Annotated in this window: 51 protein-coding genes and 2 pseudogenes (2 of these 53 only partly in view); 18 read left to right on the top strand and 35 right to left on the bottom strand. The window is 72.7% G+C overall.

Annotated features, from left to right (window positions below):
- Together IE273_RS01305 and IE273_RS45030 are read right to left on the bottom strand one after the other, a co-directional pair.
- A protein-coding gene (locus IE273_RS01305) for an MBL fold metallo-hydrolase (protein ID WP_189813256.1) crosses the window boundary here: on the bottom strand, window positions 1-798 show its 5' portion. The gene continues 57 nt to the left of window position 1, outside the view; the window shows 798 of its 855 coding nt (coding positions 1-798); it begins with the start codon at window positions 796-798; its stop codon lies beyond the left edge, outside the window.
- A 166-nt stretch (window positions 799-964) separates the two neighbouring features.
- Window positions 965-1,018 (bottom strand): annotated as a pseudogene (locus tag IE273_RS45030) (hypothetical protein); the annotation flags it as partial.
- Window positions 1,019-1,561: 543 nt separating this feature from the next.
- Between IE273_RS45030 and IE273_RS01315 the strand changes: the two are divergent.
- Window positions 1,562-2,191, top strand: a complete 630-nt coding sequence (locus tag IE273_RS01315) for a TetR family transcriptional regulator (protein ID WP_189813257.1) — start codon at window positions 1,562-1,564, stop codon at window positions 2,189-2,191.
- A gap of 593 nt (window positions 2,192-2,784) precedes the next feature.
- On the opposite strand, the pseudogene IE273_RS01320 reads toward IE273_RS01315, so the two are convergent.
- The 3 genes and pseudogenes from IE273_RS01320 to IE273_RS01330 form a co-directional block, all read right to left on the bottom strand.
- Window positions 2,785-3,514, bottom strand: a pseudogene (locus IE273_RS01320) (SDR family NAD(P)-dependent oxidoreductase).
- A 96-nt stretch (window positions 3,515-3,610) separates the two neighbouring features.
- On the bottom strand, window positions 3,611-4,531 hold the full coding sequence (locus IE273_RS01325) for an NAD(P)H-binding protein (protein ID WP_189813258.1): 921 nt from the start codon (window positions 4,529-4,531) through the stop codon (window positions 3,611-3,613).
- A complete protein-coding gene (locus tag IE273_RS01330) occupies window positions 4,528-5,169 on the bottom strand; it encodes a ScbR family autoregulator-binding transcription factor (protein ID WP_229887033.1) in 642 nt (213 codons plus the stop codon). The genes IE273_RS01325 and IE273_RS01330 overlap by 4 nt, the downstream gene beginning before the upstream one ends.
- Before the next feature lie 131 nt (window positions 5,170-5,300).
- Here IE273_RS01330 and IE273_RS01335 point away from each other — a divergent pair, with 131 nt between their 5' ends.
- From IE273_RS01335 to IE273_RS01370, 8 genes are all read left to right on the top strand, one after another.
- A complete protein-coding gene (locus tag IE273_RS01335) occupies window positions 5,301-6,314 on the top strand; it encodes a ScbA/BarX family gamma-butyrolactone biosynthesis protein (RefSeq protein WP_189813259.1) in 1,014 nt (337 codons plus the stop codon).
- 193 nt (window positions 6,315-6,507) lie between these two features.
- On the top strand, window positions 6,508-6,951 hold the full coding sequence (locus IE273_RS01340) for an AAA family ATPase (RefSeq protein WP_229887034.1): 444 nt from the start codon (window positions 6,508-6,510) through the stop codon (window positions 6,949-6,951).
- Between the two features lie 117 nt (window positions 6,952-7,068).
- A complete protein-coding gene (locus IE273_RS01345; RefSeq protein ID WP_189813260.1) occupies window positions 7,069-8,211 on the top strand; it encodes an LLM class flavin-dependent oxidoreductase in 1,143 nt (380 codons plus the stop codon).
- Window positions 8,212-8,456: 245 nt separating this feature from the next.
- Window positions 8,457-10,094 carry an ABC transporter substrate-binding protein gene (locus IE273_RS01350; protein WP_189813261.1) on the top strand — a complete coding sequence of 546 codons (1,638 nt, stop codon included), beginning with the start codon at window positions 8,457-8,459 and terminating at the stop codon, window positions 10,092-10,094.
- 4 nt (window positions 10,095-10,098) lie between these two features.
- Window positions 10,099-11,055 (top strand): ABC transporter permease, encoded by a 957-nt coding sequence (locus tag IE273_RS01355; RefSeq protein WP_189813262.1) that lies wholly within the window; start codon window positions 10,099-10,101, stop codon window positions 11,053-11,055.
- On the top strand, window positions 11,055-13,052 hold the full coding sequence (locus IE273_RS01360) for a dipeptide/oligopeptide/nickel ABC transporter permease/ATP-binding protein (RefSeq protein ID WP_189813263.1): 1,998 nt from the start codon (window positions 11,055-11,057) through the stop codon (window positions 13,050-13,052). Before IE273_RS01355 ends, IE273_RS01360 begins: the two co-directional genes overlap by 1 nt.
- Window positions 13,049-14,053, top strand: coding sequence for an oligopeptide/dipeptide ABC transporter ATP-binding protein (locus IE273_RS01365; RefSeq protein WP_189813264.1), 1,005 nt, complete (start codon window positions 13,049-13,051; stop codon window positions 14,051-14,053). The genes IE273_RS01360 and IE273_RS01365 overlap by 4 nt, the downstream gene beginning before the upstream one ends.
- The gene (locus IE273_RS01370) at window positions 14,054-14,992 is read left to right on the top strand and encodes a dihydrodipicolinate synthase family protein (RefSeq protein WP_189813265.1); all 939 of its coding nucleotides are present in this window, start codon (window positions 14,054-14,056) and stop codon (window positions 14,990-14,992) included.
- Here IE273_RS01370 and IE273_RS01375 read toward each other — a convergent pair.
- From IE273_RS01375 to leuA, 3 genes are all read right to left on the bottom strand, one after another.
- On the bottom strand, window positions 14,989-16,206 hold the full coding sequence (locus IE273_RS01375) for a sialidase family protein (protein WP_189813266.1): 1,218 nt from the start codon (window positions 16,204-16,206) through the stop codon (window positions 14,989-14,991). The genes IE273_RS01370 and IE273_RS01375 overlap by 4 nt on opposite strands.
- 160 nt (window positions 16,207-16,366) lie before the next feature.
- Window positions 16,367-17,062, bottom strand: coding sequence for a tellurite resistance TerB family protein (locus tag IE273_RS01380; protein ID WP_189813267.1), 696 nt, complete (start codon window positions 17,060-17,062; stop codon window positions 16,367-16,369).
- A gap of 278 nt (window positions 17,063-17,340) precedes the next feature.
- Complete coding sequence (leuA, locus tag IE273_RS01385) at window positions 17,341-19,062, bottom strand: 2-isopropylmalate synthase (protein WP_189813268.1); 1,722 nt, start codon at window positions 19,060-19,062, stop codon at window positions 17,341-17,343.
- 340 nt (window positions 19,063-19,402) lie between these two features.
- Here leuA and IE273_RS01390 point away from each other — a divergent pair, with 340 nt between their 5' ends.
- From IE273_RS01390 to IE273_RS01400, 3 genes are read left to right on the top strand one after another with little or no spacing between them, the layout of a single operon-like run.
- Entirely contained in the window at window positions 19,403-20,473 is a 1,071-nt protein-coding gene (locus IE273_RS01390; protein ID WP_189813269.1) for a M4 family metallopeptidase, read from the top strand.
- A 21-nt stretch (window positions 20,474-20,494) separates the two neighbouring features.
- A complete protein-coding gene (locus tag IE273_RS01395) occupies window positions 20,495-20,761 on the top strand; it encodes a protealysin inhibitor emfourin (protein WP_189813270.1) in 267 nt (88 codons plus the stop codon).
- Window positions 20,762-20,818: 57 nt separating this feature from the next.
- The gene (locus IE273_RS01400; protein WP_189813271.1) at window positions 20,819-22,141 is read left to right on the top strand and encodes a GH1 family beta-glucosidase; all 1,323 of its coding nucleotides are present in this window, start codon (window positions 20,819-20,821) and stop codon (window positions 22,139-22,141) included.
- Here the strand turns inward: IE273_RS01400 and IE273_RS01405 are convergent.
- On the bottom strand, window positions 22,136-22,981 hold the full coding sequence (locus IE273_RS01405; protein WP_189813272.1) for an NAD-dependent epimerase/dehydratase family protein: 846 nt from the start codon (window positions 22,979-22,981) through the stop codon (window positions 22,136-22,138). The two genes, IE273_RS01400 and IE273_RS01405, sit on opposite strands and share 6 nt — an antisense overlap.
- Window positions 22,982-23,116: 135 nt before the next feature.
- Here IE273_RS01405 and IE273_RS01410 point away from each other — a divergent pair, with 135 nt between their 5' ends.
- On the top strand, window positions 23,117-23,971 hold the full coding sequence (locus IE273_RS01410; RefSeq protein ID WP_189813273.1) for a helix-turn-helix transcriptional regulator: 855 nt from the start codon (window positions 23,117-23,119) through the stop codon (window positions 23,969-23,971).
- Here the strand turns inward: IE273_RS01410 and era are convergent.
- Window positions 23,968-24,921 (bottom strand): GTPase Era, encoded by a 954-nt coding sequence (gene era / locus IE273_RS01415; RefSeq protein WP_171156499.1) that lies wholly within the window; start codon window positions 24,919-24,921, stop codon window positions 23,968-23,970. The genes IE273_RS01410 and era overlap by 4 nt on opposite strands.
- A 174-nt stretch (window positions 24,922-25,095) precedes the next feature.
- On the opposite strand from era, the gene IE273_RS01420 reads away from it, so the two are divergent.
- Both IE273_RS01420 and IE273_RS01425 read left to right on the top strand, forming a co-directional pair.
- Window positions 25,096-26,409 (top strand): ammonium transporter, encoded by a 1,314-nt coding sequence (locus tag IE273_RS01420; protein WP_189813274.1) that lies wholly within the window; start codon window positions 25,096-25,098, stop codon window positions 26,407-26,409.
- Window positions 26,406-26,744 carry a P-II family nitrogen regulator gene (locus tag IE273_RS01425; RefSeq protein ID WP_014672629.1) on the top strand — a complete coding sequence of 113 codons (339 nt, stop codon included), beginning with the start codon at window positions 26,406-26,408 and terminating at the stop codon, window positions 26,742-26,744. Before IE273_RS01420 ends, IE273_RS01425 begins: the two co-directional genes overlap by 4 nt.
- On the opposite strand, the gene IE273_RS01430 is transcribed toward IE273_RS01425, so the two are convergent.
- The 10 genes from IE273_RS01430 to IE273_RS01475 form a co-directional block, all read right to left on the bottom strand.
- Window positions 26,638-27,648, bottom strand: a complete 1,011-nt coding sequence (locus IE273_RS01430) for a WxL protein peptidoglycan domain-containing protein (protein ID WP_189813275.1) — start codon at window positions 27,646-27,648, stop codon at window positions 26,638-26,640. The two genes, IE273_RS01425 and IE273_RS01430, sit on opposite strands and share 107 nt — an antisense overlap.
- Window positions 27,649-27,709: 61 nt before the next feature.
- Window positions 27,710-29,038 carry a beta-xylosidase gene (locus IE273_RS01435; RefSeq protein WP_189813276.1) on the bottom strand — a complete coding sequence of 443 codons (1,329 nt, stop codon included), beginning with the start codon at window positions 29,036-29,038 and terminating at the stop codon, window positions 27,710-27,712.
- Window positions 29,039-29,209: 171 nt separating this feature from the next.
- The gene (locus IE273_RS01440; protein ID WP_189813277.1) at window positions 29,210-29,686 is read right to left on the bottom strand and encodes a hypothetical protein; all 477 of its coding nucleotides are present in this window, start codon (window positions 29,684-29,686) and stop codon (window positions 29,210-29,212) included.
- Window positions 29,687-29,896: 210 nt separating this feature from the next.
- Window positions 29,897-30,250, bottom strand: coding sequence for a cytidine deaminase-like protein (locus tag IE273_RS01445; protein WP_014672630.1), 354 nt, complete (start codon window positions 30,248-30,250; stop codon window positions 29,897-29,899).
- Between the two features lie 46 nt (window positions 30,251-30,296).
- Window positions 30,297-30,656, bottom strand: a complete 360-nt coding sequence (locus tag IE273_RS01450; protein WP_189813278.1) for an MmcQ/YjbR family DNA-binding protein — start codon at window positions 30,654-30,656, stop codon at window positions 30,297-30,299.
- The gene (locus IE273_RS01455) at window positions 30,653-31,954 is read right to left on the bottom strand and encodes a hemolysin family protein (protein WP_189813279.1); all 1,302 of its coding nucleotides are present in this window, start codon (window positions 31,952-31,954) and stop codon (window positions 30,653-30,655) included. The genes IE273_RS01450 and IE273_RS01455 overlap by 4 nt, the downstream gene beginning before the upstream one ends.
- Before the next feature lie 9 nt (window positions 31,955-31,963).
- Window positions 31,964-32,461, bottom strand: a complete 498-nt coding sequence (gene ybeY, locus IE273_RS01460) for an rRNA maturation RNase YbeY (protein WP_132783526.1) — start codon at window positions 32,459-32,461, stop codon at window positions 31,964-31,966.
- A gap of 12 nt (window positions 32,462-32,473) precedes the next feature.
- Window positions 32,474-33,553, bottom strand: a complete 1,080-nt coding sequence (locus IE273_RS01465; RefSeq protein ID WP_051009688.1) for a PhoH family protein — start codon at window positions 33,551-33,553, stop codon at window positions 32,474-32,476.
- A 158-nt stretch (window positions 33,554-33,711) separates the two neighbouring features.
- Window positions 33,712-34,869: a carbohydrate kinase family protein gene (locus tag IE273_RS01470; protein ID WP_373309274.1), complete on the bottom strand. Its 1,158-nt coding sequence runs from the start codon at window positions 34,867-34,869 to the stop codon at window positions 33,712-33,714.
- 75 nt (window positions 34,870-34,944) lie between these two features.
- Entirely contained in the window at window positions 34,945-36,234 is a 1,290-nt protein-coding gene (locus tag IE273_RS01475; protein WP_189813280.1) for a glucarate dehydratase family protein, read from the bottom strand.
- 296 nt (window positions 36,235-36,530) lie between these two features.
- On the opposite strand from IE273_RS01475, the gene IE273_RS01480 reads away from it, so the two are divergent.
- Complete coding sequence (locus IE273_RS01480) at window positions 36,531-37,847, top strand: MFS transporter (protein WP_189813281.1); 1,317 nt, start codon at window positions 36,531-36,533, stop codon at window positions 37,845-37,847.
- Here the strand turns inward: IE273_RS01480 and IE273_RS01485 are convergent.
- The 10 genes from IE273_RS01485 to hrcA all read right to left on the bottom strand — a co-directional run bounded on the left by IE273_RS01485 (window position 37,799) and on the right by hrcA (window position 48,558).
- Window positions 37,799-38,803: an adenosine deaminase gene (locus IE273_RS01485; RefSeq protein ID WP_189813282.1), complete on the bottom strand. Its 1,005-nt coding sequence runs from the start codon at window positions 38,801-38,803 to the stop codon at window positions 37,799-37,801. The two genes, IE273_RS01480 and IE273_RS01485, sit on opposite strands and share 49 nt — an antisense overlap.
- Before the next feature lie 20 nt (window positions 38,804-38,823).
- On the bottom strand, window positions 38,824-39,729 hold the full coding sequence (locus IE273_RS01490) for a ribonuclease Z (protein WP_189813283.1): 906 nt from the start codon (window positions 39,727-39,729) through the stop codon (window positions 38,824-38,826).
- Between the two features lie 6 nt (window positions 39,730-39,735).
- On the bottom strand, window positions 39,736-40,089 hold the full coding sequence (locus tag IE273_RS01495; RefSeq protein ID WP_014672641.1) for a histidine triad nucleotide-binding protein: 354 nt from the start codon (window positions 40,087-40,089) through the stop codon (window positions 39,736-39,738).
- Between the two features lie 42 nt (window positions 40,090-40,131).
- Entirely contained in the window at window positions 40,132-43,350 is a 3,219-nt protein-coding gene (locus IE273_RS01500) for a S41 family peptidase (RefSeq protein WP_189813284.1), read from the bottom strand.
- Between the two features lie 46 nt (window positions 43,351-43,396).
- Window positions 43,397-43,906, bottom strand: coding sequence for a hypothetical protein (locus tag IE273_RS01505; protein WP_229887035.1), 510 nt, complete (start codon window positions 43,904-43,906; stop codon window positions 43,397-43,399).
- A gap of 164 nt (window positions 43,907-44,070) precedes the next feature.
- Window positions 44,071-44,463 (bottom strand): VOC family protein, encoded by a 393-nt coding sequence (locus IE273_RS01510; protein ID WP_189813285.1) that lies wholly within the window; start codon window positions 44,461-44,463, stop codon window positions 44,071-44,073.
- A gap of 15 nt (window positions 44,464-44,478) precedes the next feature.
- Window positions 44,479-45,231: a 16S rRNA (uracil(1498)-N(3))-methyltransferase gene (locus tag IE273_RS01515; protein ID WP_189813286.1), complete on the bottom strand. Its 753-nt coding sequence runs from the start codon at window positions 45,229-45,231 to the stop codon at window positions 44,479-44,481.
- Window positions 45,228-46,304 carry a nitronate monooxygenase gene (locus IE273_RS01520; RefSeq protein WP_189813287.1) on the bottom strand — a complete coding sequence of 359 codons (1,077 nt, stop codon included), beginning with the start codon at window positions 46,302-46,304 and terminating at the stop codon, window positions 45,228-45,230. Before IE273_RS01520 ends, IE273_RS01515 begins: the two co-directional genes overlap by 4 nt.
- A gap of 100 nt (window positions 46,305-46,404) precedes the next feature.
- The gene (gene dnaJ / locus IE273_RS01525; RefSeq protein WP_030653759.1) at window positions 46,405-47,541 is read right to left on the bottom strand and encodes a molecular chaperone DnaJ; all 1,137 of its coding nucleotides are present in this window, start codon (window positions 47,539-47,541) and stop codon (window positions 46,405-46,407) included.
- The gene (hrcA, locus tag IE273_RS01530) at window positions 47,542-48,558 is read right to left on the bottom strand and encodes a heat-inducible transcriptional repressor HrcA (RefSeq protein ID WP_189813288.1); all 1,017 of its coding nucleotides are present in this window, start codon (window positions 48,556-48,558) and stop codon (window positions 47,542-47,544) included.
- Between the two features lie 163 nt (window positions 48,559-48,721).
- On the opposite strand from hrcA, the gene IE273_RS01535 reads away from it, so the two are divergent.
- Complete coding sequence (locus IE273_RS01535) at window positions 48,722-49,444, top strand: MBL fold metallo-hydrolase (protein ID WP_189813289.1); 723 nt, start codon at window positions 48,722-48,724, stop codon at window positions 49,442-49,444.
- A gap of 68 nt (window positions 49,445-49,512) precedes the next feature.
- Window positions 49,513-50,328, top strand: a complete 816-nt coding sequence (locus IE273_RS01540; RefSeq protein WP_189813290.1) for a DUF3097 domain-containing protein — start codon at window positions 49,513-49,515, stop codon at window positions 50,326-50,328.
- On the opposite strand, the gene IE273_RS01545 is transcribed toward IE273_RS01540, so the two are convergent.
- The 5 genes from IE273_RS01545 to lepA all read right to left on the bottom strand — a co-directional run.
- Window positions 50,306-50,884, bottom strand: coding sequence for a Uma2 family endonuclease (locus IE273_RS01545; RefSeq protein ID WP_189813291.1), 579 nt, complete (start codon window positions 50,882-50,884; stop codon window positions 50,306-50,308). The genes IE273_RS01540 and IE273_RS01545 overlap by 23 nt on opposite strands.
- Before the next feature lie 99 nt (window positions 50,885-50,983).
- Entirely contained in the window at window positions 50,984-52,216 is a 1,233-nt protein-coding gene (hemW, locus tag IE273_RS01550; protein WP_189813292.1) for a radical SAM family heme chaperone HemW, read from the bottom strand.
- Window positions 52,217-52,243: 27 nt separating this feature from the next.
- Complete coding sequence (locus IE273_RS01555; protein ID WP_229887057.1) at window positions 52,244-54,064, bottom strand: SpoIIE family protein phosphatase; 1,821 nt, start codon at window positions 54,062-54,064, stop codon at window positions 52,244-52,246.
- A gap of 201 nt (window positions 54,065-54,265) precedes the next feature.
- On the bottom strand, window positions 54,266-56,140 hold the full coding sequence (locus IE273_RS01560) for an AMP-dependent synthetase/ligase (protein WP_189813293.1): 1,875 nt from the start codon (window positions 56,138-56,140) through the stop codon (window positions 54,266-54,268).
- 286 nt (window positions 56,141-56,426) lie between these two features.
- A protein-coding gene (lepA, locus tag IE273_RS01565) for a translation elongation factor 4 (protein ID WP_189813294.1) crosses the window boundary here: on the bottom strand, window positions 56,427-56,740 show its end. 1,561 nt of this gene lie beyond the right edge of the window; 314 of the gene's 1,875 nt are visible here — the last part of the coding sequence; the start codon falls outside the window, past its right edge; the stop codon is at window positions 56,427-56,429.

Consider the following 56,740-nt stretch of genomic DNA (forward strand, 5'->3'; position numbering starts at 1 on the left):
GCGTCCGAGCTGTCCCCGCGCGAAGTGGTTGGCGAAGGCCAGGGTGTCCGGGCGCGTCAGCTCGGCCAGCATCTCCCGTCGCGTGCGCACCGCCTGCTCGGGCAGGGCGTCCATCGACACCCGCCAGTCGGGGCGGGCGAGTTGGGCGGGGCTGTGGAAGACGTCCCCGAACGCGATCACCCGCCGCCCGCCGGCCGAGACGACGTACGCCGTGTGGCCGCCCGTGTGTCCGGGGGCGGGCCATGCGGTGACGCCGGGGAAGATCTCCTGTCCCGGGGTCACCGGGAGACCGGCGGCCTTCGGGGGTGCCGGCCAGTCGGCCCATTCGTCCGCGGAGGCCAGCAGTGTGGCCCGCGTGAACGGGGAGGGACGGTCCGGGCCGGGCCGGAACGCCCATCCGATGTGGTCGTCGTGCAGGTGTGTGAAGGCGACGGCCTCGATGTCGGCGGGGTCGCGGCCGGCCCGGGCGAGGGCGTCGGGGAGCCGTCCGCCGTGGAGGGCGCCGATGGTGTCGATGGTGTCCTCGGCCGGGATGTCGTGCGGCCCGAACCCGGCGTCGAGGAGCAGGGCCCGGCCGTCGTGCTCCACGAGCAGGCTCGCCACGGACGTCCCGAGGTAGCCCTGGTCGTCCAGGAGACCGGCGTGGTCGCCCGTCCAGTCGTGGTCCGTCGAGTCGGGCAGCCAGCGCCGCGGGTGCAGTTGCACCGCGCCGTCGGGGACGACCGTGACGGTGTGGTCGCCCAGGCGCAGCGAACGCAGCGCGGCGGGTGAGGAGTTGAGCCCCGTGGGGAGCGGCATGGTGATCCTTCGGTGGGTGACGTCCGAGCAGATCGTCGTCCTCCACGCCGGCCCGGGGGCGGCGCGGCGCGGTGTAGCCGGCCAGCCGCATCACATACAGACACTGCGCCTCGTCCAGCCGCAGGACACCGGCGATGGCCGCGAGGATCTCCGGGGAGACGTTCTTGGCCCTCCCCTGCTCGATCCACGCGTACCAGGACGCCCCGATACCCGCCAGCATGGCCACCTCCTCGCGGCGCAGACCGCTCAGCCGGCGGGATCCGCCGCCCGGCAGTCCCACCTGCTCCGGAGTGACCTCCGCACGCCGGCCGCCAGGAAGCTGCCGAGTTCGGCGAACCTCAGGTCGGCCGGCTTGGCCGCCGCCGGCGCCTGGACGGCGCCCCGCCGCGGGGCGGGTACCGCCTCCCGGCGCTTGCGGCGGATCACAGACAACGCGACGCCGGATGCCGGAGATCCAGTACCAGTCATCATGGTGCCCCTCCTCCGTGTGCAACGTTCGCGCCCCCCGTCTCGGTGCACTCACAACATAATAGGTACCATTATTTTTTTAGAGACATGAAGAGAGTAATATTTTTATTTTTGCGCGCATCCTTGACCATCGCCCAGGAGAGTCGGGCCCGGTCAGTTCACGCCACCTTGCCGACCTCGGGGTTGCGGGTGGACGTACTACGCATAAAGATAACGAGCGCTATCATTGTTCGACGGGTGTGCGGGTCTCCGCAGCCGCGGGAACAGCCCACCGAACGTGCGGAGGCCAGGGAGCATGGTCAGTCAGGAGCGGGCCGAGCGGACGCGAGGGCGTCTGCTGGAGGCCGCCGCCAGGGAGTTCTCCCTCCAGGGGTACAGCGGTACGTCGCTCCAGCGCGTCAGCAGGTCCGCGGGCGTCACCATGGGCGCCCTGACCTTCCACTTCCCCACCAAGCCGGCCCTGGCGGAAGCCGTGCACGCCCAGGGGTCCGAGATCACCCGCGAGGCGGTGGCCCGCACCGGTGCGGAGCCCGCGGAGGAGCCCGACTACCCGCTCCTGCAACGGGTCGTCCGCATCGCGCACGCCGTGGCGGCCCTGCTGTGCGAGGAGCCGACCGTGCGGGCCGCCGGCCGGCTGACCCGGGAACGGGTGCCCGGGCCCGCGGACTGGACCGACTCCTGGCTGCCCGACGTACGCGGCCTGCTGGACCAGGCGAGCCGGGAGAAGGAACTGCGCACCGGCGTCGACCCCGAGATCGTGGCGCTGCTCCTGCGGTACCTGGTCCTGGGCGTGCTGGACTCCCCCCAGCCCACCGAGGGCTGCGCCTCCCACCTGTCCCAGCTGAACGCGGTCTGGGCCGTCCTGCTGACCGGCCTGATCGGCACCGCGGTGGACCCGGCGCAGGCGGAGGACGGGGCGGCCTGAACGACCCGGTATGCGCCCCGGACGGGATGCCGCCACGGCCACCCGCCGATTCGGTCGGCGCGGAAGTGTCGACCGACGGTCAGCGCGCCCACCCACCGATCCGGTCGGCGCCGCCGGTGTCGACCGACGACGCACGGCCGCTCACCGATCCGGTCAGCGCGCCGGTGTCGACCGACAACGCCACGCCCACCCACCAACCCGGTCGGCGCCGCCGGTGTCGACCGACGACGCACGGCCACCCACCGATCCGGTCAACGCGCCGCCGTCGACCGACAACGCCACGCCCACCCACCAACCCGGTCAGCGCGCCGCCGTGTCCGGGGACCCGCGCGGGCCGGCGGCGGGCCGGGTGTCCGGGACGGCGCCTGGTGGGCGGTGGCGACGGGGTCGTCCGGTCGTCGCCGGCCGGCCCGCCGCGCACGGCACCGCCACGGACCCTGCCCGCCGCGGCCATCGTCCGGTACCCGCACCCCGGCCACCCGCCCACCGCCATCGCCGTCGGACGGCGCCCCGCGCACGACGGTCCGCCCGTCGACCACCGCTCGGTGGGGCCCGTCGCAAGCCACCCGTGGGACGGGGCGGGGCCGGGCCCGTCAGACCGCGCTGCACCCTCCGTCCACCGGGACGGCCGCGCCGGTGACGAAGGACGACTGGTCGCTCAGGAGCCAGGCGGCGGCTCGGGCGATCTCCAGGGGGTCGGCCATGCGCCGCTGGATGGCCCGGGAGACCCCCTGGGTCTCCACCTCGGGGTGCCGCTCGATCACCGCCTCCATCAGTTCCGTCCGCGTGGTGCCGACGACCAGGGCGTTGATCCGGATGCCCTGGTCGCCGTACTCGGCCGCCGCCGCCCTCGTCAGACCGATCAGCGCGTGCTTGGCGGCGACGTACGGGGCCGCGGCCCCGGTGGCGAACTGCCCCGCCGTGCTGGAGGTGTTGAGGATGGTGCCGCCCTGGTGGGCCAGCATCGCCGGGATCTGGTAGCGCATGCAGTTCCACCCGCCGCGCACGTTGACGTCCATGATCTGGTCGTAGACGTCGTCGGTCAGCTCGTGCAGCCGCACGCCCGCCGTCCCCCAGCCGGCGTTGTTGAACGCCGCGTCCAGGGAACCGAACGAGGAGACGGCGGTGTCGACGACGCGGCGCACGTCCTCCGCCGATGTGACGTCCCCCGGGCACGGCAGCGCCCGGCCCCCCTCCGCACCGATCTCCGCCGCCGGCTTCTCCAGCTTCTCCTCGCGCCGCGCCATGAGGACGACCGCCCCCCTGGGCCGCGAGATGGCGGGCCGTCGCGGCGCCGATGCCGCTGGACGCCCCCGTGATCATGACCGTCTTGCCCGTGAACACGTTGTTCCCCTCCCCGTTGTTTCCGGACAACCGGTTCGGTCCCCGCCGAACCGGACCCTCCCCGTCATGCCCGAGTCAGATGAACTCCCGGACGTGATCGGTGGCCCATTCCCCGAAGGTCCGCGGTCGCCCTCCGAGCAGCCGCGCCAGCGTGCCGTCGTCGCACGCGGCGGCCGCTCCCCCGGCCCGCCGCCGTGCGCCGGACACCAGCGCCTCGGCGATCCGCTCGCCGTAGCGGCGGCTCCAGCCGGCGCGGGCGTCCTCCTCCGCGACCTCCTCGAACACCAGGCGCCTGCCGAGGACTTCGGCGAGGACACCGGTCTGCTCGCGCGGCGAGAGCGGCTCCGGACCGGCCAACGCGTAGGCCCGCCCGACGTGCTGAGGGTCCGTCAGCGCGGCCACCGCCGCCATGGCGACGTCCCTCGGGTCGACACAGGCCGTGCGTGCCGCCCCGCCGAAGGCCCGTACGACACCCCGGTCACGGATGGACGGCGCCCAGGCGAGCGCGTTCGACATCGGAGTGCGGATGCGCAGTACGGTCCAGGACAGCCCGCTGTCGCGCAGCAGTTCCTCGCTCCGCCGGTTCCAGCGGGCGACCAGGTCGTCGGCGCCCGGGTCGGCGACACCGCACCAGGAGAGCTTCACGGCGTGCCGCACCCCGCCGGCGCGGGCGGCGGCCAGGACGCGCTCGTCGTCCTCCGGGCGCAGCGGGTTCGCCGTGACCACGAAGACGGCGTCGGCGCCGTCGAGCGCGCGGCGCAGCGACTCCGGGTCCGTGTAGTCGCCCCGGACGGCCGGGCCGGGCAGTCCGAGCGCCGCGGCCTTGCCCGGGTCGCGTACGAACAGGCTGTGCCGTGTTCCCGCGCGCTCCGCGAGGAGCCGCGCCACATGACGTCCGACGGCTCCGGTGGCACCGGTGACGACGATCCCCGGGCCGGCGGTACCGGTGGCGGGTCCGCCGGTGCGCGACGGGGCGGGCGCACCGGGCGTCGTCACGCGGACTTCCCGCGCGCCTCGTCGAGTCGCATGCGGTTCAGCGCGCTCGGGGTGGCGATGGTGGGCAGCAGCACGTTCCACATCTCCGTCACTCGCTGGGGGAGGTCGCGGCGACCGCTCTCCAGGTGGGCATGCATCTGTGCGCCGGTGCACGCGTTGACGACCAGGCGCGCCACCGCGTTCACGTCGACGTTGGCGCGAACTTCACGCTCCTTCTGGGCGAGGGCCAGGTCCTGCGCCATCACCTCGGTCCACTGCTGGTGCGAGTTCTCCTCCGGACCGATGAACAGGTCCTGCTCCATGACGAGGCGAGCGCCGGCCAGCAGGAAGGGATCGTCAAGCAGTTGGTGAGCCCATGTCAAGGTGATATCGATGGCGTGCTGGAGGCCGCGGGACTCATGCGGCGGCGTCACGCGGTCCGGCTGGCTGCGCACGATCTCCCGGGCCAGGGCCTCCTTGTTCTCGAAGTGGAAGTACATCGCCCCGAGCGTCAGGCCGGCCCGCTGGGTGATCTTGGTGACGCTCGCGCCGGCGAACCCGCACTCCGCGAACACTTCGGCGGCGGCGCGCGCGACGAGCGCGCGGGTGCGCACCGCACGCTCCTGCTTGACCTCCCGTTTGCCCGTGAGTTCAGCCATCGACCAGCCCTCCGAAGTCACCCTCGACAAAAAAAAGAACTATCTCTATCTTACGACGTGGCTCCGGCCGGCACCACGCTGTCACCCACCTTTGCGCATCCTCGCGCCGACACCTTGTTCGGGGGACTTTGATGGCTACGCCCACCAGGCAGAGAATCGTCTCATCACACTCCTCTGCCTCCGACGTCAAGCAGTACGCAGGCAAGGTCGACCTCACCGAAGCACTGGTCACCGACTGGCACCCGGTGACCGACCGCACCCACGCGGTGACCGTCGAATGGCCCGCGCACCACCCCTTCTACACCACCACCCCGCAGCGGCACGGTCTGCTGTTCTTCATCGAGAGCGTCCGCCAGGCCCTGGCCGTGGCGAGCCATCTCGGACTCGGCGTGCCCCGGGACCACCGCATGGGCTGGGAGAGGCTGACCTGCACGGCCTCGCCCGAGGCCCTGGCCACCGGCCCGGACCCGTCCGTCGTCCAGCTGACGATCACCCACGACGACGTCGTGCGGCGCAGGTCGGGCGTGTGCCGGCTCACCGCCCGGGTGCAGGCCACCCGGAACGGACTGCCGCTCGGCACCGCCCACATCGGCTACACCGCCTACCCGCCGGCCCTCTACGACCGACTGCGCGGCGCTCGCGCCGACGCCCAGGCGGCCTTCGCCCGCGCCCTGCCGCCGGGGCCCGCCGTCGAACCCGCGCTGGTGGGCCGTACCGACACCCGCGACGTGACGCTCGCCCCGGACGCGTCTGCCGGCCCGGACACCGCCGCCGGTCCGGGCGGCACCCCGCGCCGGTGGGCCCTGCGGAGCGACACCGGTCACCGCATCCTCTTCGACCACCCCCACGACCACATACCCGGCATGGTCCTGCTGGAGGCCGTGATCCAGGCCGCCCACGCCGACGCGGCCCCACGACCGGTCGTCCCGGTGGAACTCGACACCGTCTTCCACCGCTACGTCGAACTCGACCTGCCGTGCGCCATCGTCACGGACGACACCGGGACGGACGAGCCCGGCCGGCAGTGCCGAAGGATCAGCGGCGTCCAGGACGGGCAGACCGCCTTCACCACGCTGATCACCAGCATCGTCCCGGCCCCGGCACCGCTCCCCCGCGCCCGGCGGGCCGGGACGGCCGCCGGCTGAACCCCGGCACAGCGCACCCGCATCCGGGAAGCCGCGGTGGCTCCACGCCACCGCGGCTTCCCCGTTTTTTTCACGGCTCCGCTCCGCGCCACAGCCGGCCCGGCTGCTTGTTGGTGACAGCAATCGTGTTTGTGGTGATGGGCTCGCCGACGCTGTTGAATTTGGAGTCTGGGTCATTCCGGCGGCTGTTGCCATGATTCTTCTGTCCCGCTCAGCCCGTCCGAAGCGCGCCGTGGACGAGGCCCGGCTCCAGGACGGCTTCCTCTCGGACGGCTCGGTGCTGCACGAGTGGGTCTACAGCAAGGTGCGGCTCGCCGTGGGCCGTTACCCCGAGCCGTCGGTCACCCTCGCCGACGTGCACGCCTCGACCAGCCCCTACGGGGAGGTCGTGGACCAGCTCGCCCTGCTGGGCAAGGAGCACGCCACGGCGAACTACGACGTCGTCATCCACTGCCCGGTGGAGTTCCCGCTGCCGGAGGGCGTCGACCCGATCAGCGAGCGCTTCCGCACCCTGTCCGACGAACTGATGCTGGAGATCGTCAAGACGCTCGACGTCCCGCTGCACATCGTCACGGGAAGTCTTGAGGAGCGGATCGAGCAGGTCCTCAAGATCGCCGGCCTGCCGCAGACCGCGTAGCGGACCCGAGTGCCGGCAGGCCCACCGCCGGCGTCGTCCACCTCCGTCCACCTCCGGGCGACGCCCTCGCTCCCCCCTCCCCCCTTGGCTGCCCCCGTTCACGGCAAGGAGAGCACCGTGCGCAGCGGAATCGGAGTGTTCCTTTCCCCCCTCCACGCCCCGGGTCAGGACCCCCACCTGACCATTCGGCGTGACCTCCAGCTCGTCGAGCACCTCGACGAGCTGAACTACGACGAGTGCTGGTTCGGCGAGCACCACTCCCTGGCCTGGCCGACGATCGGCGCCCCCGAGACGATCATCGCCGCCGCCGAGCGGACCCGGCAGATCAAGCTGGCCAACGGCGTCGTGCCGCTGCCCTTCCACCACCCGTACAACGTCGCGACCCGGGCCCTGATGCTCGACCACCTCACCCGGGGCCGTTACATCCTCGGCGTCGGCCCCGGCGCCACCCCGAACGACTCGCACCAGTTCGGGGTGGCGCAGGACGACCTCAAGCGCATGGCGAGCGAGGCGATCCCCGTCGTCCGGGAACTGGTCAACGGCGAGGAGCGGGTGAGCGCCAAGACCGACTGGTTCGTGCTCCAGGACGCCAAGATGCAGCTGCCCCGCTACAGCAAGCCGGGCATCGAGATGGCCATCTCCAGCATCGGCACTCCCAACAGCCCGAAGGCGGCCGGGCAGTTCGGCCTGAGCCTGGTGTCCTGGGGTGCCCCGCCGCCCGGACTGCCGGCCGTGGACCTGGCCCAGCAGTGGCGCTACGCCGAGGAGTCCGCCGAGGAGCACGGCAACACGATGGACCGGGCCACGTGGCGCGTCGTCGTGCCGCTGTACATCGCCGAGACGCGCGAGCAGGCCTACCAGGACGTGCGGCAGGGCTTCTCCGAGTGGCTGTGGGGCTCCTGGGGCAAGGCCGCCGGCTTCGACGTCGCCGCCGGCATGGAGGGCGTCAAGTCCTCGCAGGAGCTGGAGGCGGGGGTCGAGCAGGGCCTGGCGATCGTCGGCTCCCCCGAGGACGCCGTCGCCGCGATCGAGCGGCTCCAGGAGCAGACCGGCGGCTTCGGCACGTTCCTCGTCTACGCCATGAACTGGGCGTCCTTCGAGAAGACGAAGCAGAGCTACGCGCTGCTGGCCGAGCAGGTGGCCCCGCGCTTCTCGGGCTCCACCGCACGCGGTGACGAGTCCATCCAGTGGAGCATCGACAACCGCCACGTCTTCCCCCACACCGAGGCCCGCCGCGCCCGGGAGGCCCAGACGGACTGACCACCGAGCCGCTCCCCCACCCACCGCAGACCGACAGCCCCGTGGACGGGCGCTGTCGGTCTGCCGCGTCGTGTCCCCGGGGCGCCGCGGACCCCCCATGGGTGCGACCTCCGACGCATCCGCCATTCGTGTGCGCCGTCTTGACCGCCCCCGGGGGCCCTCCTATGGTCGCGCTACCGACCGGACATAGGACGTAGGACGTCGTACCTCACCTCCCACCCCTCCCCTCACCCGCTGGAGGACCCGTGCGCGACGACGACGTGAACCCCGGCGTACCGGCACCGCCGCGCCGGCAGTTCCTGAAGTACTCGGGCGCGCTCGGCGCGACCGCCGCCCTGTCCCCCGCCCTGGCCGCCTGTTCCGCGGGTCCGGAGTCGACGAACGACACCGGAGGCGGCGGCAGCGGCAAGGACCGGACGCTGACCGCCGTGATCGGGTACGGCAACGACGGCAGCTGGGACCCGACGCAGACCGCGTCGGCGTTCGCGATGGCCGCCAACAACCACGTCTACGAGGGGCTGCTGGACACGGACCCGATCACCCGGGAGCCGTATCCGGCGCTGGCCACCGCGATCCCCGCCGACCCGTCGGCCACCACCTGGCGGTTCCCGCTCCGCTCCGGCGCCACCTTCCACGACGGCAAGCCCGTCACCGCCGACGACGTCGTGTTCGTCTTCGACCGGATACTCGATCCGGACACCCAGACGCTCGCCAAGGGGTTCTTCGCCCCCTGGCTGGACTCCGTGCGGAAGGTCGACGCCCGGACCGTCGAACTCGTCCTCAAGTTCCCCTTCCCGGACGGTCTTTCCCGGCTCACCCTCGCCAAGATCATGCCCCGGCACGTCTTCTCCCGGCCCGGCGCCTGGGACGACGCCATCAAGGGGCTGGCCGTGGGCTCGGGGCCGTACCGGCAGACCGCGCACCACCCGAAGTCGAACACCACCTTCGAGGCGTTCGCCGCCTACAACGGTCCCCGCAGGCCCGCGTTCCGGAAGATGAACTGGCTGACCATCGTGGACGCGGCACCACGCGTCGCCAAGATCTCCGGGACCGGCGCCGGCGCGCAGATCGCCGACAACATTCCCTACGCCAACATCCCCCGGCTGGAGCAGGGCGGGCTGAAGGTCGCCGGCGGTGCCGGGATGAACAACCTCTTCCTGATGTTCAACACCCGGCACGAGCCCTTCGACGACGTCCGCGTCCGCCAGGCGCTGCACTACGCCATCGACACCGAGAAGATGGTGCGGGTCGCGCTGAAGGGCCACGGCAGGCCCGCGTCCTCGTTCCTCAACGAGGGCAGTCCCGGCTACCGCCGGGCCGGGACCGTCTACGACCACGACCCCGACAAGGCCAAGGCCCTGCTGAGGGCCGCCGGGGTCACCGACCTCACGGTCGAGATCCTCGCCGTCAACGTCAGCTGGATCGTGGACTGCCTGCCGACCATCAAGTCCTCCTGGGACGCGATCGGCGTGCGGACCACCCTGGCGCCGCAGGAGACCACGGCCGTCTTCACCAAGATGGACCAGAAGCAGGACTACCAGGTGGTCGCGGCGGCCTCCAACCCGAACCAGTTCGGGCGCGACGCCGACCTGATCATGCACTACAACTACGGGCCCGAGAACCTGTGGATGCGGTACACGCGGTGGGCCGGCCACCCCGTCGCCCAGCGGCTGTTCAAGGACATGGACCGGGCGACCCGCGAGCCGGACCCCGCGAAGAAGAAGGCGATGATCCAGGACTACATCGACGTCGTCGCCGAGCAGGCCGTGCTCTACCCGGTCGTCCACAACGAGCTGATGACCGCCTGGGACCCGCGCGAGCTCAGCGGGGTACGGGCCCAGCCGTACCCGGGCATCAACGTGCTCCAGGCCAAGTGGAGCTGACGGCATGACGGCCGTCGTACGGATCCTCCTGCGCCGGGTCGCCCTGCTCGTGCCCCTGCTCCTCGGCATCGTGCTCTTCGTGTTCCTGGTGATGCGGTTCTCGGACGTCGACCCGGCGTCCGCGTTCTTCCAGGGCGCCAACCCGACCCCCGGGCAGCTCCACGACTTCCGGGAGCGCAACGGGCTGCTGGACCCGCTGCCACTGCGGTACGTCCACTTCGTCGGCGACCTGCTCCACGGCGACCTCGGCACCAGCGCCCTCACCCGCGCGCCCGTGGTCGACCAGGTCACCACCGCGCTGCCGCTCACCCTCCAGCTGACCTTCCTCGGTCTCGCGCTCGCGGTCGTGCTGGCACTGGCGGGCGGGGTGACGGCGGCGGTGTACCGGGACCGGCTGCCGGACCAGGTCATCCGGGTGGTCTCGCTGGTCGGGGTGGCCGCGCCCGGCTTCTGGCTGGCGCTGCTGATGATCCAGTACCTGGCCGTGGACCGGGGCTGGTTCCCGACCGGCGGCTACGTCAACCCCGCCGACTCCCTCACCGGCTGGCTGAGGACCATGGCCCTGCCCGCGTTCGCGCTGTCCCTGCCGGTCGCCGCCCAGCTCACCCGGATCGTGCGGACCTCCGTGGTGGAGGAGCTGGACAAGGACTACGTCCGGACGGCGATCGGGAGCGGGCTGCCGCCCCGGATCGTCGTCGGCCGGAACGTGCTGCGCAACGCGCTCGTCAATCCCCTCACCGTGCTCGGGCTGCGGGTCGGCTACCTCCTCGGCGGTGCCGTCGTCATCGAGACCGTCTTCTCGCTGCCCGGCATGGGGAAGCTGATGATCGACGCCGTGCAGAACGGCGATCCGGCCGTCGTGCAGGGGGTCGTGCTGACCACCGCCACCGGGTTCGTCGTCGTCAACCTCGTCATCGACATCCTGTATCTGCTGGTCAACCCACGCTTGAGGGCGGCCTGATGGTCACGCGCGCGAACCTCGGCAAGCGGCTCTCCCGGCCCGGCGGTGTCCGGCTGCGCGGCTGGCGCCGGCTGCCGCCGCTGTCCAGGACCGCCGTCTGCTTCCTGGCCGTCGTCATCGTCGTCGCCGTCCTCGCCCCCGTCCTCGCCCCGCACGACCCGCTCGACCAGCAGGACCCGGTCGGCGGGGACGGGGCGCCGTCGGCCGCGCACTGGCTGGGGCAGGACAGCCTCGGCCGGGACGTCCTCAGCCGGCTGATGTACGGCGCCCGCTGGTCCCTCGCCATCGGGCTGGGCGCGACCGCGCTCGCGCTCGCCGTCGGTGCCCTCGTCGGGGCGCTGGCCGCCACCTCCCGCAAGGCGGTGGACGAGACGCTGATGCGCTGCCTGGACGTGGTGATGGCGTTCCCGGGCATCGCGCTCGCGGCCGTGCTGGTGGCCGTGTTCGGCGGCGGGATCGGCGTGCTGATCTGTGCCATCGCGTTCCTGTTCACCCCGCCCGTGGCGCGGGTCGTACGGGCCAATGTGCTGGACCAGTACGGCGAGGACTACGTCACCGCGGAGCGGGTCATCGGCGCCCGCACCCCGCACATCGTGCTGCGGCACGTGGCCGTCAACTGCGCCGCGCCGGTGCTGGTGTTCTGCACGGTCCAGGTCGCCGAGGCCATCGTGTTCGAGGCGTCGCTGTCCTTCATCGGCGCGGGCGTGCGGCCCCCGGACCCGTCCTGGGGCAGTGTCATCGCCGACGGCAAGAACATGGTGCTGACCGGCGGCTGGTGGGCCACCGTCTTCCCCGGGCTGCTGGTCCTGCTCACCGTGCTGGCGCTGAACATCCTCTCCGAGGGCGTCTCGGACGCGTGGGCGGCGCCCGCCCCCCGCGCGGTGGAGGCTCCCGCGCAGGGGGCGCTCCCGGCGGACCGGCTGGAGAACCCGGAGCCCGGCACCGGCGAGGTGCTGCCGCTGCCCGGTCTCACGGAGGCCGCCCGGCGGCTGCGCTCCCGGGCCCGGCCGCTGCCGGACCGGAGCGGGCAGCCGGTGCTCGCCGTGGAGCACCTCGCCATCGGCTTCCCGGACCGGCACCGGGGCGTGGACATCGTCGCCGGGGTCGGCTTCGCGGTGTACCCCGGTGAAGTGCTGGGGCTGGTGGGCGAGTCGGGCTGCGGGAAGACGCTGACCGCGCTGACCGTCATGGGGCTCCAGCCCAAGGGCGCCCGGGTCGGTGGCCGGGTCCGGTTCGGGCAGCGGGACCTGCCGGCCGAGCCGACGCGGGTACGGCGGCGGCTCCTCGGCCACGAGATGGCCATGGTGTACCAGGACGCCCTGTCTTCCCTGAACCCGGCCATGACCGTCCGGGCCCAGCTGAAGCAGCTCGTCCGGCGCGGGGGCGGGCGCGGTCCGCACGAGCTCATGGAACTGGTCGGCCTGGACCCCGACCGCACCCTGCGCAGCTATCCGCACGAGCTGTCCGGCGGGCAGCGCCAGCGCGTGCTCATCGCCATGGCCCTCTCCCGCGACCCGAGGCTGATCGTCGCCGACGAGCCGACCACCGCCCTGGACGTCACCGTGCAGGCCCAGGTCATGGAGCTGCTGCTCCGGCTGCGGGCCGAGCTGGGCTTCGCGCTGATCCTGGTCTCGCACGATCTGGCGCTGGTCGCCGACATCACCGACCGGGTGGCGGTGATGTACGGCGGGCAGATCGTGGAGACCGGGGTGACCTCCGACGTGGTGGCGGCACCGGCCCACCACTACACGCGCGGGCTGCTCGGCAGCGTGCTCTCGCTGGAGTCGGCCGAGGAGCGGATGACCCAGATCAAGGGGGTCGTACCCGCCCCGGCCGACTTCCCGGCGGGCTGCCGGTTCGCCGACCGGTGCCCGCTCGCCACCGAGGTGTGCCGCACCACCGCCCCGGTCCTTACGGGCACCCCCGCCCACACGGCCGCCTGCCACCACCCGGCGGTGGAACTGGCGTCGGCACAGAGCGAGGAGGCCCTTCAGTGACCGCTGTCGTGGAGGTGCGGGACGCGCACGTCGTCCACCGGGCGCGCAGCGGCGGCCTGTTCCGGCGCGACCGGGTGTACGCCCTGACCGGCGCCGGTCTCTCGGTCGCGCCCGGTGAGACGGTGGGGGTGGTCGGCGAGTCGGGGTGCGGGAAGTCGACGCTGGCGAAGGTGCTGGTGGGCATCGAGCGGCCGGTGTCCGGGGCGGTGGCGTTCCGGGGCCGGGACCTGTGGGCGATGCCGGCCGCCGAGCGCAGGAGCACGGTCGGCGCGGGCACCGGAATGATCTTCCAGGACCCGTCGACCGCGCTGAACCGCCGGCTGGCGGTCCGCCGGATCCTGCGCGACCCGCTGGACGTCCACCGGCGCGGCACGCGGGCCGAACGGGAGGAGAGGGTGCGGGAGCTGATGGCCCTCGTCGGCCTGCCACGGGCGCTCGCCGACGCCCTGCCCGGGCAGCTCTCCGGCGGGCAGCGGCAGCGCGTCGCCATCGCCCGCGCGCTCGCCCTGGACCCGGACCTGGTCGTCGCCGACGAGCCGACCAGTGCCCTGGACGTCTCGGTCCGCGCGCAGATCCTCAACCTGCTGCTCGACCTGAAGGAGCGCCTCGGTCTCGCCCTGGTGTTCGTCTCGCACGACATCCAGACGGTACGGCGCATGAGCGACCGGGTGATCACCATGTACCTCGGCCGGATCGTGGAGGAGACCCCGGCGGGCCGGGTCACCGACGCGGCCCGGCACCCGTACACCCGCGCCCTGTTCTCGGCCACGCCGGGCCTGCTGGACCCCGTCGACCCGATCCCGCTGACCGGGCCGCTCCCCTCGGCGACCCGCCCGCCGAGCGGCTGCCCGTTCCGCACCCGCTGCTGGAGGGCCGACGAGGTCTGCGCCGCGTCGATGCCGGACTTCTCGGCCGCGTCACGGCCCGGACACCGCTACCGGTGCCACCATCCTGTTCAGGAGGACCAGCCGACCCGTGACCCAGCACGCCAGGAGCCGTGAATGACCCTTCCGACCCCGCTCACCGGTGTCGTCCCGCCCGTCTGCACGCCCCTGACGCCGGAGCGCGAGGTGGACGTGCCCTCACTGCTGCGCCTGGTGGACTTCCTGGTGGAGGCCGGGGTGCACGGACTGTTCCTGCTGGGCTCGACCTCGGAGGCGGCCTTCCTGACGGACGCGCAGCGCGCGCGGGTGGTGGCGGCCGTGACCGCGCACGTGGGCGGTCAGCTGCCCGTGCTCGCCGGGGCCATCGACATGACCACCCCGCGCGTCCTGGAGCACGTCGCGGCGGTCACCTCGGCGGGCGCGGGGGCCGTCGTCGTCACCGCGCCCTTCTACGCCCGCACCCACCCGTCCGAGATCGTCCACCACTACCGCCGGATCGCCGCCGCCAGTCCGGTCCCGGTGATCGCCTACGACATCCCCGTCGCCGTGCACACCAAGCTCCCCGCCGACCTGCTGCTGGGGCTCGCCGGGGACGGCGTCCTGGCCGGGGTCAAGGACTCCAGCGGGGATCTGGCGGCCTTCCGGGAGGTGGTCGCCGGCGCCCGCACCCACCCCGGGTTCAGCGTGCTGACCGGCTCGGAGCTGATCGCCGACGCCGCGCTGGCGCTGGGCGCCGACGGGGCCGTGCCGGGCCTGGCCAACGTCGACCCGCACGGCTATGTGAGCCTCTACCGCCAGTGCCGGGCGGGCGACGCGGAGGGGGCGCGCACCGAACAGGAGCGGCTGTGCGCGCTGTTCGGGATCACCGGCGTCGGGGACCCCGCGCGGATGGGCGGCAGCTCGGCGGCGCTGGGCGCGTTCAAGGCGGCGCTGCACCTGCGCGGGATCATCGCCTGTCCGGCGACCGCGGAGCCGCAGGTACCGCTGTCCGGCGCGGAGGTCGAACAGATCGGCAAGCTGCTGGCGGCGGCGGGCCTGCTCGGCCTCGACGGCTAGGTCCTGTCGCGGACCCCGCCACCGGGCCCCGGAGCACCCAGGCGGATTCTGCGGAACTCCAGGGACTCGTACGGGCCCCGGACGCCGGTCTCGTAGAGGACGCCGATCGTGCCGGGGGTGAGCTGGACCAGGTCGGAGTAGGCGGCCGGGTGGTCGGAGAGGGTGAGCAGCCTGCGGAAGGTGCGGCCGGCGTCCGTGCTCGCCCAGAGGGCCGGGGCGCGCCGTGCGGTCGGCACGGAGGGCGCGGAGAACAGCAGGGGCGCGCCCGGGTCGCTCGGCTGGAGGACGCTGCCCTGGACCACCGGGACGGCGTTCAGGGCGGGCTGGACGGCGTAGGGGCGGTCCAGGGTCCGGCCGCCGTCGCCGGAGTAGGTGTCGAGCCGGTTCCCGGGGGCGGTGCCGTTCTGGTCGCGGGAGCTGAAGTAGACGCGCCCGTCGGGCAGTTGGGCGGCGCTGGTCTCGTTGGCGTTGGTCACGCCGTCGTGGCCCGCGTCCACGAACCCCAGGTGCCAGGTGCGGCCGGAGTCGTCGCTGTAGAGGGCGTGTCCGCCGTAGTACCTGGCCTCCTGGCCGGTGTCCCGGGAGCCGGCGGGCGGGGCCGCGGAGTGGTCGGCGGGGATCAGCAGGCGGCCGGCGTGGGGGCCGCGGGTGAGGGCGACGGCGTGACCGGGGCCGGTGGCGTACCAGCGCCAGCCGGGCCGGGTCACCCGGGCCGTGATGTCCCGGGGGGCGGTGAAGCTGCGGCCGTCGTCCCGGCTGTGCTGCACGAAGACCCGGCGGCCCTGTTCCGGGGCGACCTCGCCGCGCATGATCCGCGCCTCCGTCACGGTCCCCGCGTTGGCGCAGGTGACCAGGACGACCGCGCCGGTGCGCGGGTCGACCACGGGCGCCGGGTTGCCCCGGGTGTGGCCCCGCCCGGCGGCCACCACGGTCAGCGGGCCCCAGGTGCAGCCGCCGTCGGCGGAGCGGCGCAGGACGACGTCGATGTCACCGGTGTCTCCCGCGCCGTCGCGCCGGCCCTCGGCGAAGGCCAGGACGGTACCGTGCCGGGTCTCCACCACGGCCGGGATGCGGTAGACGGCGTACCCGTCCCGCCCGGACACGTACGGCACCGAGGAGGCGCAGTCGGCGGGCGCCGCGTGGGCGGGCAGCCCGGCGGTGAGCGAGGCGAGGAGCGCCAGGCTGGTGAGGAGGGAGCGGCTGCGCGGGGTCACGCCCTGATGCTCCCCACGATCACCGGGACGGCCTTACTCCGTCCGGGTGATCAGGACGGGCGGTCGGGACGCGTGGCCGGGACGGGTGGTCGTCGGGACGCGTGGCCGGGACGGGTGGTCGTCGGGACGCGTGGCCGGGACAGGCGGTCGGGACGGGTGGTCAGGACGGGGTCCGGGCCGCGGCCAGCAGCCGGGTCACGTCGTCGGAGCAGATGGTGAGGGCCGCTCCGACGGTGGCGAGGGCGTCGCGTTCGGCGGGCGTGTAGGGGCCGTCGGCGAGGGCGATGCGGGCGGCCTGGAGCAGCAGGGACTCGCGTCCGGCCGGGGCCAGGTGCGGGGCGAGCGGGTCCAGGGACTCGTGCAGCTCTATGGTCAGCCCGGCCCCGCACGGCTGCTCGAAGTACCGGCCGGTGTCGGCGGCGAGGGCGTCGACCAGGGCGGCCAGCTGGTCCTCGGTGCACTCGGCGAAGCCGGCCGCGCGGACCGTCGCGGCGGCCGTCTCCAGGGCCGTGCGGGAAGAGGTGCCGCCCGCGGCGAGCACGGCGAGGGCGACGGTGTGCACGGCGTCACGGAGCATCACGGAGAACCGGCGGGTGGTGGGGTGGTCCAGCACCTCGGTGCCGAAGTGGTGCCCGCAGGCCGCGCACTCCACGACCGGTCCGGCCGTCCCGCGCGGCAGCACGGGCACGCCGAGCAGGGTGAGCCGGCGTCGTCCGGTGAGCCGCTGGTAGTTGCGGTCGCCGCCGCAGCCCGGGCAGAAGAACTCGCCGTCCCCCACGGGTGTCCATGCGGTGCGGGTGCCCAGGATGCGCGCAGCCCTGGCGGCACGGTCGTCTCGTCCCCGTACTGGCAGCACGTCGCACCTCCGTAACCGCACGGCAACATCGCCGCGCTGGCGTGATGTTAGCCACATCACCGAGGTGGAGTCAGTACCCCGTAAGAGACCTTTCTGTGACCTGGGGGGCACGTTGGCCGGAAACGAACGATCCCCGCCCACCGGTGCATGGCGGGCGGGGACCTGGGAACGCCGGGCGGGACAGCGTCCGGAAGGGGCGCGGGGAACGGCGCGACCGGCCACGACGGCGCCGCGCCCGCCCGACGGCCGATGCCCCCGGTCCGCTGCCCGGCGGAGCGCTAGCGTGTCGCGCGGTTCACCGCGGAGACGACCGCCTTCAGCGACGCACGCGTCGTGTTCGCGTCGATGCCGATGCCCCACAGGACCTTGTCGCCGATCGCGCACTCGATGTAGGAGGCGGCCTGCGCGGAGGCGCCCTCGCTCATCGTGTGCTCCTGGTAGTCCAGCAGGCGTACGTCGATGCCGATGGACTGGAGGGCGTCGAAGAAGGCCGAGATCGGACCGTTGCCGGAGCCGGTCAGGACCCGGTCCTCGCCGTCGACGGTGGCCTCGACGGTGAGGGTGTCCACACCGTCGGTGTCGGTGGTCGACTGGCCGGTCCTGACCTGGATGCGGCCCCACGGGTTCTCGGGGTTCGGCAGGTACTCGTCCTGGAAGACCGCCCAGATGTCCTTCGGCGTGATCTCGCCGCCCTCGGCGTCGGTCTTCGCCTGGATGATCTTCGAGAACTCGATCTGCATCCGGCGCGGCAGGTCGAGCTTGTGGTCGTTCTTCAGGACGTAGGAGACACCGCCCTTGCCGGACTGCGAGTTGACGCGGATGACGGCCTCGTAGGAGCGGCCGACGTCCTTCGGGTCGATCGGCAGGTACGGCACCGCCCATTCGAGGTCGTCCACGGTGACCCCGCGAGCCGCCGCGTCGGCCTCCATGGCGTCGAAGCCCTTCTTGATGGCGTCCTGGTGGGAGCCGGAGAAGGACGTGTAGACCAGGTCGCCCACGTACGGGTGGCGCGGGTGGACCTCCATCTGGTTGCAGTACTCCCACGTACGACGGATCTCGTCGATGTCGGAGAAGTCGATCTGCGGGTCGACGCCCTGGGAGAACAGGTTCATGCCCAGGGTGACCAGGTCGACGTTGCCGGTGCGCTCGCCCTGGCCGAACAGGCAGCCCTCGACGCGGTCGGCGCCGGCCATCAGGGCCAGCTCGGCGGCGGCCACGGCGGTACCGCGGTCGTTGTGCGGGTGGACGGACAGGCAGACGTACTCGCGGCGGGAGAGGTTGCGGTGCATCCACTCGAAGCGGTCCGCGTGCGTGGACGGCGTCGAACGCTCCACGGTGGCGGGCAGGTTGAGGATGATCTCGCGGCCCGGACCCGGCTGGTAGACGTCCATCACCGCCTCGCAGACCTCCAGCGCGAAGTCCAGTTCGGTGTCGGTGAAGATCTCCGGGGAGTACTGGTAGCCGAACTCGGTCTCCGGGCCCAGCAGCTTCTCGGCGTACTCCATCACCAGGCGGGTGCCGTCGACGGCGATCTGCTTGATGTCGTCCTTGGAGCCGCGGAAGACGACCCGGCGGAAGACCGGGGCGGTGGCGTTGTACAGGTGGACGGTGGCCCGGCGCGCGCCCTTCAGGGACTCCACGGTCCGCTCGATCAGGTCCTCGCGGGCCTGGGTGAGGACGGAGATCGTCACGTCCTCGGGGATCGCGCCCTCTTCCTCGATGATCGAGCGCACGAAGTCGAAGTCGGTCTGGCCGGAGGCGGGGAAGCCGACCTCGATCTCCTTGTAGCCCATCGCGACCAGCTGGTCGAACATGCGCCGCTTGCGCTCGGGCGACATGGGGTCGATCAGGGACTGGTTGCCGTCGCGCAGGTCGGTGGAGAGCCAGCGGGGGGCGGCGGTGATCCGCTTGTTCGGCCAGGTGCGGTCCGGGATGTCGACCTGCTCGTAGCGGCCGTACTTGTGGATCGGCATGGGGCTGGGCTGCTGGCGGTTGGCCATGATGGCGTGGGCTCCTCAGGATGTCCGGAGATCCGAGTGGACGGCCGACGACGCAACGCCAAGCTCCGCGGGGAGGGAGTCGGCCTCGACTACAGGCCCTCGCCGCGGCAGCTAAGAAGAAGCAGCCAGAAACGCATGATGCTCCGCAGCCTAGCCGAGCCGTTCCGGGTGCGCGGGCCTGTCCCAGTATGCGGGACCGCACGGCAAAAGGGGACAAAAAGTGCGCTGCACCACATCGCTCTACCACACGGTCACGATCTGTCGCGTGCGGTGTCCCGGTATTTCACCAATCATGGTGGCAGGTAGTGACAGTGACGTCACACAGTGCAATGGTGCGGACATGACGACCACCGGGGGCTTCCAGCCCGTCTTCTGCACGATCGTGCCGCCGCACGTCCTCGACAGGCTCGCCCGCAACGAGGACCCCGCGCTCTCCGGCCCGGCCCGCCGGTCCCTGGAGCACGACGCCTACCAGCGCACCAAGCGCCGCCTGACCACGGTGATCGGTGCCGCCATCGCCGCCCCGCCCGCGGGCGCCGCCGCCGACAAGCCGCACCGCACCGTCTACGACGCCGGGCACACCCAGGACCTGCCCGGCACCAAGGTCCGCGAGGAGGGCTCCGAGCCCGGCTCCGACGCCACGGTCAACCGCGCCTACGCGGGCCTCGGCGCCACCTTCGAGCTGTACCTCAAGGTCTACGGCCGGCACTCCATCGACGACGGCGGGATGCCGCTCGACGCCACCGTGCACTTCGGCGAGAACTACGACAACGCCTTCTGGAACGGCGAGCAGATGGTGTTCGGCGACGGCGACAACGAGATCTTCCTCGACTTCACCATCCCGGTCGACGTCATCGGGCACGAACTGACCCACGGCGTCACCCAGCACACCGCGAACCTGGAGTACTACGGCCAGTCGGGCGCCCTGAACGAGTCGGTCTCGGACGTCTTCGGCTCGCTGATCAAGCAGTACACCCTCGGCCAGACCGCCGCCGAGGCCGACTGGCTGATCGGCGCGGGGCTCCTCGCGCCGCGCGTCACCGGCACCGCCCTGCGCTCGATGAAGGCCCCGGGCACCGCGTACGACGACGACGTCCTCGGCAAGGACCCGCAGCCGGCGAAGATGGAGGACTACGTCCGCACCGGCCGCGACAACGGCGGCGTGCACATCAACTCCGGCATCCCCAACCACGCCTTCTACCTGGCCGCCACCGCCCTCGGCGGCTACGCCTGGGAGAAGGCCGGGCAGATCTGGTACGACGTGCTGACCGGCGGCGAGCTGAAGGACGACGCCCTCTTCGCCGACTTCGCCACGCTGACGGTGAAGGCGGCCCGGGAGCGGTACGGCGCCGGGGACGAACTCCAGGCCGTGCAGAAGGCGTGGGAACAGGTCGGGGTGCGGACGCTGTAGTTCCGTACTACACAGAGACCCATGCGTATTCGAGTGCGGCGCACGGGCGGTTTCGCGGGCATCGAGCGTCGGGCCGAGGTGGACACCTCGGGCCGGCCCGACGCCCACGAGTGGCAGTCCCTGGCCGAACGCGCCCTCGCGTCCGGCCGGGGCACGCCTCCGGCGGGGGTCCCGGACGGCTTCAGCTACGAGATCACGGTGGACGGCCACACGGTGTACGCGGCGGACCCCCGGCTGACCGAGGCACAGCGGGAGCTGGTCTCCCGGGTGCTGAAGGAGGGCGCGTAACGGCCGCTCGGCGCACGGGCGTTGACTTCCGTCACCGCCGGTACGGATGATCCGGCCATGGCGACTGACGCAGGCAAGGCGATGCCCCGGTTCCCGCCCGGCTTCCTGTGGGGGGTGTCGACCTCCGCCCACCAGATCGAGGGCGCGGCCGAGGAGCGGGAGCCGTCCGTCTGGGACGTGTTCACGGCCGGGCCAGGGCGGGTGAAGGACGGCTCGACGGCGGCGGTGGCCTGCGACCACTACCACCGCTACCGCCAGGACGTGGCCCTCCTCGCCGGTCTCGGCGTCGGCGCCTACCGCTTCTCGGTCTCCTGGCCCCGGGTGAACTCCCCCGGCGGCGCGGACTTCTACGACCGCCTGGTGGACGAGCTGTGCGCGGCCGGCGTGCGGCCGGTCCCGACCCTCTTCCACTGGGACCTGCCGGCGGACCTGGACTGGCTGGACCGGGACACGGCGGCCCGGTTCGCCGACCACGTGTCGGTGGTGGCGGACCGGCTCGGCGACCGGGTGCGGACGTGGATCACCCTCAACGAGCCCGCCGAACACACCCTCCTGGGGCACGCGATCGGCGCCCACGCCCCGGGCCGGCGGCTGCTCTTCGACGCCCTCCCGGTCGCCCACCACCAGCTCCTCGCCCACGGCCTCGCGGTACGGGCCCTGCGCGCGGCCGGCGCCACGGACATCGGCATCGCCAACTCCCACGGCCCGACCTGGCCCGCCTCCCGGGAACCGGCGGACCTGGAGGCGGCCGGCTTCTACGACCTGCTGCTCAACCGGCTGTTCGCCGAGCCGGTCCTCCTGGGCGCGTACCCCGAGGGCATGGGCGAGCTGATGCCGGGGGACGTCGAGGCCGACCTCAAGGTGATCGCCGAGCCGGTCGACTGGTACGGCGTCAACTACTACGCCCCGACGCGGGTGGGCGCCCCGCAGGGCAGCGACACCGAGTTCGGCGGGCTGACGGTGCCGGCCGGACTCCCCTTCTCCGTGCGGGAGATCGAGGGCCGGCCGGTGACCGACTTCGGCTGGCCGGTCGTACCGGAAGGGCTGACGGAACTGCTCACCGGGTTCCGTGAGCGCTACGGCGACCGGCTCCCGCCCGTCGTCATCACCGAGAACGGCTGCTCCTACGAGGGCGTCGACGACCAGGACCGCATCGCCTACCTGGACGCCCACGTCCGGGCCCTGCACCGGGCGATCGAGGCCGGCGTCGACGTGCGCGGCTATTTCGTGTGGTCCCTCATGGACAACTTCGAGTGGGCCGAGGGCTACGCCCGCCGGTTCGGCCTGGTGCACGTGGACTTCGAGACGCTGGAGCGCACGCCCAAGGCCTCCTACCACTGGTTCCGGGAACTGCTGCGGGCCCAGAGCCCGTCCTCATAGGGCTCCGGCGTCCCGCGCGGCCCACAGGGTCGGGAAGTAGGGCCGGTAGCCCAGCTCGCGGCGGATGCGGTCGGTGGAGGCGATGCCGTACCAGGGGTCGGGGTCGGGTCCGTCCGCCGGCGGTTCCGCGCCCAGGAGCTGGTGGATCTCCAGCACGGTGACCGGGGCGTCGTCGGCGATGTTGTAGACGCGGCCGTCGGCGCCGGGGGCGTGCAGCAGGCGCAGCAGGCCCTGGGCGGTGTCGGCGACGTGCACCAGGTGCTGCCGCTTGGTGGCCGGCTGGGTCGCGGTCCAGCGGGTGATGCCCGGCAGGTGCGGGTCGCCCTCGCCGTAGACGAAGCCGAGGCGGCCGATCCGGACGTCCAGCCCGTCCAGCGCCAGCAGCCCCCGCTCGGCCTCCAGCTTGGACTCCGGGTACGTCATCCACATCGGGCCGCCGGGCACGGTGGGGTCGTCCTCGACGTGCGGCCGGCCGCGGCCGGTGCCGTACACCAGGATGGTGCTGGCCTGGACGAACCGCCGTACCCCACAGGCGACGGCCGCCCGGCCCAGCTCCACCGCGGCATCGCGGTTGACGGCCCGTATCTCCTCGTCCGGCACGCCCCGGAAGGAGGCCGCGATGTTCACGACGGCGTCCGCTCCGGTGAGCGCCTTGCCGAGGACGTCGGTGTCGCGCAGGTCGCCGACGACGACCTCGGCGCCGCGCTCGGCGAGGGCGGCGGCGCGGGTCTCGTCGCGGACGATCACCCGCACCCGTTCGCCGGGCCGGGCCTGGGCGAGCAGGCGGGGGACGAACCCGCGGCCCACCTGTCCGGTGGCGCCGGTGACCAGGGTCAGCATGGCGGTACTCCTTCTCGATCGTGTCTCGTTCGGTGCGCCCAGCCTCGGCGGCGGGCGGCGCCGACGAAAGAGACCTCCTGATCGGGGGATCGACAGTCCCTGGATAAGCCGGCCGGTCTGCCGCAGCCTGGAGGGGTGAACCGAGCCGAACTCGCCGACTTCCTGCGCCGTGGCCGCGCCCGACTGGAACCGTCCGACGTGGGCCTGGCGCCCGGAGCCCGCCGCCGCACACCCGGGCTGCGCCGGGAGGAGGTGGCGGCGCTGGCCGGGATGTCGGTGGACTACTACACACGCCTGGAGCAGTCCCGGGGTCCCCGCCCGTCCCGGCAGATGCTCACGGCGCTGGCGCGGGCGCTGCGGCTGGCCGACGACGCACGCGACCACCTGTTCCACCTGGTGGGCGAGGAGCCGCCGCGCCGGGACGTGGCCTCGGCCCATGTCCGGCCGGGGCTGCTGCTGGTCCTGGACCGGCTGTACGACTCACCGGCGCAGGTGGTCACGGACCTCGGCACGGTGCTGGCGCAGAACGCGCTGGCCAAGGCGCTGGTCGGGGACGTGCTCGCCGGCCCGCCGCCCGAGCGGAATCTCACCCGCCGCTTCTTCCTGGACCCCACGGCTCGCGCGCTCTTCCCGCCGGAGGACCTTCCGGCACACGCCCGGGACCACGTGGCCGCCCTCCGGGCGGTGGCCGCGGCCCGCCCCGACGACCCGGAACCGGCCGCCCTGGTGGCCGAACTCCGTGCGAAGAGCGAGGAGTTCGCCCGGCTCTGGGAGGAGCACGAGGTGTCCCTGCGCCGCCCGGGGACGAAGCGCTTCCTGCACCCGGTGGTGGGCCTGCTGGAACTGGACTGCGAGGTCCTGCTGAGCCACCAGAGCCACCATCACCTCATCATCCACACGGCCCGGCCCGGCACCGAGTCCCGCGAGAGGCTGGAGCTGCTGCGGGTGGTGGGCACGCAGGACATGACCCCGACGGAGGCCGTCGGTTAGAAGCCCAGCCTGCGCAGCTGCTTCGGATCCCGCTGCCAGTCCTTGGCCACCTTCACGTGCAGGTCAAGGAAGACCGGCGTTCCCAGCAGCGCCTCGATGTGCTTGCGGGACTTGATGCCGACCTCCTTCAGGCGCTTGCCCTTGGGCCCGATGATGATGCCCTTCTGGCTGGGGCGCTCGATGTAGACGTTGGCGTGGATGTCCAGCAGCGGACGGTCGGCGGGCCGGTCCTCGCGCGGCAGCATCTCCTCGACGACGACCGCGATGGAGTGCGGCAGCTCGTCCCGGACGCCCTCCAGCGCGGCCTCCCGGATGAGCTCGGCCACCATCACCTGCTCGGGCTCGTCCGTCAGGTCGCCCTCGGGATACAGGGCGGGCCCCTCCGGCAGCAGCGGGACCAGGAGGTCGGCCAGGAGGTCCACCTGCTTGGACCCGACCGCGGACACCGGCACGATCTCCGCCCACTCGATGCCCAGTTCCTTGCCGAGCTGGTCGATGGCGATGAGCTGCTCGGCGAGGGCCTTGGAGTCGACGAGGTCGGTCTTCGTCACGATGGCGACCTTCGGGGTCTTCTTGATCCCCGCCAGTTCCTTCGCGATGAACCGGTCGCCCGGACCGATCTTCTGGTCGGCCGGCAGGCAGAAGCCGATCACGTCCACCTCGGCCCAGGTGGTGCGGACCACGTCGTTGAGGCGTTCGCCGAGCAGCGTGCGCGGCTTGTGCAGGCCGGGGGTGTCGACCAGGATGAGCTGGGCGTCGGGCCGGTGCACGATACCCCGGACCGTGTGCCGGGTGGTCTGGGGCCGGTTGGAGGTGATCGCCACCTTCTGCCCGACCAGAGCGTTCGTGAGGGTGGACTTGCCCGCGTTGGGGCGGCCCACGAAGCAGGCGAAGCCGGCGCGGTGGACGGTCTCGGCCGGCTGCTCGGAAGTCTGGGTACGAACGCTCATGCCGCCCATTCTCCCTGATCCACAGAGCGGCGCCGCACCACGGCCGCCGCGCACCCCGGACGGTGAGCTCCCGGAAACCCGCACGCAACGAAACGTCACGGAAACACACCCGTACGCGACCGGAAACGCACACCGGTGACCCTCTGACGCAGCCCCCACCCGTTGGAGACGCCCGTGACCTTCGCCGCAGCCCATGTGAGCACCGGGGACACCGCCTGGCTGCTCGCCGCGACCGCCCTCGTCCTGCTCATGACCCCGGGCCTGGCCCTGTTCTACGGCGGCATGGTCCGCACGAAGAGCGTCCTCAACATGCTGATGATGAGCTTCGTGTCGATCGCCCTGGTCACGGTGGTGTGGCTGGCGGCCGGCTACTCCCTCGCCTTCGGGGACGACATCGGCGGCGGGCTGATCGGCGGTCTGCACCAGGCCGGGATGCGCGGGCTCGGCCCGGACAGCGTGCACGGCACGGTCCCGGCCGTCCTGTTCGCCACCTTCCAGCTCACCTTCGCCATCGTCACGGCCGCCCTGATCAGCGGCGCGGTCGCCGACCGCACGAGGTTCTCGGCGTGGCTGGTCTTCGTACCGCTGTGGACGCTCCTCGTATACGTCCCGGTGACCCACTGGGTGTGGGGCCCGGGTGGCTGGATCCTCGACAGGCTGGGCGCCCTGGACTTCGCCGGCGGTCTGCCCGTAGAGATCACCTCCGGCGCCTCCGGACTGGCGCTGTGCCTCGTCCTCGGCCCCCGTCTGGGCTTCAAGAAGGACGCCATGCGCCCGCACAACCTGCCCATGGTCGTCCTCGGCGCCGGTCTGCTCTGGTTCGGCTGGTTCGGCTTCAACGCCGGCTCCGCGCTCGGCGCGAACGGCCTGGCCGCCGCCGCGTTCCTCAACACGCTCGCCGCCGGCTGCACCGGCCTGCTCGGCTGGCTCTTCGTCGAGCAGCGGCGCGACGGCCACCCGACCACCCTGGGCGCCGCCTCCGGCGCGGTGGCCGGCCTGGTCGCCATCACCCCGTCCTGCGGCACGGTGTCCCTGCTCGGCGCCCTGGTCGTGGGCCTCGCCGCCGGTGTGGTCTGCTCCTACGCGGTGAGCTGGAAGTTCAAGCTGGACTACGACGACTCCCTGGACGTCGTCGGCGTCCACCTGGTCGGCGGCGTCATCGGCACCCTGCTGATCGGCCTGTTCGCCGAGAAGGCGATGACCGGCGGGGCGGAGGGCCTCTTCTACGGCGGCGGGCTCGCCCCGCTCGGCAAGCAGCTCCTCGCCGTGGTCGTCGTCGCGGTGTACGCCTTCTCGGTGACGTACGGCCTGGGCAAGCTGCTCGACAAGGCGCTGGGCCTCCGGGCGAGCGAGGAGCAGGAGCACACCGGCCTCGACCTTACGGTGCACGCCGAGACCGCATACGATCACGGCGTCCTGGGCCATGGCGCCCCGGTCAGCGCTTCCGTCCTCTCCCCCTCCGCCCAGAAGGTCACGTACCAGGCATGAAGCTCATCACCGCGATCGTCAAGCCGTACCGGCTGGACGAGGTCAAGACCGCCTTGCAGGAGCTGGGGGTGCACGGGCTGACCGTGACCGAGGCGAGCGGCTACGGCCGGCAGCGCGGCCACACCGAGGTGTACCGGGGGGCCGAGTACCGCGTCGACCTGGTGCCGAAGGTGCGCATCGAGGTCGTGGTGGAGGACGCCGCCGCCGACGACGTGATCGACGCGATCGTCAGGGCCGCGCGGACGGGGAAGATCGGGGACGGGAAGGTGTGGGCCGTTCCCGTGGAGACGGTCGTCCGGGTGCGGACCGGCGAGCGCGGGCCCGACGCGCTCTGACCAGCAGCGCCCCGGTCAGCACACCGGCGGTGAACACCAGCCCCGCCAGGAGCCAGGGCAGCGCGAGGAAGGCGGCGCTCGCCGACTCCCGGGTGTCCTGGGCGCTCGCGGTGAGCGTGACGTCCCCCCGGTCGAACTGGGGTGCCCCGCGCCAGGTCTCGGTGAGCCGCACCCGCTGTCCCGGCAGCAGCTCGGCGGGCACCCGGGCCGACCGCCGGTCGAGCAGCGTACGGCCGAACAGCCCCCGCGCCTTCAGCTCCACCCTGGGGCTGAGGGTGACGTTCCCGGTGTTGCGCAGGGTGTAGGAGATGGTCGCCGTGCTCTCGCCGAGGCCCGGGACCAGCGGCTGATGGTGGCTGATCCGCATGTGCTCGACCGAGAGCGCGGCCAGCGCGGGCCCGCCGACCCGCAGGTAGACCCGGGCGCCGACGGCCCGCCGCACCCCGAGCGCGAGCCTTCCGCCGCCGCGGTCGACGTGTTCGTCGAGGGCGACGATGGCACCCGGATGGTCTCCGGGCTCGGCACCGTCCGGGACACGCAGGGTGAAGGGCACGGTGACGGTCCGGTGCGCCGGCACGGTGATCCGGGACCTCGCGGGCCTGGCCCAGGCGCCCACCCCGCGCATCCTCTCCTTCAGCGTCCGCACCGCGAACCCGCCGTCCCGGGCGGTGTTGTAGGCGTCGGCCGCGTACAGCCGGAAGGTGAGCGGCCGGCCGGTCCGGTTGCGGACGGCGACCTTGTCGGTGAGGGTCTGGCCGGGCTCGGCGGAGAGGGTGAAGTAGGGCCGCGCGGCGATCTTCGAGGCGACCGGGTAGACGGACCAGCTCCCGTTGTCGGCGGCACGGGCGGGCGCGGACTGCCATGCCAGCGTCAGGCCCAGGAGGAGGACGTACAGCTTGCGCATGGGTGCGGACCCCCACGGACGGGTGTGAGAGGGGAACGGGCGGGTGCGGACGCCCGCACGCTCAGGTGAGCGTCAGCGTGAGCACGCCGGAGTACGCGCCGGGAGGCGTGAACGCCGGTACGTCCAGGGACAGCCCGGCGTCGACGGTGAACTCACCGCCGGTGAGCGTGCCGTTGGGGGTCGACGCGAGGGTCGCTCCCGCGCTGCCCACGGTGCCCGCCGAACCGGCCACGCAGGTGCTGGGGCTGCCCGCCTTGGCCGTGCAGGCAGGGGTCCAGCTCAGATGTCCGGCGTCGATCCTGGCGCCGGGCCCGGTGAAGTCGGTGACCTTGCCGGTCAGGGACCAGCCCGCGGGCCCGCCGCGGAAGTCCTTGACGGTCACCGTGTTCAGGCTGCCGGTCGAGGCCCCGCCCTGGCCGAAGTCGACCGCCGACAGGGCGACGGAGTCCCCGGCCTGGGACATGGACAGGGTGCCCGCCCGGACGGTGGTGGTCAGCTTCTGGCTGCCGGCCGGGACGGGCGTGGTGTCGTTGACGACGTAGGCGGCGGGTCCGGCGCCCTTGTCCGCGTTCCAGGAGCCGCCCTCGTAGGCCACGATCCCGGTCGTCGCCTTGTCGTTGACGACGAGGGAGCCGCTGAAGGAGCCCTGGGCGTTCGCGGTCACGGTCGCGGTGTCCGCGGTCTGCGTGTCACCGGCCCGCCCGGCCAGGGTGACGGTGGCGCCCGGCGTGAAGTTCGTCCCGCTGACGGTGACACCGGCCCCGGGGTCGCCGGAGGCGGAACCCAGCGAGATCGCCCGGGTGTTGGCGGGCGTGCCGTCGGTCGCGGTGACGGTCTGCGACACCGGGGCGGGCGGGGTGATGACCGTGCAGGGGGTGTCCAGCTCCAGGATGTAGCTGGTGTGGATGTTGTAGCCGCCGGGCGAGAGGGTGATCTGGCCGGCCTTGGTGACGGTGAACGTGCCGGTCATGGAGAAGGACGGGAAGGCGGCCTTCCCCGGCACCGGCGGGTTCTTCTTCGGCCCGGCGACGGTGACGTCACCGCTCTGGGCGCCGCCGAGCGTCACCTTGCCGGTCGGGGTCATGATGTCGGCCGGCAGGGCCAGGTCTGTGGGGTTGCTGGCGGCGGCCGTGACCACGGTGTAGGTCACCGTGACCGTGTCGCCGACCTTGACACCGGTCTTGTCCACCGACACGTTCGCGGTGGTGGTGCCGTCGATCGGCGGGATGCCGGCGATGTCCGGCGGGATGCAGTGCGTGGCGAAGTCCACGTTCGTGCCGGCGGCGCCGGCCGGACAGGCCAGCGCGCTGCCCGCGGTGACCGCGAGGGCGGTCGCCCCGAGCAGTGACGCCCAGCGCCACCGTCGGGCTCTTCGGGGTGTCGGACCCATGGGCCCCCTCCTGAGGGTTGCGGGCGCAGCGGCTCATCTGCGCCGACAGGGGGCATTGATGTGGAGCCGGGGTGAGAAGTCAATGGAGATGCCGCAGAAATCTGACGGATCATCAGTTTCTGCGGCATCCGGCACACATCGCTCGGTCCAGCCGTCCGTGGACCGGCCGCGTCAGTCGAAGACGAACGGGCCGGGCGACTGCTTGGCCGAGGCGGTACAGGTCACGGTGATGCCGAAGATGACCATCTTGAGCGAGCCGCCGTACGCCTCCAGGCTGTCACCGGAGGCCACGGTGCCGCTGAGCGGGCCGACGGTGACCGAAGCGCCGCTCGCCATGGCCGGGTTCTTCGTCCCGCTGAAGACGGTGGTGCCGCCGCTCGCCTTGACCATGGTGAGCGTGGAGGCGATCGAGTCCTGGGCCACCGCGACCGGCGTCTTGATCGCGGTGGAGGTGAGGGTGAGGGTGGCCGAGCCGCCGCTCTGGGTGGCGGTGAGCGTGGCCGCGCCACCGCCGAAGATGCCGCAGCTCGCGGTGATGGTCGCCGACTGGGGAGTGACGGCGGTCGCGGTGGGCGCGAAGGCGAGTCCGGCGACCGCGAGGGCCCCGGCCGCCAGTGCTGCACCTGTTGCCGTGCGCTTGCCTCTCATGGGGATCCGCTTCCCTTTCGTGTGGGGAGTGCCGTGGGGACGGCCGACGGACGAGAGGCCTCGGCAGGCGGGTGCGGGCACGCTGCACGGGGGTGCGGATCTGACGGTCCGTCGGATGCTACGGGCCCATTGACCCGCGCCGGGACGCCCGCAACAAGGTTGAATTCCAGCCGACCTGCTGTTCGGTCGGCGGCTTCCGCGCGGCGGGGGTCAGCCGGCGGAGACGGTGACCCGCACGGTGCCGTCAGGGGAGGCCAGCAGCACCGGCGTCCCGGCACCGCCCAGGTCGGCGACAGCGGCCAGGTCCTCCGCCGGTACGGCCTCCGCCTCGCTCACCACGGCCGCCGCCTCCAGGGACGCGGCCCCCGACGCCACGGCCATGGCGACCGCCGTCCGCAAGGCGCTCAGCTTCAGCGAGGGCAGCCCCACCGACCCGGCGACATACGTCCGCCCGGTGTCGTCCCGCACGGCCGCCCCCTCGGGCACACCGTTGCGGGCCCGCGCGGAACGGGCCAGGGTGACGATCTTGCGGTCCTCGGGATCAAGCGCGTTGCTCTCGGTCATGCCCCGAGCATACGAAGCCCGGAAGGCCCGCCCGGCACGGGTGCGCTCACGGGCGGTCGAGCCGCAGCCGCTCGGCCCGGGGCAGACCGGCCACCACCAGGTCGTACGAGTCCTCGATCAGCTCCCGGACCAGCCGGTCCGGGAGCCCTCCGTCGACCGTCACGGTGTTCCAGTGCCGCTTGTTCATGTGCCAGCCGGGGACGATCAGCCCCTCGTGCTCGCCGCGCAGCCGGATCGCGTCCTCCGGGTCGCACTTGAGGTTGACCGTGAGGGGCCGCCCGTCCAGGTGGGTCAGGGCGAACATCCTGCCCAGCACCTTGAAGACCGAGGTCTCCGGGCCGAACGGGAAGTCCTCCACCGCCGCGTTGAAGGACAGGCAGAAGGCGCGCAGCTCCCCGGGCGTCACTCGGCCGTCTCCTCCTCGACGACGGGCACGGGCACGGGCTCCACCAGCACCGTCACGATCTTGTTCCGGCGGCCGGCCGCGGCCTCCGCCGTCAGCCGCAGGCTGCGCCCGTCGGGCAGTTCGACCCCGGCGGAGGCCCCGGCGATGGGCACCCGGCCGAGCGCCTTGGCGAGCAGCCCGCCGACGGTCTCCACGTCCTCGTCGTCGTACTCCTCCAGGCCGTACAGCTCACCGAGGTCGGTGATGTCCAGGCGGGCGGTGACCCGGAAGCGGTCGTCGCCGAGGTCCTCCACGGGCGGGAGTTCCCGGTCGTACTCGTCGGTGATCTCGCCGACGATCTCCTCCAGGATGTCCTCGATGGTGACGATCCCGGCGGTGCCGCCGTACTCGTCGATGACGACGGCGACGTGGTTGCGCTCCTTCTGCATCTCGCGCAGCAGGTCGCCGGCGTTCTTGGTGTCGGGCACGAACACGGCCGGGCGCATCGCCGTGGACACCAGGTCGCCCTCCGCGTCCCGGCTGATGTGCGTCTTGCGGACCAGGTCCTTCAGGTACACGATCCCGACGATGTCGTCCTCGCTCTCGCCGGTGACCGGGATGCGGGAGAAACCGGAGCGCAGCGCGAGGGTGAGGGCCTGCCGGATGGTCTTGAAGCGCTCGATGGTGACCAGGTCGGTCCGCGGCACCATGACCTCGCGCACCAGCGTGTCGCCCAGCTCGAAGACCGAGTGCACCATCCGGCGCTCGTCGTCCTCGATCAGCGACTCCTTCTCGGCGAGGTCGACCAGCGCGCGCAGCTCCGCCTCGGAGGCGAAGGGCCCGCGCCGGAAGCCCTTGCCGGGCGTGAGCGCGTTGCCGATGAGGATCAGCAGGGAGGGGACGGGGCCCATGATCCGGGCCAGCGGCAGCAGCACGTAGGCCGCCGCGGTCGCGGTGTTGACCGGGTGCTGGCGGCCGATCGTGCGCGGGGACACCCCGACGGCGACGTAGGACACGAGGACCATGACCCCGATGGCGACCAGCAGCGCCTGCCAGGTGGCGGCGAACTCCTGGAGGCAGGCGTACGTCACCAGGGCCGCGGCGGCCATCTCGCAGGCCACGCGGACCAGCAGGGCCACGTTCAGATAGCGGGTGGGGTCGGCGGCGATCTGGGCGAGCCGGGCGCTGCCCCGCCGGCCGGACTTCACGGCCTCCTCGGCGCGGAAGCTGGAGACGCGGGCGAGGCCCGCCTCCGCGCAGGCGGCGAGCCAGGCGACGACGACCAGCGCGATCGCGCCGATCACGATCTGCGGAGACATACGGCCCGCTTACGAGACGGTCGGTGCCGGGGACGGCCCGGTCAGACCGCGCTCGGCCCGCCATCCGTCCACGATGGCGGCCTGGAGCCCGAACATCTCCGCCTTCTCGTCGGGCTCCTCGTGGTCGTACCCGAGCAGGTGCAGCACGCCATGGACGGTGAGCAGCTGGAGCTCCTCGTCCATGGAGTGCCGCGTCGGGGCTTCCGCCCCCTGCTTGGCGGCGACCTCCGGGCACAGCACGATGTCACCGAGCAGCCCCTGCGGCGGCTCGTCGTCGTCCTTGGACGGCGGGCGCAGCTCGTCCATCGGGAACGACATGACATCGGTGGGGCCCGGCAGGTCCATCCACTGGATGTGCAGCTGCTCCATGGCGTCGGCGTCCACGACGATCACCGAGAGCTCGGAGAGCGGGTGGATGCGCATCCGCGCGAGCGCGTAGCGGGCGATGTCGAGGATCGCCTGCTCGTCTACCTCGGTGCCGGACTCGTTGTTGACGTCGATCGACATGGTCGTGCTGGTCTACTTCCCCTTGGTGCCCTTGGCGCCGGACTTGCCACGGACGCCCTTGGGAGCGCCGTTCTCGGTGCCGTACTTGCTGTCGTACTTCTCGTACGCGTCGACGATACGGCCCACCAGCTTGTGCCGTACGACATCGTGGGAGGACAGCCGGGAGAAGTGGACGTCCTCGACGCCCTCCAGGATCTCCTGCACCTGCCTGAGGCCCGACTTCTGCCCGTTCGGCAGGTCGACCTGCGTCACGTCACCCGTGATCACGATCTTCGAGTCGAAGCCGAGGCGGGTGAGGAACATCTTCATCTGCTCGGGGCTCGTGTTCTGGGCCTCGTCCAGGATGATGAAGGCGTCGTTGAGCGTGCGACCGCGCATGTAGGCGAGCGGCGCGACCTCGATCGTCCCGGCCGCCATCAGCCGCGGGATCGAGTCCGGGTCGATCATGTCGTGCAGCGCGTCGTACAGCGGGCGCAGGTACGGGTCGATCTTCTCGTAGAGCGTGCCGGGCAGGAAGCCGAGCCGCTCGCCCGCCTCCACCGCCGGACGGGTCAGGATGATCCGGTTGACCTGCTTGGACTGGAGGGCCTGCACGGCCTTGGCCATGGCCAGGTAGGTCTTGCCGGTACCGGCGGGGCCGATGCCGAAGACGATCGTGTGCTTGTCGATCGCGTCGACGTACCGCTTCTGGTTGAGGGTCTTCGGCCGGATCGTACGGCCGCGCGAGGACAGGATGTTCTGCGTCAGTACCTCGGCCGGGGTCTCCAGGCCGTCGCTCGTCCCTGCCTCGCTCGCCTTCAGCATGGCGATCGAGCGTTCCACTGCGTCCTCCGTCATCGGCTGCCCGGTGCGGAGCACCAGCATCATCTCTTCGAACACGCGCGAGATGAGGGCGACGTCGACCGGGTCGCCGACCGCGCTGATCTCATTGCCCCGGACGTGGATGTCGGCCGCCGGGAAGGCCTTCTCGATCACGCGCAGGAGGGAGTCGCCGGAACCCAGCACGGTCACCATGGGGTGCTGGGCGGGGACGGTGAACTGCGCTCTCGCCTGCTCCTGCGCGGGGGTGTGAGCTGTGGGTGTCTGTGTCATGGGCCGGCTCTTAAGGCCTGCGGTTCCTCCTCGTCACGGCCGCGTAGCTGAGGGCGGCCTCGCACTGTCCAGGGTACGACGGGGGGCTGACAACACCGTAGGGCTTTTCATACGACCGTTTCCCGACGGGGGTCCGGAAGGCGGAGCCCCCTGGCGCGTCAGCCGGACCGGCGGAACCCGATGGTCGGCACGGCCCGCCGCAACGGCCACGGCCGGTCCAGTTCCTCCGGCACCAGGCCCTCAAGGAACTCGTACCGCCGAAGCGCCGCGTGCGACTGCCCCGGCAGGGACTGCACGCGCCGCCACCACGCCCCGATCTCCGACCACCCCGGCGCCGACAGCGACCCGCCGAACTCCTGCACCGACAGCGCGGCCGTGAGCCCGGCGAAGGCCAGCCGGTCGGCCAGCGGCCACCCCGCCAGGGACCCGGTCACGAAACCGGCGACGAACACGTCCCCCGCCCCGGTCGGATCCAGCGCCTCCACCTCGATCGCCGGTACCTCCGCCGTCTCCCCGGTCCGCCGGTCCACCGCGTAGGCGCCGTCGGAGCCCAGCGTGACCACGGCGACCGGCACGTACGCGGTCAGGGCGTGCGCGGCGAGCCGCGGACAGTCGGTGCCGGTGTACCGCTTGGCCTCCTCCGCGTTGGGCAGGAAGGCCTCGCAGTGCTCCAGGTCGGCCAGCCCGGACAGGTCCCACGCGCCCGTCTCGTCCCAGCCGACGTCGGCGAAGATGCGGGTGCCCGCGCGGGCGGCCTGCGCGATCCAGGGCGCGCTGCGGCCGGGCGTGAGGGAGGCTACGGCGGCCCGCGCCCGGGGCGGCGGGGCGGTGGCGCCCTCCTGGAGGAGCACGGCCTGTTCCGGCGGCTCGTGCCCGTGCGAGACCATGGTCCGCTCGCCCTCGTAGGCCATGGAGACGGTCACCGGCGAGTGCCAGCCGGGCACGGTCCGCGAGGCGGACAGGTCGATGCCCTCGCCGTGCTCCAGCGCGTCCCAGCAGTACTCGCCGTAGTGGTCGTCGCCGAAGGCCGCCGCGAGGGAGGTCCGCAGGCCGAGCCGGGCCAGGGCGGCGGCCATGTTGGCGACCCCGCCGGGGCTGGAGCCCATGCCCCGGGCCCAGGACTCGGTGCCGCGCACCGGCGCCGAGTCCAGGCCGGTGAAGACGATGTCGAGGAAGACCGTGCCGGTGAGGTGGACGTCCCAGGGCGGGTCACCGGGGGCGCGCAGCGCGGCCAGCGGATCGACCTGGATCTGGCAGCGCGCTGCCTGGGTGAGGTGTTCCGGTTCCTCTCCGGTGAAGATGTGCGACGGCGTCACGGTGCGCTCCCTGGCGTGGTGCGGTTCTGGCCAGTGTGCACCAGGTCACGCACCGGGATGCCGTGCGGCACCGGGTCACCAGCGGGGCATCGCCGGTGTCCGCCAGTCCGGTTCGGCCGTGCGCATCGCCGCCGCGTCGTCGCGGTCGCGCAGCGAACCGTCGTCCTCGGCCCACCGCCGGTGCAGCCGGGCCAGTTCGTCCCGGTCCAGTTCGACGCCGAGGCCCGGCGCGTCGGACACCGCGACCCGGCCGCCGACGAAGGCGATCCGTTCGGTGAGGACGTCCTCGGACTGCCAGGGGTAGTGGGAGTCGCAGGCGTGGTGGAGGTTGGGGACCGTGGCCGCCACCTGGGTCATCGCGGCGAGGCTGATGCCGAGATGGGTGTTGGAGTGCATGGACACCCCGACCCCGAAGGCGGCGCAGATCGCGGCGAGGTGCTGGGTGTTGCGCAGTCCGCCCCAGTAGTGGTGGTCGGAGAGGACGACCTGCACGGCACCCTTCGTGAACGCCTCCTCGATCTCGCCGAAGGTGGTGACGCACATGTTGGTGGCGAGCGGCACGTCCGTACCGCTCGCCACCCGGGCCATGCCGGGCGTGCCCAGCGTCGGGTCCTCCAGGTACTCCAGCACGTCGCCGAGTTCCTTCGCGACCTTCAGCGAAGTCTCCACCGACCAGGCGCCGTTGGGGTCGAGTCGCAGCGGGTGTCCGGGGAAGGCCGCGGCGAGGGCGCGGACGGCGGCGATCTCCTCGTCGGGCGGGAACACCCCGCCCTTGAGCTTGAACGAGCCGAAGCCGTACCGCTCCCGGAGCCGGCGCGCCTGTTCCACCACACCGGCCGGGTCTAGCGCGGCGCCCCACTCGTCCGGCTCGGCGGGGACCCCCGCCGGGTGCCGGTCCCACTTGTAGAAGAGGTAGGCGCTGTACTCGACCGCGTCCCGCACCTTGCCGCCGAGCAGCGCGTGCACGGGCAGGCCGAGCGCCTTGCCCTGGGCGTCGAGGCAGGCGACCTCGAAGGCGGACAGCACGGACAGCCGCAGTTTGTCGGCGGTCTGCACCCCGCGCAGCCCGCCCGCGTCCGCCTGGCCCTCGACCCGGGAGGCGTCCACGGCGAGGTCGATCCCGAACAGGCCGTTCACGTCCATGACCGACCGTCCGGGGAGCCGGTCGGCCAGCGGCCGGGCCAGCTCCAGGTACTTGGTGTCGCCGTAGGTCTCGCCGAGCCCGGTGGTCCCGTCGGCGGTGACGATCTCCACGATCAGCCGGGGGGTGTACGGCTGGTGCACGCCCTGGGTGTTGAGCAGCGGCGGGTCGGCGACCAGGATCGGCGTCAGCCGCACCTCGGCGATGGTCAGGTCACGGGTCACGGGCGGGCTCCTACGGGGTCGGATCCGGCGGCGAGGGAGTCTTCAGGCCGGCGAGGCCGGTGGGTGAGGAGTCGACCATCTCCCCTTGTGAATGACATCCACATATGAGAACAGAGGCTAGACTCTCCTACCCTCGCGCACCACCCTCAAACACAACCGTGGTCCGGATCACACCCGCCGGGCTTCTTCCGGAACCGCGTGCTTGATAGAACTTGCTCGCGCGTTCCTGTCCGTCGACGGGCGCAGCCCCTCCCCCTCCTTCCGAGCCGCACTTCTCGCCTGCCCCGGGAACGCCCGTGTCCGCCCCCCGCACCCAGCCCTGGCCCCTCGTCGCCCTGTTCACGGCCGGGTACCTCGCCCCCTACCTGCTGCCCACCACCGTCGGCAGACTCGACAGCGGACTCCCGCTCACCGCGACCCAGGCGGGGGCCATCGGCAGTGCCCTGCTGCTGAGTTCGGCGACCGCCGGCTTCCTGCTGGCCTCCCGGGTCGACCGGACCGGCCCCCGCGTCCTCGCCCGCGCCGGCCTCGCGCTCGCCGCCCTCGGCTACGGCGGCGCCGCCCTCACCGGCGCCGTACCGGCCGTCGTCGCGGGCGCGGTCGTCGGCGGCCTCGGCTCCGGCACGGTCACGGCGGTGGCCGCGAGCGGCATCGCCGGACAGCGTGACCCGCACCGGGTCACCACCCTCGGCCTGCTCGGCGTCTCCGCCCTCGCGGGCGCCCTGTACCTGACGATCCCTCACCTGAGCCCCGGCCACGGTCTCCCGTTCGCCGCCCTCGCGCTGACCGCGCTCGCCGTCTGGCCGCTCACCGGCCGCCTGTCCGGCCGTACCGCCCCGGCCCGCACGGCCGTCGGGTACGACCGCCTCCCCCACCCGCGCGCCGGCCTGCTGCTGGCCGCCGCGATGCCCTGCTGGTCCCTCGCCCAGAACGCCCTGTGGGGCGTCAGCGGCCGGATCGGCCTCGACCAGGCCCACCTCACCGAGGTCACCGTCGGCGCGGTCTTCGCGGTCGCGCTCGGCGCCGGGCTCCTCGGCGTGTTGGGCGCGGGCGCGCTCGGCCCGCGGCTGGGCCGGGCCCTGCCCATCGGCGCCGGCAGCGCCCTCATCGCGGGGTGCGTCGCGCTCAGCGCGGCGGCCACGGACCTGCCCGCGTTCGCGGCGGGCGAGATCGCCTGGAACCTGCTCTACCCGGTCGTGCTGTCCTACGTCATCGCCCTGGCCGCGTCCCTGGACCCGCGGGGCCGCTGGACGGTCCTGGTCGGCTCGGCGTCCTCGCTGGGCACGGCGGCGGGGCCGCTCGCGGGCAGTGTGCTGGCGGCCGGGGCGGGCTTCCCGGCGATGGGGCGGGTGCTCGGCGCCGGGCTGCTGCTGATCGCCGTACCGATGACGGCGGTGGCGCTGCGGACGGGCAGGCGCCCCCTGCCGGTCGCCGACATCCCGGTCGTCGAGGTCCCGGTCACCGAAGTCCCGGTCCTCGACATCCCGGTCCTCGACATCCCGGTCCTCGACATCCCGGTCGTCGAAGTCCCGGTGGAGACGCCCGCCGTACCCGTTCAGGGTGCCTACGAGACGGCGTCCCCGAACTCGTACGCGTCGACCTCGGCGAGATAGCGGGCCCTGCGCTCCTCGTCGTCCTCCAGGAACGAGGCGAGGAACGAGTTGCGGGCCAGTTCGCGCAGCCGGTCCCGCGACAGCCCCAGTGCCTCGTGCACGGCCGCGACGTTGTCGCCCGCGTACCCGCCGAAGTACGCGGGGTCGTCCGAGTTGACCGTGCACAGCAGGCCCGCGTCGAGCATGGCGGGCAGGGGATGGTCGGCGAGGGTGTCGACGGTCCGGAGCCGGACGTTGGACAGCGGGCACAGCGTGAGCGGAATCCGCTCCCGCACCAGCCGCTCGACCAGCGCGGGGTCCTCCATGCAGCGCAGGCCGTGGTCGACGCGCTCCACGCCGAGCACGTCCAGCGCCTCGGTGATGTACTCCGGCGGCCCCTCCTCGCCGGCGTGCGCGACCCGGCGCAGCCCGAGCGCGGCGGCGGCCTCGTACACCTCCCGGAACTTCACCGGAGGGTGCCCGACCTCCGCGGAGTCCAGGCCGACCCCGGTGATCCGGTCCAGGTACGGCTCCGCGGCCTGAAGGGTGGCCAACGCCGACTCGGCGGACTCGTCCCGCAGGAAGCACATGATCAGCCGGGTGGAGACGCCGTGGTCGGCCTCGCTGCTGCCGAGCGCCCGCCACAGCCCCTCCACGACCGTGCCCATGGCCACGCCCCGGGCCAGGTGGGCCTGCGGGTCGAAGAAGATCTCCGCGTGCCGCACGCCCTGCGCGGCGGCCCGCGCGAGGTAGGCGTTCGCCAGGTCGGCGAAGTCCTGCTCGGTGCGCAGGACGGCCATCAGCTCGTAGTAGAGGTCCAGGAAGGACTGGAGGTCCTCGAACCGGTAGGCCTCGCGGAGGGCGTCGGTGTCCTTGTACGGGAGGGTCACGCCGTTGCGGGCGGCCAGCTCGAAGGCCAGCTCCGGCTCCAGCGTGCCTTCGATGTGGAGGTGCAGTTCTGCTTTCGGGAGGGGCATCAAAGCATCGTACGGGTGTTTTACCGCCGTTTCGGAACCGGCACCCGCAGCAGGTCGTAGGCCACGGTCAGCTCCCCCGCGAACCCGGCCGCCCGCGCCTGCCGCTCGAACTCCCCCGGGTCGGTGTAGCGCTGGCTGAAGTGGGTGAGCACGAGGTGCCGCGCCCCGGCGTCCCGGGCCACGGCGGCGGCCTGCCCGGCCGTCAGGTGCCCGTGCTCGACGGCGAGTTCCACGTCCTCGTCGAGGAAGGTGGACTCGATGACGAGCAGGTCGCAGCCCTCCGCGAGCGCGTGCACGCCGTCGCAGAGCCGGGTGTCCATGACGAACGCGAACCGCTGCCCGCGCCGCACCTCGCTGACGTCCTCCAGCGTCACGTCCCCGAGCCGGCCCTCGCGCTGGAGACGGCCCACGTCGGGGCCCCTGACGCCGTGCGCGGCGAGTCGGTCGGGCAGCATGCGGCGGCCGTCGGGCTCGATCAGGCGGTAGCCGTAGGACTCGACCGGGTGCGAGAGCCTGCGGGCCTCCAGGGTGTACGACCGGGTCACCGCGAGGATGCCGTCTGCGGCGACCGGGGCCTCGGTGAGGCCGACGGTCTCACGGTAGGCGGTCGCGTAGCGCAGCCGGTCGAAGAAGCGCTGCCCCGAGCGCGGGTAGTGCGCGGTGACCTCGTGCGGCACCTGGTCGAGGTTGATCCGCTGGATGACCCCGGCGAGGCCGAGGGAGTGGTCACCGTGGAAGTGCGTGACGCAGATCCGGTTCAGGTCGTGGGCGGCGACCCCGGCGCGCAGCATCTGCCGCTGCGTGCCCTCGCCGGGGTCGAACAGGAGGCCCTCGTCGTCCCACCGCAGCAGGTAGCCGTTGTGGTTGCGGTGCCGGGTCGGGACCTGGCTGGCGGTGCCGAGGACCACCAGTTCACGGACGGACACGGCTGCCTATCCGGGCGGCCACTGGAGGCCACGGCCGCCGAGGACGTGGGCGTGGGCGTGCCAGACGGTCTGGCCCGCGCCGCTGCCCGTGTTGAAGACGAGGCGGTAGCTGTCGAGCTTCTCCTCGTCGGCGACGGCCTTGGTCTCGGCGAGCACGTCGGCCGCGATCCGCGGGGCGCCCGCGGCGAGCTCGGCCGCGTTCTCGTAGTGGGCCTTGGGGATCACCAGGATGTGGGTCGGAGCCTGCGGGTTTATGTCCCGGAAGGCTACGGTCGTCTCGGTCTCGCGGACGATCGTCGCCGGGATCTCGCCCGCGACGATCTTGCAGAACAGGCAGTCGTTCTGCGGCTCTCCGGCCATGGGTGTGCCTCCTGTGATCAATACGGTGGGCATCGTAGTCGGTCAGGTGGGCATGCCCGGCGGTGTTTTCGCGGGACTGCTCTCCAGCGCCTCCAGCGCGAGCCTGATCGCCTCGTCCAGTTGGGCATCGCGGCCCGCCGCCCAGTCCTGGGGCCTCTGGACGACCTCCACGTCCGGGTCCACCCCGTGGTTCTCCACGTCCCAGCCCACGCCCTCCAGCCACATCGCGTACTTCGGCTGGGTGACCAGGGTGCCGTCGAGCAGGTGGTAGCGGCTGTCGATGCCGATGACGCCGCCCCAGGTGCGGGTGCCGACGACCGGACCAATGCCCAGGGCCCTGATCGCCGCGTTGACGATGTCGCCGTCGGAGCCGGAGAACTCGTTGGCGACGGCGACGACCGGGCCGCGCGGGGCGTCCAGCGGATAGCTGGTGGGGCGCATGCCGCGCGGGAGGTCCCAGCCGATGATCCGGCGGGCCAGCTTCTCGACCACGAGCTGGGAGGTGTGGCCGCCCCGGTTCTCGCGGACGTCGACCACGAGGCCTTCGCGGGCCACCTCGACGCGCAGGTCGCGGTGGATCTGGGCCCAGCCGGGGGCCTGCATGTCCGGGACGTGGAGGTAGCCGAGCCGGCCCTCGGAGGCCGCGTGGACATGGGCGCGGCGATCGGCGACCCAGGCGTGGTAGCGCAGGGGTTCCTCGTCGGCGATGGGGACGACGACCGTGTGCCGGGGTTCCCCGCCGCCGGCCGGGGAGACGGTCAGCTCCACCGGGTGACCGGCCGTGCCGACGAGCAGCGGGCCCGGGCCCGCCACCGGGTCGACCTGGTGGCCGGCGACCGCGATGATCGCGTCACCGGGACGGACCGCGGCGCCGGGCGCGGCGAGCGGAGAGCGGGCCTCCGGGTCGGAGGTCTCCGACGGCAGGATGCGGTCGATGCGCCAGCTGCCGTCCTCGTGGCGGGAGATGTCCGCGCCCAGCAGGCCGTGCCGGGCGCGGCGGCCGGAACCGCCGCGCGGGATGACGTAGGCGTGCGAGGTGCCCAGTTCGCCGTGCACCTCCCAGAGCAGGTCGACCAGGTCGCTGTGGGTGGCGAGGCGGGCCAGGAGCGGGCGGTAGCGGGCGAGGACGCCGTTCCAGTCGGTGCCGCCGAGGTCGGGGCGCCAGAAGTGGTCGCGCATCAGGCGGCCGGTCTCGTCGTACATCTGCCGCCACTCGGCGGCCGGGTCGACGGTCTGCCGGACCCGGGCGAGGTCGACGGTGACGCTGGTGTCGCCGTCGTCGTCGGTGCCGGTTCGGCGGTCGCTCGGTACGACCCGGAGCCGGCCGTCGGCCCACAGCAGGACGCGTTTGCCGTCGCCGCTGACCTCGAAGTGGTCGGCGTCGGAGGCGAGGTGCTCCAGGCGGCGCTGGGCGAGGTCGTAGCGCTCCAGCTCGGTGTGCGGGTCGGGGTCCTCGGGGTGGGCGCGGGAGGCGCCGAGGACACCCTGCACGGGGTGGCGCAGCCAGAGGACGCCGTCCTTGGCGGCCCGGAGCGTGGAGTAGCGGCCGGCCTCGACCGGGAAGGGGACGATGCGGTCGGCCAGGCCCTCCAGGTCGACGCGGGTGGTCGGTGTGCCCTCGCCGTCGGGGGTCTCGTCCTTGTCGGAGGTCTCGAAGGGGCGGCCGTGGCGCTGCGGGCCGAACGGCGAGGGGGTGGTGGCGGCCAGCGTGATCAGGTGCGGGCGGGCGCCGACCACGAACGCGAGGTCGAAGACGTGCTCGTCGTAGACCGGGTCGAAGGCGCGGTTGGAGAGGAACGCGAGGTGTTTGCCGTCCAGGGTGAAGGCGGGCGCGTAGTCCTGGAAGCGCAGCGGGGTCGCCTCGGTCACCGACAGGTCGGTGGTGTGCGCGACGCGCAGCTGGGACAGCGGCCGGGGGCCGGGGTGGGACCAGGCGAGCCAGGCGGAGTCGGGGGAGAAGGCGAGGCCGGAGACCTCGCCGTCGTCGCTGCGGTCGACCTCGCGGACCTCGCCGGTCTCCCGCTCGACCATCAGCAGTCTGCCGTCGTGCGCGGCCACGGCGGCCCGGCTGCCGTCGGGTGCCATGGCCAGCTCCAGGACCCGGCCGAGCTGTCCGGCGGCGAGCCGGCGCGGCGGGGCGCCGGGCACGGTGCCGGTCGCGGGCGCGAACTCCAGGGCGTCGTCGCCCTCGGCGTCCGTCACCCACACCACCCACTCCTCGCCGTCGGCGCGGAAGACGCGCGGCGCCCGGGCGCGCACGCCGGGGGTGGCGGCCAGGGCGCGGGCGGGGCCGGAGCGGTGGGTGACCCAGTGGATGCCGCCGCGCACGCAGACGGCGCTGCCGCGCGCGGTGTGGTCGGGGGCCGCCTCGCCGAACCAGCGGGAGGCGTTGACGGGGTACGGCCGCAGATCGACGCGGGGTCCGCCGAGCCGTACGTCCAGTCGGCGCGGCTCGGCGCCCTCCAGGTCGTCCAGCAGCCAGAGTTCGCCGGCCGAGCTGTAGACGACGCGGGTGCCGTCACCGGCCGCGTGGCGGGCGTAAAAGCTGTCGAGCGGTGTGTGCCGGCGCAGGTCGGAGCCGTCGGCGAGGGAGGAGTAGAGCGCGCCGGTGCCCTCGTGGTCGGAGAGGAAGGCGATGCGGTCTCCGGCCCAGACCGGGCACTCGATGTTCCCGTCGAGGTCCTCGTGCAGCCGGACGAACTCGCCGCTGCCGTCCCGGTCGATCCACAACTTGCCCGCCGTGCCGCCCCGGTAGCGCTTCCAGTGCGCGGCCTCACGGCCCATCGGCGCGGACAGCAGCACGGTGGCCGGGCCGAGGGCCACATCGCCGACGGGGCCGTACGGCAGGGTCTCGGCGGGTCCGCCGTCCAGCGGGACGGCGTGCGCCCAGGTGTGCCGGAAGCTGTGCCGGCCCTGCGCGCCCAGCGCGAGCACCCGCCCGTCCGGGGTCCAGCCGCGCACCTCGGTACGGCTGTTGCCCCAGTACGTCAGCCGCTCGGCGGGACCCCCGTCGACCGGGGCGACGTGCACCTCGGGGGCGCCGTCCCGGGTGGAGGTCCAGGCGAGGTGCCGGCCGTCCGGCGATATCCGGGGCCGGCTCACCGGCATGTTGTCGGCACTGACCCGCCAGGCCCGGCCGCCGTCGATCGGCGCGAGCCAGACGTCGTCCTCGGCGACGAAGGTCACCAAGTCGCCGTGCGGATGGGGGAATCGGAGATAGGCGGAGTCTGCCGTGGTTCCCGTCGAAGCACCCTGAGTCACGCCGTCACTCTACGCAGCGACGGGTGCGCCCGCTCCCGGTTTCGGATCACTTGCCCGGCACGGGCCAGACGGTACGGGTGACGGTCACGGTCGGCCGTCCCCCGGTGGGCGGCCGGTACGTCGGGACGGGCGGGGCGGAGCAGTTGCCGAGCCCGTTGACGCGGAACACCTGTCTGCCGTCGACCTTGGCGGTCAGGTCCCCGCGCACACAGGCACCGTCGACGGCCCTGGTCACCAGCCCGGTGACGACGATCTTCCGCCTGTCGTCCGTCTCACCCTGGCAGTCGACGGAGACGACGGTGGTCTCGCTCGGCGCGGGCGAGCCACCGCGCGCGCCGCCGTCATCGCGGTAACCGCCGGTGCACGTGAGCCAGCTGACGTTCACGTGCCGGTGCTCCAGCGCCGCGGTCGCGGTCTGATCGGTGGTGTAGGCGACGGTCGCCGACCCGAGCCCTCCACCGGGCTGACAGGCCACGACGGCCCCGCCGCCCACCACGACGAGTCCCGCCACGGCCACCACTCGCGCCCGACGCCGTATCCGCCTCGAATCCCCCATACAGGGCAGCGTGCCACCGGCCCCCACCGCGGGGAAGCCCGGATACGGCCACTCACCCGTTCGGGGGGAAGCGCCCGAAGGGGCGCGGGGACCCGCGCCCGGCCACCACCGCGCGGCAGACGAAGGACGGCGGACGGTGGCGCGGCGCTCCGGCGGAGCGGACGTCAGCCGCGCAGCAGCAGCCACTCCTGGAGCTCGACCAGGTTGCCCTCCGGGTCCTTGAGGTGGGCCACGCGCATCCGGTCGGTCATGGGGGCCGGCCCGTGCAGCAGGGCCGCGCCCCGGGCGGTGATCTCCGCGCAGTAGGCGTCGAGGTCGTCGACGCGCAGGACGACCAGGGACCGGTGGCCGGTGGCGGTGTCGCCCAGCTCGGCCAGGAGCCCGGCCATCATCGCGCGGTCCTGGAGCGCGATCCCGGCGGAACCGGCGTGCGGGCTGAACTTCTCGTACGGCCCCTCCGCCGCGCCGGACTGCGGCCTGAGGCCGAGGACGTCGGCGTAGAAGCGGTAGCAGGCGGCGAAGTCGGTGACCAGGAGCCGGACTTGGGCGAGTTCCACGGTGTCCCCAGGGGGTCAGGACCAGCGGCCGGTGCGGCCCAGCAGCAGCGCCGCGGCGGCGGTGCCGGCGGTGGAGGTGCGCAGGACGGTGGGGCCGAGGACACAGGCCTTCGCGCCCGCCTCCTCGAAGAGCGCCAACTCGTCCCGTGACACACCGCCTTCGGGACCCACGACCAGGACGATCTCGCCCTCGGCGGGGAGTTCGGCGGTGGCCAGGGGCTCGCTGACGTGGTCGAAGTCGGAGTGGAGCACGGCGGCGAAGTCCGCCGCGCCGAGCAGCGCGGCGACCTGCTTGGTGGCCGCCAGGTCCGCGACCTCCGGGAAGCGCAGCCGACGGGACTGCTTGCCGGCCTCCCGCGCGGTGGCACGCCACTTGGCGAGCGCCTTCGCCCCCCGCTCGCCCTTCCACTGGGTGATGCAGCGCGCGGCCTGCCAGGGCACGATCGCGTCGACGCCGGTCTCCGTCATCGTCTCCACGGCGAGCTCGCCGCGGTCGCCCTTGGGCAGGGCCTGGACGACGGTGATACGGGGGCTGGGCTCGGGCTCCACCGGGAACTCGAACGGCTCGACCACCAGGTGGTCCTTCCCCGACACGCTGACGACGACCCCGGCCGCGCCCCGGCCCCTGCCGTCGGTGAGCACCACGTTCTCGCCCGGCTGCAACCGCCGTACGGAGACCGCGTGCCGTCCTTCCGGGCCCTGGACGTCGACGACCGAGCCGGGGCCCACGCCCTCCAGCGAGTCGACGACGAACACCGGCGCGGTCATCGGGGACCACCCCCGGCCGACAACGCTGTCCGGGCCTCGGCGAGTTCGGCCGCCAGCACCTCCACCAGCCGGCCCGCGGGCAGGTCCCGGGCCATCCGGTGTCCTTGCCCGGCCCACATCGCCATGCCCTGCGCGTCCTCGGCCTTGGCGGCGGCCTTGCGCAACGGCGCGGTGAGGTGGTTGACCTCGGGGTAGGCGGCGGGGGCGTACCGGCCGTGCTCGCGCAGGAAGCGGTTGACCAGCGCGCGGGCCGGGCGGCCGGTGAAGGCGCGGGTCAGCTCGGTGCGCGGGAACAGCGGGTCGGTCAGCGCCCGCTTGTGCAGGGGGTGCGCGCCGGACTCGTGGGCGGCGACGAACGCGGTGCCCAGCTGGGCCGCGCCGGCGCCCGCCGCGAGGGCCGCGGCGATCTGGCCGCCGCGCATGATGCCGCCGGCGGCGACGACCGGGATACGCACGGCCTCCCGGACCTGCGCGACCAGCGACAGCAGGCCGACGCCGGCGACGTCGTTCTCCGGGAGGTCACGGTGGGTGCCCTGGTGTCCGCCGGCCTCCACGCCCTGCGCGATCACCGCGTCGGCCCCGGCCCGCTCGACCGCGCGGGCCTCCTCCGCGGTGGTGGCGGTGACCAGGGTGAAGGTGCCGACGCGGTGGAGCTTGTCGAACACCTCGCGGCGCGGCACGCCGAAGTGGAAGGAGACCACCGGCACCGGGTCGTCGAGCAGGACGGCGAGCTTGGCGTCGTAGCCGTCGTCCCGGCCGCTGTCCGGGTCGCCCAGCTCGGTCTCGTACCAGGCGGCCTCGCCGGCCAGCTGGTGCGCGTAGAGGTCGACGGCCCCGGACTCCGCGTGCTCGGGCTGCGGCACGAAGAGGTTCACGCCGAAGGGGCGGCTCGTGAGCCCGCGCAGCTGCTTGATCTCCTGGTACATGCCGTCGGCGGTCTTGTACCCGGCGGCGAGGAACCCGAGGCCGCCGGCCTCGCAGACGGCGGCGGCGAGCTGTGGGACGGAGACACCGCCCGCCATGGGAGCCTGCACGATCGGGTGGGGGAAGAGATCGGTCAGCGCGGAGGACATGACCGCATGTTGTCACGTCCTCCGGACAAGTCCGAATCCGGGCATCCCCCGGCACATGCCAACGACGTACGGGGTACCGAAGCACCCCGTACGTCACAGATCAGCGCCCGTTGAACGCGTCCTTCAACCGTGAGAACAGCCCCTGCTGCCCCGGCTGGAACTGGCCCTGCGGCCGTTCCTCGCCGCGCAGTTTGGCCAGCTCGCGCAGCAGCCGCTCCTGCTCCGGGTCCAGCTTGGTCGGCGTGGTCACCTCGACGTGCACGATCAGGTCACCCCGGCCGCCGCCGCGCAGGTGCGTGACACCCCGGCCGTGCAGCGGGATCGACTGGCCGGACTGGGTGCCGGGCCGGATGTCGACCTCCTCCAGGCCGTCCAGCGTCTCCAGCGGCACCTTCGTGCCGAGGGCCGCCGCCGTCATCGGGATCGTGACCGTGCAGTGCAGGTCGTCGCCGCGCCGCTGGAACGTCGGGTGCGGCAGCTCGTGGATCTCGACGTACAGGTCGCCGGCCGGGCCGCCGCCGGGGCCGACCTCGCCCTCACCGGCGAGCTGGATCCGCGTGCCGTTGTCGACACCGGCCGGGATCTTCACGGTCAGCGTCCGGCGCGAGCGCACCCGGCCGTCGCCGGCGCACTCCGGGCACGGGGTGGGGACGACCGTGCCGAAGCCCTGGCACTGCGGGCACGGCCGCGAGGTCATGACCTGGCCCAGGAAGGACCGGGTGACCTGGGAGACCTCACCCCGGCCGCGGCACATGTCACACGTCTGGGCGGACGTGCCGGGCGCCGCGCCCTCGCCGTTGCAGGTGTTGCAGACGACGGCCGTGTCGACCTGGATGTCCTTGGTCGTCCCGAAGGCCGCCTCGTCCAGCTCGACCTCGATCCGGATCATCGCGTCCTGGCCGCGCCGGGTGCGCGAGCGCGGCCCGCGCTGCGACGCCGTACCGAAGAACGCGTCCATGATGTCGGAGAAGTTGCCGAAGCCGCCGGCCCCGAAGCCGCCCGCGCCCGCGCCGCCCGACTGGGAGAGCGGGTCGCCGCCGAGGTCGTAGACCTGCTTCTTCTGCGGGTCCGACAGCACCTCGTAAGCGGCGTTGATCTCCTTGAACCGCTCCTGGGTCTTCGGGTCCGGGTTGACGTCCGGGTGCAGCTCGCGAGCGAGCCGGCGGAACGCCTTCTTGATCTCATCCTGCGACGCGTCGCGGCGCACGCCGAGAACGGCGTAGTAGTCCGTGGCCACTTACGACTCCGCCAGGATCTGTCCGACGTACCGTGCCACTGCGCGTACCGCTCCCATCGTTCCCGGGTAGTCCATGCGGGTCGGTCCGACCACGCCGAGCTTGGCAACCGCCTCGCCGCCCGAACCGTAGCCGACCGACACGACGGAGGTGGAGTTGAGTCCCTCATGGGCGTTCTCGTGGCCGATGCGCACGGTCACGCCCGGATCCTTCGCCTCGCCGAGGAGCTTGAGGAGCACGACCTGCTCCTCCAGAGCCTCCAGGACGGGCCGGATCGTGAGGGGGAAGTCATGTCCGAAGCGGGTCAGATTGGCGGTGCCGCCGATCATCAGCCGCTCCTCGTTCTCCTCCACGAGTGTCTCCAGAAGAGTGGAGAGCACCGTGGAGACCGTACCGCGGTCCTCCGGATCGAAGGCGTCCGGGAGGTCCTCGACCAGCTTCGGCACGTCCGCGAACCGGCGGCCGGCGACCCGGCTGTTGAGCCGCGCCCGCAGATCCGCCAGCGAGGCCTCGCCGAACGGCGCCGGGCAGTCGACCATCCGCTGCTCGACCCGGCCGGTGTCCGTGATCAGCACGAGCATCACGCGCGCGGGAGCCAGCGACAGCAGCTCCACGTGCCGGACCGTGGACCGGGTCAGGGACGGGTACTGCACGACGGCGACCTGCCGGGTGAGCTGCGCGAGCAGCCGCACGGTCCGCGCCACGACGTCGTCGAGGTCGACGGCGCCCTCCAGGAAGTTCTGGATCGCCCGCCGCTCCGGCGCGGTCATCGGCTTCACGCCCGCGAGCTTGTCCACGAACAGCCGGTAGCCCTTGTCGGTGGGGATCCGCCCCGCGCTGGTGTGCGGCTGGGCGATGTACCCCTCGTCCTCCAGGGCCGCCATGTCGTTGCGGACGGTCGCCGGGGAGACGCCGAGGTTGTGCCGCTCGGTGAGCGCCTTGGAACCGACCGGCTCCTCGGTGCCCACGTAGTCCTGGACGATGGCGCGCAGTACCTGAAGCCTGCGTTCACTCAGCATTCGCGCGCACCTCCAGCACGTCGTCCCCTCGTCCGTTCGGGTTCGCCCCTTTGGCACTCTTCCCGTGCGAGTGCCAGCGTTCCCCGGCCCAGTGTACGGCTGCCGGGTACACCCTGGGCAAGGTCGGGCCGCCGTACCGGCTCGTACCGCTAGCGTCGCGGGTATGACCGTGACTTGGGAAGAGCTGGGGTGGGAGCGGCTGGCCGCGGGGGTGGGCCGGTGCCGGCTGCCGGGCTGGGACTGCACGGCGGGGCTGGTCCTCGGGGAGGGTACGGCACTGCTCGTGGACGCCGGTTCGAGCCTCACGGAGGGGGTCCGGCTGCGCGGCCAGGCCGAGGAGCTCGCGGGCGGCCGTGTGACCCATCTCGCGCTCACCCATCCCCACTTCGACCACGTCTTCGGCGCCGCCGTGTTCGCCGGGGCGGAGGTGTACGGGGCGGTGGGCCTGGACGCGGTGTTCGCGTACGAGCGCGCGGACCTGCGGCTGGACGCGGTCCGCAACGGGCTGCCGGTGGCCGACGCCGACGAGGCGGTGGACGCGCTGACCCCGCCCCGCCACGCGGTCTCCGGCGAGTGGACGCTGGACCTCGGCGACGGCCGCCAGGCGCTGCTGGCCAACGTGGGCCCCGGCCACACGGCGCACGACCTGGCCGTGCTGGTGCCGGGCGATCCCGAGGTGGTGTTCTGCGGCGACCTGGTGGAGGAGTCCGGCGAGCCCCAGGCGGGCCCCGACGCGGTCCCGTCCCGCTGGCCGGACGCGCTGGACCGGCTGCTGGCGCTCGGCGGCGAGGACGCTCTGTACGTGCCCGGTCACGGCGCGGTGGTGGACGCGGGGTTCGTCCGCCGCCAACGGGACGCCCTGGCAACGCGGTTCGGCGTGATCTGAGCGGCTCTTCCCGGCGGATTCCGGCGTGTCGTACGCCTCGGCGCACGGCTTCTCCTATCGTCATCCGAATGCGCCAGTACTCTGCCGACCTGACCCCACCCTGGAAGAAGCAGAAGTCCGTCCCCGAGGTCCCGGCCGAGCCCGGTCTGGTGGTGGAGGAGCCCGGCACCGGGTTCTGCGGCGCGGTGATCCGCTGCGAGGCGGGCACGGTGACCCTGGAGGACCGCTTCGGCAAGCACCGGGTGTTCCCGCTGGAGCCGCGCGGCTTCCTGCTGGAGGGCCGCGTGGTGACGCTCGTCCGCCCCGCCCCCTCGGCCCCGGTACGTCCCACCCGCACGGCGTCCGGCTCGGTCGCCGTCCCCCAGGCACGCGCGCGCGTGGCCCGCGCCGGACGCATCTACGTGGAGGGCCGGCACGACGCCGAGCTGGTCGAGAAGGTGTGGGGCGACGACCTGCGGATCGAGGGCGTGGTCGTGGAGTACCTGGAGGGCGTGGACGACCTCCCGTCGATCGTGGAGTCCTTCGCCCCGGGCCCGGACGCGCGGCTGGGCGTCCTGGTGGACCATCTGGTGCCGGGGACGAAGGAGTGGCGGATCGCGGAGTCGGTGACGAGCGAGTACGCGCTGGTCGTCGGCCACCCGTTCATCGACGTCTGGCAGGCGGTGAAGCCGGCGTCGCTGGGCATCGAGGCGTGGCCGGCGGTGCCGAAGGGCCAGGACTGGAAGACGGGCGTGTGCCGGGCGCTCGGCTGGCCGTCGGAGAACACCGGCGCGGTGTGGCAGGCGATCCTGAAGCGGGTGGGGTCCTACAAGGACCTGGAGCCGGAGCTGCTGGGGCGCGTGGAGGAGCTGATCGACTTCGTCACGGGTAGCGGTGGGGCCTGATGTCGGGCAACGTTCCGAACTCGCCGGTGTCGAGTTCGAGCCCGAGAGCGTCCAACGGGACCGGATCCCCGAACTTGACGATCTCCTGGCTGAGATAGTCGGCGTCCTCCCCCTGGCCCGCCGGCTTCGTCAGCAGAACGCAGTGGGCCATGATCGGGTCGACGATGAGGTACGCGGGGATCTTCCCCGCGGCGTAGATCGAGCGCTTGACCACGTAATCCTGGTGGACGCTGTACTTGGAGACGACCTCCAGCACCATGGTGATCAGTCGGCTGGGCAACAGCCGCCCGGAGCCGGGCAGCACTTCGGGCGAGAGAACCACGAGGTCCGGCACCGGCTCGCTGGATTCACCGGCGATGTCGACGTCCTGTGTCTGAAGGGGGTACCACCGCTCAAGGGGCATCTGCCGCTGCGTGTGCAGCACGATCAGGTTGTGCACCAGATCAGAGCCGGCCCTCATCACGATGACTCCTCGGAGAAGCTCAGCCTTGACACCCTCGGGAGGCTCGAACTCGTCGAGGTACTTGGCCATTCCACGCTCGTCCACAGCGGTCATCTCCGTGGCCTCCACATCCGCCGCGTCCTGTCGACGGCAGCCCAGGAACCAGGTTAGGGACCGAACCGGCGTTCCGGGGGGATTCACCCGCCGGGGTGATCAGTCCACCAGGTCCCGCACCACCGCGTCCGCCAGCAGCCGCCCCCGCAGGGTCAGCGCGGCCCGCCCCTCCTGGTACGGCCCCTCCTGGAGAAGCCCGTCCGCCAGGGCGCGCCGGGACGCCGCGAGCCCCTCCTCCTTCAGCAGGGACAGCGGGACCCCTTCCCGCAGCCGCAGTTCCAGGAGGACGCGCTCCACGCGCCGGTCCTCGTCGGACAGCAGCTCCCGGCCCGCGCCCGGCGACCTGCCCGACGCCAGCGCCGCCGCGTACGCGCCCGGGTGCTTGACGTTCCACCAGCGCACCCCGCCCACGTGCGAGTGGGCCCCGGGTCCCGCGCCCCACCAGTCGGCGCCCCGCCAGTACAGCTCGTTGTGCAGGCAGCGGCCCGCCTCGGAGGTGGCCCAGTTGGAGACCTCGTACCAGTCGAAGCCCGCCTGGCCGAGCATCTCCTCGGCGATCAGGTACCGGTCGGCGTGGACGTCGTCGTCGGTCATCGGGATCTCGCCCCGGCGGATGCGGCGGGCGAGCTGGGTGCCCTCCTCCACGATGAGCGCGTAGGCGCTGATGTGGTCGGGTCCGGCGCCCAGGGCGGCCTCCAGGGACGCCCGCCAGTCGTCGTCGCTCTCCCCCGGCGTGCCGTAGATCAGGTCGAGGTTCACGTGCTCGAAGCCCGCCGCCCTGGCCTCCGCCACGCACGCCTCCGGACGGCCCGGGGTGTGCGTCCGGTCGAGCACGCGCAGCACGTGCCGCTTCGCGCTCTGCATGCCGAAGGAGATCCGGTTGAAGCCGCCCTCGCGGAGGGTGGCGAGGTACGCGGGGTCGACGGACTCCGGGTTCGCCTCCGTCGTGATCTCCGCGTCCGGTGCCAGCCCGAACTCGTCCCGGATGGCCCCCAGCATCCGTACGAGATCGTCGGCGGCCAGCAGCGTCGGCGTACCGCCGCCGACGAAGACCGTACGGACCTCGCGCGGGTCGTCGCCCAGCACCTTCCGGGCCAGCCGGATCTCGTCGGTCAGCGTGTCCGCGTAGTTGTCGCGGGAGGCCAGCACCCCGCCCGTGCCGCGCAGCTCGGTCGCGGTGTAGGTGTTGAAGTCGCAGTAGCCGCAGCGGGTCGCGCAGTACGGGACGTGCAGGTAGAAACCGAGCGGGCGGGCGGCGGCCCCGGCGAGCGCGTGCGCGGGCAGCGCGCCGTCGGCGGGGACGGGCTCGCCGTCGGGGAGTGCGGAAGGCATGCCTTCCATTGTCCAGCACCGCGGACGTTACTCCGCCTGGAGCACCAGCAGGGCCAGGTCGTCCTCGGGCAGGCCGCCGCCGAAGTCGTGGACCAGGCGGCGGATCCTTTCAGCGATGAGCTCGGCACCGAGCCCGGCGCAGCCGGACAGGGCGCGGGCGAGGCCGTCGCCGTCGTCGAACTGGCGGGTGCCGGAGCGCCGCTCGGTCACGCCGTCGGTGACGCACAGCAGGCTGTCGCCGGGGCGCAGGTCCAGGGTCTCGCTGGTGTAGGTCTCGTCCTCGACCACACCGAGCAGGGTCTGCGGGCGGGCGGCGGTGCGCACGGTGCCGTCGGGGCTGAGGACGAGCGGCAGCGGATGGCCGGCGGAGGCGAGGGTGCAGCGGACCCCGCCGTCGTACGGGGTCAGCTCGCCGTAGAGGAGGGAGAGGAAGCGGGTCTGCGGGCCCTCACCGGTGGCCAGCGGCCGTCCGCCGACGGCGACCAGGGCGCGGGCGGCGGCGTCGGCGGCCTCGGTGGCGTCGTCCAGGAGGAGCTGGTTGAGGCGGTCCAGGACGTCCGCGACCCGGTAGCCCTCACGGGCCAGCAGGCGCAGCCAGGGGCGGGCGAGGCCGATCACCACGGCGGCCTCCGGGCCCTTGCCCTGGACGTCGCCGACCGCGAAGCACCAGCGGCCGTCGCCCGCCGGGAACAGGTCGTAGAAGTCGCCGCTGGGGCCGCCCTTGTCACAGGGCTCGTAGACCAGCGCGCTGCGCACGCCGGGGATCTCGGCGACGGCGCCGGGCAGCAGGCCGCGCTGGAGGACGGCGCTGATGGTGGCCTGGCGGGCGTACTGGCGGGCCGCGCCGATGGCCAGGGCCACCCTGCGGCTGAGGTCCTCCACCAGCCCGGTGATCTCGTCCGGGAAGCCCGTCGGCCCGCACCGGCCGATGACCAGCGTGCCGAGCGGCCGGCCGCCCGCGATGAGCCGGTACGACAGCGCCGTCCCGTCGGCGCCCTGCGGGCCGAGCGCGTGGCCGGGCCAGGGGTAGGGGTCGGGGCCGGAGCGCAGCCCGCCCGGCGGGCACGGCGGCTCCTTCTCCAGGGCGCACCGCAGCTCCTCGATGCGGGCCTCGCTGGCGTGCCAGACCCGGGCGGGTCCGCCGCCGGCACCGCCGCGGACGGTCGCCTCGTCCTCCAGCCAGACCGCGCACCAGTCGGCGAGCCGGGGCACGATCAGCTGGCCGGTGAGCGCGGCGACCAGGTTCTCGTCCAGTTGTCCGGCGAGCAGGTCGGAGGCCTCGGCGAGGAAGGACAGGGCGCCCCGGCCGAGCCAGTCCCGGTCGCCGTCGGCGCGGTGCGGCTGCGGGGCGAGGTCCTCGGCGACCTCCAGGGCGGGGTCGGGGCCGGGTCCGTCCAGGGCCTCGCTGCCGCCCGGTGGCAGGCGCGCCCAGACGGTCTTGGCGCCGGTGCGGTAGGTCACGCCCCAGGACTCGGCGAGCGTGGCGACGAGGCGCAGGCCGTGCCCGTACTCGGGGGTGTCGTACGGCCCCTCGCCGCTCGTGGCGTCCCGCGGGGCGCGGGACGGGTGCTGGTCGCGCACCTCGACGACGAGCGCGCCGGTGTCCTCCAGCTGCCACTCGACCTGCACCTCGGTGCCGGCGTGCACGACGGCGTTGGTGACCAGCTCGCTGACGACGGCCATGGCGTCGTCGGCGAGCCGAGCGCAGACCCCGGGCATCCCGTCCAGCGCGGCCCGCACGAGCGCGCGGGCCGAGCCCGGAGCGAGGGGGCTCCCGGGCAGCGTGGCCCGCCCCCGCGTCTCACCGGGCTGGACGCCGCTCTCCCGTTGCGTGGGTATGGCCGCCATATCCATGCGGTCAGGGTGACAGACGGGGGGCGCCCATAAGCACTGAGTCACGGAAGTGGCCAGAAGACGGTACGTTTCGGGCGCGGGCGAGCATGAAAAGGTGCGCGGGACCGCGTGTCTGTGCGGCTCCGCCCGTGGGCGCGAACCACCACGCCGCACTCGCGGCCGCGGGCAGTCCCGAGCCACCCCTCCGGGACCGCGCTACGCCTCCTTGGCCCCCGCGTACATGTCGTCGATGAGGTGCTTGTACTCCCGCTCCACCACCGGTCGCTTCAGCTTCAGGCTCGGCGTGATCTCCCCGTGCTCCACATCGAGGTCCCGCGGCAGCAGGCGGAACTTCTTGATGGTCTGCCAGCGCTGGAGGCCGGCGTTGAGCTCCCGCACGTACCCGTCGACCATCTCCACCGTCTGCGGCGCGGCGACGACCTCGGCGTACGACTTCCCCTCCAGCCCGTTCTCCTTCGCCCACTCCTGGATCGCGATCTCGTCCAGGGCGATGAGGGCGGTGCAGTAGTTCCGGTCGGCGCCGTGCACGAGGATGTTGGAGACGTACGGGCACACCGCCTTGAACTGCCCCTCCACCTCCGCCGGGGCGACGTACTTGCCGCCGGACGTCTTGATGAGGTCCTTCTTGCGGTCGGTGATGCGCAGGTAGCCGTCGGGCGACAGCTCGCCGATGTCCCCGGTGTGGAACCAGCCGTCGGACTCCAGCACCTCGGCGGTCTTCTCGGGCAACTTGTGGTAGCCCTCCATGACGCCGGGGCCGCGCAGCAGGATCTCGCCGTCGTCGGCGATGCGGACCTCGGTGCCGGGCAGCGGCTTGCCGACCGTGCCCGTGCGGTAGGCCTCGCCGGGGTTGACGAAGGAGGCCGCGGAGGTCTCGGTGAGGCCGTAGCCCTCCAGGATGTGGATGCCGGCGCCGGCGAAGAAGTAGCCGATCTCCGGGGAGAGCGCGGAGGCGCCGGAGACACAGGCCCGCAGCCGGCCGCCGAAGGCCTCGCGGAGCTTGCCGTAGACGAGGCCGTCGGCGACCTTGTGCTTGGCGGCGAGCCCGAACGGCACGGAGGCGGTGCCGGTGCGCCGGAAGTTGTCCTGGCTGGCCTTGGCGTACTCGCGGGCGACCTCGGCCGCCCACTGGAAGATCTTGTACTTGGCCGCGCCGCCCTCGCGGGCCTTGGCCGCGACGCCGTTGTAGACCTTCTCGAAGATGCGCGGCACGGCCGCCATGTACGTCGGCCGCACCACCGGCAGGTTCTCGATGATCTTGTCGACCCGGCCGTCCACGGCGGTGACGTGGCCGACCTCGATCTGTCCGGAGGTGAGCACCTTGCCGAAGACGTGCGCGAGCGGCAGCCACAGGTACTGCACGTCGTCCATGGTCACCAGGCCGGTCGCGGCGATGGCCTTCGCCATGTAGGCCCAGTTGTCGTGCGGCAGCCGCACGCCCTTGGGGCGGCCGGTGGTGCCGGAGGTGTAGATGAGGGTGGCGAGCTGGTCCTTGGTGATCGCGCCGACCCGCTCCTTGATCAACTGGGGGTGCTGCTCCAGATAGGCGGCGCCGCGCTGCTCCAGATCGGCGAGGGTGATCACCCAGTCGTCCGTCTCCACGCCGGCCGCGTCGATGACGACGACCTTCGTCAGGTCCGGCAGCTCGGCGCGCTTCTCGACGGCCTTGGCGAGCTGGGCCGCGTCCTCGGCGATCAGCACCCGGCTCTGGGAGTCGGAGAGGATGAACGCGGACTCGTCGCCGTTGGTCTGCGGATAGACGGTGGTGGTGGCACCGCCGGCGCACATGATGCCGAGGTCGGCGAGGATCCACTCGACGCGGGTGGAGGAGGCGAGCGCCACCCGCTGCTCGGGCTCGACGCCCAGGTCGATGAGCCCGGCCGCGATCGCGTACACCCGGTCGGCCGCCTGCGCCCAGCTGAGCGACTGCCAGTCGTCGGGGCCCTGCCCGGCGGACGGCGGGACGGGGTAGCGGTAGGCCTCGGCGTCGGGTGTCGCCGCCACGCGCTCCAGGAAGAGGGCCGCCACGGACGGCGGACGGTTCTCGATCAGGGTCTGTGTGTCGCTCACGACATCCTCCGGGGCCCGCGACGGTGCGGCTGACTCGGTGCGGCTGGGTTGACTCACGTGACTCGGTGCGGCTGGGTTAACTCACGATGGGGGTTCCGGGCTTGTTTAACTCACGAGTAACTATCGAGCAGGGATCAGGGTAAGGGGCGACCGCCCGCCGCGTAAGGGGCCTCGGCCTGTCACTTTCCACTCAGAGCGACGGTACGCACGCGTAGGGGCCCGCCGCACTTTCGCACGACGGGCCCCACATGCCCGGTTTACGGGCGTCACCAGTTGTTACCTCTGGCTACTTCTTGCCCTTGGCCGACCCCGCACTGTCATCGCTGGACAGCACGGCGATGAAGGCCTCCTGCGGAACTTCCACGGAACCCACCATCTTCATCCGCTTCTTGCCTTCCTTCTGCTTCTCCAGCAGCTTCCGCTTACGGGAGATGTCACCGCCGTAGCACTTGGCGAGGACGTCCTTGCGGATGGCGCGGATGGTCTCGCGGGCGATCACCCGGGAGCCGATGGCGGCCTGCACCGGCACCTCGAAGTTCTGCCGCGGGATCAGTTCCTTGAGCTTGGCGACGAGCCGCACGCCGTACGCGTACGCCTGGT

The sequence above is a fragment of the Streptomyces olivaceoviridis genome (assembly GCF_014650115.1).
In the GTDB taxonomy this organism is placed as follows: domain Bacteria; phylum Actinomycetota; class Actinomycetes; order Streptomycetales; family Streptomycetaceae; genus Streptomyces; species Streptomyces olivaceoviridis.

What these genes read in the sequence shown, in the direction of transcription:
- IE273_RS01340 (WP_229887034.1), top strand. Translation starts at nt 6,508, where the DNA reads ATGATTCTTCTGTCCCGCTCAGCCCGTCCGAAGCGCGCCGTGGACGAG.
- IE273_RS01335 (WP_189813259.1), top strand. Translation starts at nt 5,301, where the DNA reads ATGGCTACGCCCACCAGGCAGAGAATCGTCTCATCACACTCCTCTGCC.
- IE273_RS01440 (WP_189813277.1), bottom strand. Translation starts at nt 29,686, where the DNA reads ATGAGAGGCAAGCGCACGGCAACAGGTGCAGCACTGGCGGCCGGGGCC.
- IE273_RS01425 (WP_014672629.1), top strand. Translation starts at nt 26,406, where the DNA reads ATGAAGCTCATCACCGCGATCGTCAAGCCGTACCGGCTGGACGAGGTC.
- IE273_RS01315 (WP_189813257.1), top strand. Translation starts at nt 1,562, where the DNA reads ATGGTCAGTCAGGAGCGGGCCGAGCGGACGCGAGGGCGTCTGCTGGAG.
- IE273_RS01540 (WP_189813290.1), top strand. Translation starts at nt 49,513, where the DNA reads ATGCGCCAGTACTCTGCCGACCTGACCCCACCCTGGAAGAAGCAGAAG.
- era (WP_171156499.1), bottom strand. Translation starts at nt 24,921, where the DNA reads ATGAGCGTTCGTACCCAGACTTCCGAGCAGCCGGCCGAGACCGTCCAC.
- IE273_RS01445 (WP_014672630.1), bottom strand. Translation starts at nt 30,250, where the DNA reads ATGACCGAGAGCAACGCGCTTGATCCCGAGGACCGCAAGATCGTCACC.
- IE273_RS01360 (WP_189813263.1), top strand. Translation starts at nt 11,055, where the DNA reads ATGGTCACGCGCGCGAACCTCGGCAAGCGGCTCTCCCGGCCCGGCGGT.
- hemW (WP_189813292.1), bottom strand. Translation starts at nt 52,216, where the DNA reads ATGCCTTCCGCACTCCCCGACGGCGAGCCCGTCCCCGCCGACGGCGCG.
- IE273_RS01405 (WP_189813272.1), bottom strand. Translation starts at nt 22,981, where the DNA reads ATGCTGACCCTGGTCACCGGCGCCACCGGACAGGTGGGCCGCGGGTTC.
- ybeY (WP_132783526.1), bottom strand. Translation starts at nt 32,461, where the DNA reads ATGTCGATCGACGTCAACAACGAGTCCGGCACCGAGGTAGACGAGCAG.
- IE273_RS01400 (WP_189813271.1), top strand. Translation starts at nt 20,819, where the DNA reads ATGGCGACTGACGCAGGCAAGGCGATGCCCCGGTTCCCGCCCGGCTTC.
- IE273_RS01370 (WP_189813265.1), top strand. Translation starts at nt 14,054, where the DNA reads ATGACCCTTCCGACCCCGCTCACCGGTGTCGTCCCGCCCGTCTGCACG.
- IE273_RS01330 (WP_229887033.1), bottom strand. Translation starts at nt 5,169, where the DNA reads ATGGCTGAACTCACGGGCAAACGGGAGGTCAAGCAGGAGCGTGCGGTG.
- IE273_RS01430 (WP_189813275.1), bottom strand. Translation starts at nt 27,648, where the DNA reads ATGCGCAAGCTGTACGTCCTCCTCCTGGGCCTGACGCTGGCATGGCAG.
- IE273_RS01395 (WP_189813270.1), top strand. Translation starts at nt 20,495, where the DNA reads ATGCGTATTCGAGTGCGGCGCACGGGCGGTTTCGCGGGCATCGAGCGT.
- IE273_RS01465 (WP_051009688.1), bottom strand. Translation starts at nt 33,553, where the DNA reads ATGACACAGACACCCACAGCTCACACCCCCGCGCAGGAGCAGGCGAGA.
- IE273_RS01455 (WP_189813279.1), bottom strand. Translation starts at nt 31,954, where the DNA reads ATGTCTCCGCAGATCGTGATCGGCGCGATCGCGCTGGTCGTCGTCGCC.
- leuA (WP_189813268.1), bottom strand. Translation starts at nt 19,062, where the DNA reads ATGGCCAACCGCCAGCAGCCCAGCCCCATGCCGATCCACAAGTACGGC.
- IE273_RS01485 (WP_189813282.1), bottom strand. Translation starts at nt 38,803, where the DNA reads ATGCCCCTCCCGAAAGCAGAACTGCACCTCCACATCGAAGGCACGCTG.
- IE273_RS01545 (WP_189813291.1), bottom strand. Translation starts at nt 50,884, where the DNA reads ATGACCGCTGTGGACGAGCGTGGAATGGCCAAGTACCTCGACGAGTTC.
- IE273_RS01495 (WP_014672641.1), bottom strand. Translation starts at nt 40,089, where the DNA reads ATGGCCGGAGAGCCGCAGAACGACTGCCTGTTCTGCAAGATCGTCGCG.
- IE273_RS01520 (WP_189813287.1), bottom strand. Translation starts at nt 46,304, where the DNA reads ATGTCCTCCGCGCTGACCGATCTCTTCCCCCACCCGATCGTGCAGGCT.
- IE273_RS01505 (WP_229887035.1), bottom strand. Translation starts at nt 43,906, where the DNA reads ATGGGGGATTCGAGGCGGATACGGCGTCGGGCGCGAGTGGTGGCCGTG.
- IE273_RS01535 (WP_189813289.1), top strand. Translation starts at nt 48,722, where the DNA reads ATGACCGTGACTTGGGAAGAGCTGGGGTGGGAGCGGCTGGCCGCGGGG.
- IE273_RS01435 (WP_189813276.1), bottom strand. Translation starts at nt 29,038, where the DNA reads ATGGGTCCGACACCCCGAAGAGCCCGACGGTGGCGCTGGGCGTCACTG.
- IE273_RS01515 (WP_189813286.1), bottom strand. Translation starts at nt 45,231, where the DNA reads ATGACCGCGCCGGTGTTCGTCGTCGACTCGCTGGAGGGCGTGGGCCCC.
- IE273_RS01355 (WP_189813262.1), top strand. Translation starts at nt 10,099, where the DNA reads ATGACGGCCGTCGTACGGATCCTCCTGCGCCGGGTCGCCCTGCTCGTG.
- IE273_RS01555 (WP_229887057.1), bottom strand. Translation starts at nt 54,064, where the DNA reads ATGGCGGCCATACCCACGCAACGGGAGAGCGGCGTCCAGCCCGGTGAG.
- hrcA (WP_189813288.1), bottom strand. Translation starts at nt 48,558, where the DNA reads ATGCTGAGTGAACGCAGGCTTCAGGTACTGCGCGCCATCGTCCAGGAC.
- IE273_RS01390 (WP_189813269.1), top strand. Translation starts at nt 19,403, where the DNA reads ATGACGACCACCGGGGGCTTCCAGCCCGTCTTCTGCACGATCGTGCCG.